This is a genomic window from Microbispora amethystogenes (assembly GCF_016863015.1).
GTDB classification, from domain to species: domain Bacteria; phylum Actinomycetota; class Actinomycetes; order Streptosporangiales; family Streptosporangiaceae; genus Microbispora; species Microbispora amethystogenes.
Genome location: NZ_BOOB01000049.1, coordinates 1 through 57,172, shown reverse-complemented (window position 1 = coordinate 57,172; position 57,172 = coordinate 1). Strand labels below are relative to the sequence as shown.

General features: G+C 72.9%; 49 protein-coding genes (1 of these 49 cut by a window edge). 25 read left to right on the top strand and 24 right to left on the bottom strand.

Annotated features, from left to right (window positions below):
* Window positions 1-32, bottom strand: partial view of a PadR family transcriptional regulator gene (locus Mam01_RS29265; protein ID WP_150934878.1) — the 5' end (the start) only. The gene continues 292 nt to the left of window position 1, outside the view; only the first 32 of its 324 coding nucleotides appear in the window; the start codon lies at window positions 30-32; its stop codon lies off the left edge, out of view.
* Window positions 33-121: 89 nt separating this feature from the next.
* Between Mam01_RS29265 and Mam01_RS29260 the strand changes: the two genes are divergently transcribed.
* Genes Mam01_RS29260 through cydC form a run of 4 tightly spaced genes read left to right on the top strand, consistent with a single transcriptional unit; the run spans window position 122 to window position 5,792 of the window.
* Window positions 122-1,306 carry a cytochrome ubiquinol oxidase subunit I gene (locus Mam01_RS29260; protein ID WP_204288431.1) on the top strand — a complete coding sequence of 395 codons (1,185 nt, stop codon included), beginning with the start codon at window positions 122-124 and terminating at the stop codon, window positions 1,304-1,306.
* Between the two features lie 9 nt (window positions 1,307-1,315).
* Window positions 1,316-2,053, top strand: coding sequence for a cytochrome d ubiquinol oxidase subunit II (locus Mam01_RS29255; RefSeq protein WP_204288430.1), 738 nt, complete (start codon window positions 1,316-1,318; stop codon window positions 2,051-2,053).
* 44 nt (window positions 2,054-2,097) lie between these two features.
* Window positions 2,098-4,068, top strand: coding sequence for a thiol reductant ABC exporter subunit CydD (cydD, locus tag Mam01_RS29250; protein WP_204288429.1), 1,971 nt, complete (start codon window positions 2,098-2,100; stop codon window positions 4,066-4,068).
* On the top strand, window positions 4,065-5,792 hold the full coding sequence (gene cydC / locus Mam01_RS29245) for a thiol reductant ABC exporter subunit CydC (protein WP_204288428.1): 1,728 nt from the start codon (window positions 4,065-4,067) through the stop codon (window positions 5,790-5,792). The genes cydD and cydC overlap by 4 nt, the downstream gene beginning before the upstream one ends.
* A gap of 155 nt (window positions 5,793-5,947) precedes the next feature.
* Here cydC and Mam01_RS29240 read toward each other — a convergent pair whose 3' ends face one another.
* From Mam01_RS29240 to lon, 4 genes are all read right to left on the bottom strand, one after another.
* The gene (locus Mam01_RS29240) at window positions 5,948-7,255 is read right to left on the bottom strand and encodes a S1C family serine protease (protein ID WP_204288427.1); all 1,308 of its coding nucleotides are present in this window, start codon (window positions 7,253-7,255) and stop codon (window positions 5,948-5,950) included.
* A 157-nt stretch (window positions 7,256-7,412) separates the two neighbouring features.
* On the bottom strand, window positions 7,413-8,948 hold the full coding sequence (locus tag Mam01_RS29235; protein WP_204288426.1) for an acyl-CoA synthetase: 1,536 nt from the start codon (window positions 8,946-8,948) through the stop codon (window positions 7,413-7,415).
* Window positions 8,949-9,008: 60 nt separating this feature from the next.
* Window positions 9,009-10,148: a Fic family protein gene (locus Mam01_RS29230; protein ID WP_204288425.1), complete on the bottom strand. Its 1,140-nt coding sequence runs from the start codon at window positions 10,146-10,148 to the stop codon at window positions 9,009-9,011.
* Between the two features lie 65 nt (window positions 10,149-10,213).
* A complete protein-coding gene (gene lon, locus Mam01_RS29225; RefSeq protein WP_204288424.1) occupies window positions 10,214-12,574 on the bottom strand; it encodes an endopeptidase La in 2,361 nt (786 codons plus the stop codon).
* 164 nt (window positions 12,575-12,738) lie between these two features.
* On the opposite strand from lon, the gene Mam01_RS29220 reads away from it, so the two are divergent.
* On the top strand, window positions 12,739-14,205 hold the full coding sequence (locus Mam01_RS29220; protein ID WP_239101714.1) for an MFS transporter: 1,467 nt from the start codon (window positions 12,739-12,741) through the stop codon (window positions 14,203-14,205).
* Between the two features lie 49 nt (window positions 14,206-14,254).
* On the opposite strand, the gene Mam01_RS29215 is transcribed toward Mam01_RS29220, so the two are convergent.
* Complete coding sequence (locus Mam01_RS29215) at window positions 14,255-14,845, bottom strand: HAD-IA family hydrolase (RefSeq protein ID WP_204288423.1); 591 nt, start codon at window positions 14,843-14,845, stop codon at window positions 14,255-14,257.
* Between the two features lie 30 nt (window positions 14,846-14,875).
* Window positions 14,876-15,709: a hypothetical protein gene (locus Mam01_RS29210; RefSeq protein ID WP_150934868.1), complete on the bottom strand. Its 834-nt coding sequence runs from the start codon at window positions 15,707-15,709 to the stop codon at window positions 14,876-14,878.
* Window positions 15,710-15,947: 238 nt separating this feature from the next.
* On the opposite strand from Mam01_RS29210, the gene arfB reads away from it, so the two are divergent.
* Both arfB and Mam01_RS29200 read left to right on the top strand, forming a co-directional pair.
* Complete coding sequence (gene arfB / locus Mam01_RS29205) at window positions 15,948-16,370, top strand: alternative ribosome rescue aminoacyl-tRNA hydrolase ArfB (protein ID WP_204288422.1); 423 nt, start codon at window positions 15,948-15,950, stop codon at window positions 16,368-16,370.
* Between the two features lie 280 nt (window positions 16,371-16,650).
* A complete protein-coding gene (locus tag Mam01_RS29200) occupies window positions 16,651-18,423 on the top strand; it encodes a hypothetical protein (protein WP_204288421.1) in 1,773 nt (590 codons plus the stop codon).
* Between the two features lie 156 nt (window positions 18,424-18,579).
* Here the strand turns inward: Mam01_RS29200 and Mam01_RS29195 are convergent, their stop codons facing one another.
* From Mam01_RS29195 to Mam01_RS29180, 4 genes are read right to left on the bottom strand one after another with little or no spacing between them, the layout of a single operon-like run.
* Complete coding sequence (locus Mam01_RS29195; RefSeq protein ID WP_204288420.1) at window positions 18,580-19,056, bottom strand: hypothetical protein; 477 nt, start codon at window positions 19,054-19,056, stop codon at window positions 18,580-18,582.
* The gene (locus Mam01_RS29190) at window positions 19,053-19,295 is read right to left on the bottom strand and encodes a hypothetical protein (RefSeq protein ID WP_150934863.1); all 243 of its coding nucleotides are present in this window, start codon (window positions 19,293-19,295) and stop codon (window positions 19,053-19,055) included. Before Mam01_RS29190 ends, Mam01_RS29195 begins: the two co-directional genes overlap by 4 nt.
* Before the next feature lie 17 nt (window positions 19,296-19,312).
* A complete protein-coding gene (locus tag Mam01_RS29185) occupies window positions 19,313-19,948 on the bottom strand; it encodes a hypothetical protein (protein ID WP_204288419.1) in 636 nt (211 codons plus the stop codon).
* A 54-nt stretch (window positions 19,949-20,002) separates the two neighbouring features.
* Window positions 20,003-20,782 (bottom strand): HAD-IIA family hydrolase, encoded by a 780-nt coding sequence (locus Mam01_RS29180; protein ID WP_117410502.1) that lies wholly within the window; start codon window positions 20,780-20,782, stop codon window positions 20,003-20,005.
* 169 nt (window positions 20,783-20,951) lie between these two features.
* On the opposite strand from Mam01_RS29180, the gene Mam01_RS29175 reads away from it, so the two are divergent.
* On the top strand, window positions 20,952-22,013 hold the full coding sequence (locus Mam01_RS29175) for an LLM class flavin-dependent oxidoreductase (protein ID WP_204288418.1): 1,062 nt from the start codon (window positions 20,952-20,954) through the stop codon (window positions 22,011-22,013).
* A gap of 94 nt (window positions 22,014-22,107) precedes the next feature.
* Here Mam01_RS29175 and Mam01_RS29170 read toward each other — a convergent pair whose 3' ends face one another.
* Window positions 22,108-22,497, bottom strand: a complete 390-nt coding sequence (locus Mam01_RS29170) for a transmembrane transport protein (protein WP_204288417.1) — start codon at window positions 22,495-22,497, stop codon at window positions 22,108-22,110.
* A 147-nt stretch (window positions 22,498-22,644) separates the two neighbouring features.
* A complete protein-coding gene (locus Mam01_RS29165; RefSeq protein WP_150934858.1) occupies window positions 22,645-23,535 on the bottom strand; it encodes a TIGR03619 family F420-dependent LLM class oxidoreductase in 891 nt (296 codons plus the stop codon).
* A 23-nt stretch (window positions 23,536-23,558) separates the two neighbouring features.
* Between Mam01_RS29165 and Mam01_RS29160 the strand changes: the two genes are divergently transcribed.
* Window positions 23,559-24,422: a phosphotransferase family protein gene (locus Mam01_RS29160; protein ID WP_204288416.1), complete on the top strand. Its 864-nt coding sequence runs from the start codon at window positions 23,559-23,561 to the stop codon at window positions 24,420-24,422.
* 18 nt (window positions 24,423-24,440) lie between these two features.
* Window positions 24,441-24,713, top strand: a complete 273-nt coding sequence (locus tag Mam01_RS29155) for a TFIIB-type zinc ribbon-containing protein (RefSeq protein ID WP_150934856.1) — start codon at window positions 24,441-24,443, stop codon at window positions 24,711-24,713.
* Window positions 24,714-24,794: 81 nt separating this feature from the next.
* Here Mam01_RS29155 and Mam01_RS29150 read toward each other — a convergent pair whose 3' ends face one another.
* A complete protein-coding gene (locus Mam01_RS29150; protein ID WP_150934855.1) occupies window positions 24,795-25,763 on the bottom strand; it encodes a hypothetical protein in 969 nt (322 codons plus the stop codon).
* A 249-nt stretch (window positions 25,764-26,012) separates the two neighbouring features.
* On the opposite strand from Mam01_RS29150, the gene efeU reads away from it, so the two are divergent.
* From efeU to Mam01_RS29115, 7 genes are all read left to right on the top strand, one after another.
* Window positions 26,013-26,873 (top strand): iron uptake transporter permease EfeU, encoded by an 861-nt coding sequence (efeU, locus tag Mam01_RS29145; protein ID WP_204288415.1) that lies wholly within the window; start codon window positions 26,013-26,015, stop codon window positions 26,871-26,873.
* Window positions 26,874-26,887: 14 nt separating this feature from the next.
* On the top strand, window positions 26,888-28,030 hold the full coding sequence (efeO, locus tag Mam01_RS29140) for an iron uptake system protein EfeO (RefSeq protein WP_150934853.1): 1,143 nt from the start codon (window positions 26,888-26,890) through the stop codon (window positions 28,028-28,030).
* Window positions 28,031-28,109: 79 nt separating this feature from the next.
* Window positions 28,110-29,360, top strand: coding sequence for an iron uptake transporter deferrochelatase/peroxidase subunit (gene efeB, locus Mam01_RS29135; RefSeq protein ID WP_239101712.1), 1,251 nt, complete (start codon window positions 28,110-28,112; stop codon window positions 29,358-29,360).
* A gap of 300 nt (window positions 29,361-29,660) precedes the next feature.
* Entirely contained in the window at window positions 29,661-30,785 is a 1,125-nt protein-coding gene (locus tag Mam01_RS29130) for a hypothetical protein (RefSeq protein WP_204288414.1), read from the top strand.
* Between the two features lie 66 nt (window positions 30,786-30,851).
* Window positions 30,852-32,015, top strand: coding sequence for a toxic anion resistance protein (locus tag Mam01_RS29125; protein WP_239101711.1), 1,164 nt, complete (start codon window positions 30,852-30,854; stop codon window positions 32,013-32,015).
* A 24-nt stretch (window positions 32,016-32,039) separates the two neighbouring features.
* Window positions 32,040-33,614 carry a VWA domain-containing protein gene (locus Mam01_RS29120; RefSeq protein WP_204288413.1) on the top strand — a complete coding sequence of 525 codons (1,575 nt, stop codon included), beginning with the start codon at window positions 32,040-32,042 and terminating at the stop codon, window positions 33,612-33,614.
* A complete protein-coding gene (locus Mam01_RS29115) occupies window positions 33,601-34,221 on the top strand; it encodes a hypothetical protein (RefSeq protein ID WP_204288412.1) in 621 nt (206 codons plus the stop codon). The genes Mam01_RS29120 and Mam01_RS29115 overlap by 14 nt, the downstream gene beginning before the upstream one ends.
* Window positions 34,222-34,239: 18 nt before the next feature.
* Here Mam01_RS29115 and Mam01_RS29110 read toward each other — a convergent pair whose 3' ends face one another.
* The 5 genes from Mam01_RS29110 to Mam01_RS29090 all read right to left on the bottom strand — a co-directional run bounded on the left by Mam01_RS29110 (window position 34,240) and on the right by Mam01_RS29090 (window position 43,103).
* Window positions 34,240-36,192 carry a CehA/McbA family metallohydrolase gene (locus tag Mam01_RS29110; protein WP_239101710.1) on the bottom strand — a complete coding sequence of 651 codons (1,953 nt, stop codon included), beginning with the start codon at window positions 36,190-36,192 and terminating at the stop codon, window positions 34,240-34,242.
* Window positions 36,193-36,388: 196 nt separating this feature from the next.
* On the bottom strand, window positions 36,389-37,396 hold the full coding sequence (meaB, locus tag Mam01_RS29105; RefSeq protein WP_239101709.1) for a methylmalonyl Co-A mutase-associated GTPase MeaB: 1,008 nt from the start codon (window positions 37,394-37,396) through the stop codon (window positions 36,389-36,391).
* Window positions 37,397-37,404: 8 nt separating this feature from the next.
* A complete protein-coding gene (gene scpA / locus Mam01_RS29100) occupies window positions 37,405-39,534 on the bottom strand; it encodes a methylmalonyl-CoA mutase (RefSeq protein WP_204288411.1) in 2,130 nt (709 codons plus the stop codon).
* On the bottom strand, window positions 39,531-41,321 hold the full coding sequence (locus Mam01_RS29095; RefSeq protein WP_204288410.1) for a methylmalonyl-CoA mutase family protein: 1,791 nt from the start codon (window positions 41,319-41,321) through the stop codon (window positions 39,531-39,533). The genes scpA and Mam01_RS29095 overlap by 4 nt, the downstream gene beginning before the upstream one ends.
* A 132-nt stretch (window positions 41,322-41,453) precedes the next feature.
* The gene (locus Mam01_RS29090; RefSeq protein ID WP_204288409.1) at window positions 41,454-43,103 is read right to left on the bottom strand and encodes an amidohydrolase family protein; all 1,650 of its coding nucleotides are present in this window, start codon (window positions 43,101-43,103) and stop codon (window positions 41,454-41,456) included.
* A gap of 73 nt (window positions 43,104-43,176) precedes the next feature.
* On the opposite strand from Mam01_RS29090, the gene Mam01_RS29085 reads away from it, so the two are divergent.
* A complete protein-coding gene (locus Mam01_RS29085; protein WP_204288408.1) occupies window positions 43,177-43,923 on the top strand; it encodes a VOC family protein in 747 nt (248 codons plus the stop codon).
* A gap of 27 nt (window positions 43,924-43,950) precedes the next feature.
* Window positions 43,951-44,781, top strand: a complete 831-nt coding sequence (locus tag Mam01_RS29080) for a MerR family transcriptional regulator (protein WP_204288407.1) — start codon at window positions 43,951-43,953, stop codon at window positions 44,779-44,781.
* Here Mam01_RS29080 and Mam01_RS29075 read toward each other — a convergent pair.
* From Mam01_RS29075 to Mam01_RS29060, 4 genes are all read right to left on the bottom strand, one after another.
* Entirely contained in the window at window positions 44,771-45,625 is an 855-nt protein-coding gene (locus Mam01_RS29075; protein WP_204288406.1) for a hypothetical protein, read from the bottom strand. The genes Mam01_RS29080 and Mam01_RS29075 overlap by 11 nt on opposite strands.
* Before the next feature lie 95 nt (window positions 45,626-45,720).
* Entirely contained in the window at window positions 45,721-46,296 is a 576-nt protein-coding gene (locus Mam01_RS29070) for a nucleotidyltransferase domain-containing protein (protein WP_204288405.1), read from the bottom strand.
* Between the two features lie 58 nt (window positions 46,297-46,354).
* On the bottom strand, window positions 46,355-47,368 hold the full coding sequence (locus Mam01_RS29065; RefSeq protein ID WP_204288404.1) for a phosphotransferase family protein: 1,014 nt from the start codon (window positions 47,366-47,368) through the stop codon (window positions 46,355-46,357).
* 88 nt (window positions 47,369-47,456) lie between these two features.
* Window positions 47,457-48,236, bottom strand: a complete 780-nt coding sequence (locus tag Mam01_RS29060) for a peptidoglycan recognition protein family protein (RefSeq protein WP_204288403.1) — start codon at window positions 48,234-48,236, stop codon at window positions 47,457-47,459.
* A gap of 160 nt (window positions 48,237-48,396) precedes the next feature.
* On the opposite strand from Mam01_RS29060, the gene Mam01_RS29055 reads away from it, so the two are divergent.
* Window positions 48,397-49,587, top strand: a complete 1,191-nt coding sequence (locus Mam01_RS29055) for a DUF5925 domain-containing protein (protein WP_239101708.1) — start codon at window positions 48,397-48,399, stop codon at window positions 49,585-49,587.
* A gap of 892 nt (window positions 49,588-50,479) precedes the next feature.
* Window positions 50,480-51,214, top strand: a complete 735-nt coding sequence (locus tag Mam01_RS29050) for a TNT domain-containing protein (protein ID WP_204288402.1) — start codon at window positions 50,480-50,482, stop codon at window positions 51,212-51,214.
* Window positions 51,215-51,222: 8 nt separating this feature from the next.
* Here the strand turns inward: Mam01_RS29050 and Mam01_RS29045 are convergent, their stop codons facing one another.
* Entirely contained in the window at window positions 51,223-51,942 is a 720-nt protein-coding gene (locus Mam01_RS29045) for an alpha/beta hydrolase (protein ID WP_204288401.1), read from the bottom strand.
* Window positions 51,943-52,006: 64 nt separating this feature from the next.
* Here Mam01_RS29045 and Mam01_RS29040 point away from each other — a divergent pair, with 64 nt between their 5' ends.
* The 4 genes from Mam01_RS29040 to Mam01_RS29025 all read left to right on the top strand — a co-directional run bounded on the left by Mam01_RS29040 (window position 52,007) and on the right by Mam01_RS29025 (window position 56,894).
* The gene (locus Mam01_RS29040) at window positions 52,007-52,585 is read left to right on the top strand and encodes a TetR/AcrR family transcriptional regulator (RefSeq protein ID WP_204288400.1); all 579 of its coding nucleotides are present in this window, start codon (window positions 52,007-52,009) and stop codon (window positions 52,583-52,585) included.
* Between the two features lie 102 nt (window positions 52,586-52,687).
* Window positions 52,688-53,776, top strand: a complete 1,089-nt coding sequence (locus Mam01_RS29035) for a C39 family peptidase (RefSeq protein ID WP_239101707.1) — start codon at window positions 52,688-52,690, stop codon at window positions 53,774-53,776.
* On the top strand, window positions 53,773-55,614 hold the full coding sequence (locus Mam01_RS29030) for a S9 family peptidase (RefSeq protein WP_239101706.1): 1,842 nt from the start codon (window positions 53,773-53,775) through the stop codon (window positions 55,612-55,614). Before Mam01_RS29035 ends, Mam01_RS29030 begins: the two co-directional genes overlap by 4 nt.
* Entirely contained in the window at window positions 55,611-56,894 is a 1,284-nt protein-coding gene (locus Mam01_RS29025; protein ID WP_204288399.1) for a M20/M25/M40 family metallo-hydrolase, read from the top strand. The genes Mam01_RS29030 and Mam01_RS29025 overlap by 4 nt, the downstream gene beginning before the upstream one ends.
* Window positions 56,895-57,172: the final 278 nt, after the last annotated feature.

Below are 57,172 nucleotides of genomic sequence, written 5' to 3'. Positions count from 1 at the left end.
TCCATGTGGCCCCGGAGCGCGTCGGCGTTCACGATCGCAGCCTATCCAGGTTCGTCACGCCCCCAGTCTATATGTAGGCTGTCTATATGTAGGCTGCCTACGCTTCCCCCCTGGGAGAATCATGGATGTCGTCGACCTCGCCCGGCTGCAGTTCGCCGTGACGGGAAATCTCCATTTCCTGTTCGTCGTGCTGACACTCGGGCTGGCCCCCCTGGTGGCGATCATGCACACCCGCCTCGCCATCACCGGAAACCCCCTGTACGAGCGGATGACCCGCTTCTGGGGACAGATCTATGTGATCAACTACGCGCTCGGCATCTTCACGGGCCTGGTGATGGAGTTCCAGTTCGGCCTGAACTGGAGCGGGCTGACGTCCTACGCGGGTGACGTGTTCGGCACGCCGCTCGCCCTGGAGACGCTGCTCGCGTTCTTCCTGGAATCCACGTTCCTGGGGTTGTGGATCTTCGGGTGGCACCGCCTGCCGCGCCGGCTCCACGTGGCCTGCATCTGGCTGGTGACGCTGACGGCGTACGCCTCCGCCCTGTTCATCATGGTCGCCAACTCGTTCCTGCAGCACCCGGCGGCCGCGGTGGAGGAGGGCGGGCGGCTGGTGCTGCGCAACTTCGGCGCGCTGTTCACCAATCCCAGCCTCGTCGCCGCCCTCCCCCACGTGCTGGGCGCGGGAGTGTGGGCCGGCGGGTCCGTCGTGATGGGCGCCAGCGCCTACCACCTGTTCCGGCGCACCGCCGAACGGGAGTTCTTCACGCGCTCGCTGCGCATCGGCGTGCTCGCCGTGGTCGTCGGGTCGTTCGTCACGGTCTGGTTCGGCTACACCCAGTTCGACAAGGTGGCCTCCATCCAGCCCGACAAGTTCAAGGGCGTGGTTCCGGCGTTGGGAATCGCCCTGATGATGGGCCTCGGCCAGCTGGTCCTGCTGGTCGTGTGGTGCCTGGCGCCGCTGCTGTTCCGCGATCTGCTGGCCCGCTGGCGCTGGACGCACCCGGTGCTGATGATCATCGCCCCGGCCCCGTTCGGCCTGGTGATCGCCGGCTGGCTCACCCGCGAGGTGGGCCGCCAGCCCTGGCTGGTGTACGGCAAGCTCTCGGTCGCCGACGCTCTCACCCCCGGGCTGACCCCGGCGGCGATCACGGCCTCCTTCGCCGCCTTCGTCGGCGTGCTCGGGCTGCTCGCCGTCGTGGACTGGACCCTGATCATCCGCGCCGTACGGCGGGGTCCCGGGGAGGTCGCCCTCGGCGCGCCCGACCAGTCCGCCGACCCCGCTCCCACCCCCGCCCACTCGTTCTGAGGACCCCGCATGGAGATTGTCTGGTTCACGACGTTCGCCGTCCTGCTGGCCGGTTACTTCGCCCTGGAGGGCTTCGATATCGGCCTCGGGGTGCTGCTGCCCGTTCTCGGGCGCTCCCCCGCCGCGCGGGACCGTCTCGTCGGCGCGATGGCCCCGTTCGTGCTCGCCAACGAGGTGTGGCTGCTCGCGCTCGCCGGAGTGCTGTTCGGTGCGTTCCCGGCACTGGAGGGCACGGTCCTGAGCGGCCTCTATCCCCTGGTCGTCGTCGTGCTGCTGGCCTGGATCGTGCGCGACGCCGGGCTGTGGTTCCGGCGCAGGGCCGGCGGCGCGCGCTGGCGGCTGGTGTGGGACGGCGCGGTGTGCGCGGGCTCCGCCGGGCTGGCCCTCGGCTGGGGCGCGGCGCTGACGGCCGTCGCACGCGGACTGCCCGACTCGCCCCTCGACCCGCTCGGCCTGGCGGGAGGCGTCGCACTGCTGGCGCTGCTCGCCTGGCACGGGCGGACGTTCGCGGCCTGGCGGCTCGACGGCGCCCGGGGCGGCGCGCTGCTGCTGTCGGCCTGCGCCGCCGCGCTCCCCGCCGTACTGGTCGTGGCGGGAGCGGCCGGGCGGATGCTCGGCGACGCCGCCCCGGATCAGACACTGACGGTGCTGGGTGTCATGGTGGTGCCGTTCGTCCCGTTCCTCGTGGGCGCGCAAGTATGGGTGTGGCGCACCTTCTCGAAGGGCGCCCTGCCGACGTTCTTCTAGGGCCGACGTTCTTCTAGGCCGATGTTCTTCTGGATGGGTGACCGTTGCACAAGGATCTCCTGCGACTGGCCCGCGCCGAGCGGAGCGTCCGCCGCCACCTCGCCTGCTGCCTGGCGGCGGCGGTGGCGGCCGGCCTGCTCGTGCTCGTGCAGGCGGAACTGCTCGCCGGGGTGCTGTCGGGCCGCTTCGCCGTCGCCGCGCTGTTCCCCCTGGCGCTGGTGGTCGCGGCGCGCGGGCTGTTCGGCTGGGCACAGGGGGTTCTCGCGGGCCGGGCGGCCACCGCGCTGAAGTCGGCCCTGCGGCGGCTGCTGCTGGGACGCGTCGACGATCTCGGGCCGTCGTACCGGTCGGGTGAGGTGGTGACGCTCGCGGGGCGGGGGCTCGACGCGCTCGATCCGTACCTGACGGGCTATCTCCCGTCGGCCGCCGTGGCCGGGGTCGTGCCGTTCGCGGTCGTGGTGCGGCTGTTCGCCGCCGATCTCGCCACTGCGGTGATCGTGGTGCTCACGCTGCCGCTGATCCCGGTCTTCGGGGCGCTCGTCGGCTGGACCACCAGGGCGGTGACCGAACGCCAGTGGCGTGCCCTGGCCCGCCTCGGCGGACACTTCCTCGACGTGGTGCGCGGCCTGCCGACGCTGCGGGCCTTCGGCCGGGCCCGCTACCAGGCGTCGGTGATCCGCGAGGTGGCCGAGGCGCACCGCGCCGCGACCATGCGCACGCTGCGGGTGGCCTTCCTGTCGTCGCTGGTGCTCGAACTCGTGGCCTCGCTGTCGCTCGCCCTGGTGGCGGTGCCCGTTGGCCTGCGGCTGCTGTCGGGCTCGCTCGACCTGCACACGGCGTTGCTCGTGCTGCTGCTGGCGCCGGAGGCGTACCTGCCGCTGCGGGCGATGGGCACCCGGTTCCACGCCGCGATGGAGGGCGTCGCCGCCGCCGACGAGGCGTTCGCCGTCATCACGCCCCCCGCGACGACCGGCGAGACCGACGAAACCGGCCGCGAAACCAGCCGCGACACCAGCCCCGGAACCGGTCGCGAAGCCGTACGGGAGGACGCGCCTGCCCGAACACCCCCGGCGCCGGTGGAACACTCCGCGCCGCAGCGAAACCGGGCGGAACGCGCCGCGTCCGCCGGGACGACGCGGGCGAGGGGTGCCGCTCCGCCCGGCGGGCCCGAGCCCCCGGAGATCCGGCTGGAGAACGTCACCGTGCGCTATCCGGGGCGGGCCGAGGCGGCGCTCGACCGGGTCACGCTGGTGGTCGAGCCGGGCGAGCGGGTGGCGATCGCGGGCCCGAGCGGCGCGGGGAAGAGCACCCTGCTGCACCTGCTGCTCGGCTTCGTGACCCCCGACGAGGGTCGGGTGCTCGTCGGAGGGGAGGACCTCGCGAGCCTCGACCTCGGCGAGTGGCGGCGGCGGCTCGCGTTCGTGCCGCAGCGCCCGCACCTGTTCGCGACGTCGGTGGCCCGCAACATCGCGCTCGGCTCGGCCGCCACGGCCGGGGAGATCCGGGCCGCGGCCGAGGCGGCCCAGGTGGCGGAGTTCGCCGAGGCCCTGCCCCAGGGGTACGACACCCCGCTCGGCGAGCGGGGGGCGAACCTGTCGGCGGGCCAGCGCCAGCGGGTCGCGCTGGCCCGGGCCTTCTGCCGCGCCGGGACCGAGGTGCTGCTGCTGGACGAGCCCACGGCCCGGCTCGACGGCAGGAGCGAGGCGGCCGTCGTGGCGGCCACGCGAGGGCTGGCGCGGGACCGAACGGCGATCATCGTCGCGCACCGCCCCGCGATGATCGAGCTTGCCGACCGGGTCGTCCGCCTCGACGGCGGCGCCCTCGTCACCCCCGCCGGCGAGCCCGCGTACGACGGACGGGAGAACGGCCCGCGCGAGGCACGGGAGGACGGCCCGCGCGGCGAGGCCGCCCTCGCCCGTCCGCGTGCGGGACGCGACCGGGCCGGGCACAGGACCGGCGGCCCAGGGGACGTGCGGGGACCGGTGGATCGAGGCGAGGGCGAGGAGGCGGGATGAGCCGCACGAAGACACCCGGCCCCTCACCGCTCTCCGTGGTCGCAGTCGCCGGGACGCGGCGGCGGCTTGTGCTCGCCGCGCTGGCCGGGTCGGCCGCCGACCTCGCGGGGGTGGCGCTCATCGCGTCGGCCGCCTGGCTGATCACCAGGGCGGCCGAGCAGCCGCCGCTGGCGGCGCTGTCGGTCGCCATCGTGGCGGTGCGGGCGTTCGCCACCACCCGGGGGATCTTCCGCTACGGCGAGCGGCTGGCCGGGCACGACGTCGCGCTGCGGGCCCAGGCGGGCACCCGCGAACGTCTCTACCGGGCGCTGATCCCCGCCGGGCCGCTGCCGCAGCGCGGCGCCGACCTGCTCAGCCGCATGGTGGACGACACCGACGCCGTGCAGGACCTGCTCGTGCGGTGCCTGCTCCCGGCCGTCGCGGCCCTGGTCACCGGGCTCACCGCCGTCGTGATCGCGGGCTTCCTGCTGCCGGTCGCCGTGCCGGTGCTCGCCGCCGGCCTGCTCGCCGCCGGATTGGCCCTGCCGGCCGGCACGGCCGCCGCCGCCCGGCGCTGGTCGGCGCGGATCGCCCCGGCCCGCGCCGACCTCGCCGCCCGGGTGGCCGACCTGGTTCACGGCGCGGCCGACCTCGCGGCGTACGGCGCGCGGGACGAGGCCCTGTCGGCCGCGATGGACGCCGACAGCCGGCTCGCCCGCCTGGAGCGGGGCCAGGCCCGGATCAACGCCGCGGCGCTCGGCATCGGCGTGCTGGCCCAGGGGCTGACGGTCGCGGCGGTGGTCTGGGTGGCCCAGGGCGCCGGGCTGGACCGGGTCGCGACGGCCGTGCTCGCCCTGACCTCGCTGGTGGCCTTCGAGCCCGCGCTCGCGCTGGGCGCGGCGGGTGAGCGGTTCGCGGCGGTGCTCGCGGCGCTGCGCCGGCTGCGGGAGACGGCCGCCACGCCCCCGGCGGTCCGCGAGCCGGACGAGCCGGCGCCGCCCCCGGAGCCGCCGCTGACGGTCGAGGTGGAGGACCTGGTGGTGCGGCACGGCGGGCGCGAGCCCGCGCTGAACGGCGTGAGCCTGACGTTGACGCCGGGCCGCCGGGTCGCGGTGGTCGGGCCGAGCGGCGCCGGGAAGAGCACGCTGCTGTCCGCGCTGATGCGCACGGTGGAGATCCAGTCGGGGACGATCCGCCTCAACGGGACGGACGTGCGCCGCCTGTCGTCCGACGACGTGCGGGCCCGCGTCACCGGCCTCACCCAGGACCCGTACGTGTTCCAGGCCTCGTTCCTGGACAACCTGCGCCTCGCCGGGCCGCGCGCCTCGACCGGCGAGATCGAGGCGGCCGTACGGCGGGCCCGCCTGGACGCGTGGGCGGGACGCACCGGGTGGGATACGGTGCTCGGCGAAGACGGCCGCACGGTCTCCGGCGGCCAGTTGCAGCGGCTCGCGCTGGCCCGGGCCCTGCTGTACGACCCGCCCGTGCTCCTGCTGGACGAACCGGCCGAGGCGCTGGACGAGGAGACGGCCGACCTGCTGACGGCCGACCTGCTGGACGCCACCCGGGGCCGCACCACGCTGCTGGTCACCCACCGGCTGCGCGGCCTGGAGCAGGTCGACGAGATCGTGGTGCTGGAGGGCGGCCGGGTCACCCAGCGCGGCTCCCACGCCGACCTCGTCGGCGTGCCCGGCTACTACCGCGACCTGTGGGAGTCGGAGGCGCTGACCCGGCGCCACGCCTGAACGCCGTCACAGGCGCGCGGCACCAGGACCGAACGCCACCCCACCACCGGGACGCCGTGGGGACCGCCGAGGACACCGGCCTGGCGCCACGCCGGAACGCCGATCGCCGGCGGGCCATCCCCCCGGAGGCCCGCCGGCGACGATCGTGCACGCCGTCAGTTCGTCGGCGCCTGCTCGGCGAGCGCGGTGGTGATGGTGCTCTCCTTGCCGTCGCGGGTGAAGGTGACGGTCACCTTGTCGCCGGGGCGGGAGCTGCGGATGACGCCGACGAGCGCCTCCGCGCTGTCCACCATCTTGTCGTTGATCTTGGTGATCAGGTCGCCCTCCTTGAGGCCGGCCTTCTCCGCGGGGCTGCCCGCCGTGATCGAGCTGACCACCGCGCCGGGCGCGCCGCCGACCGAGTCGGCCACGCTCACGCCGAAGAACGCGTGGGTCGCCTTGCCCGTCTTGATCAGCTGCTCGGAGACCAGCTTCGCGGTGTTGATGGGGATCGCGAAGCCGACGCCGATGTTGCCGGAACTGGAGCCCGAGGTGGCGATCGCGGTGTTGACGCCGACGACCTCGCCGGCCGCGTTGACCAGCGCGCCGCCCGAGTTGCCGGGGTTGATGGCGGCGTCCGTCTGGATCATGCCGCCGATCGTGGTGCCCTGGCTCTGCTGCTGCGGTTCCTGCTGTCCCATTCCCCAGGGGAGCTGCGGCTGCTGCTGCTCCTCCGGGCTCTCGGTCAGGGTGCGGTCGAGCGCGCTCACGATGCCGGAGGTGACCGAACCCTCCAGACCGAGGGGGCTGCCGATCGCGAGCACCGCGTCGCCGACCTGGAGCTTGTCGCTGTCGCCGAGCGAGGCGGGGGTGAGCCCGGAGACGCCCTGCGCCTGGATGACCGCGAGGTCGGTGGTGGGGTCGGTGCCCTTGACGACGGCGTCCGCCGTCTTGCCGTCGCTGAACTTGACCCGCACCGTGCCGCCGCCCGCGCCGCCGGCCGTCACCACGTGGTTGTTGGTCAGGATCAGGCCGTCGGCGGACAGGATGACGCCGGAACCCTCGCCCCCGCCCGCGTTGGTCTTCACCTCGATCGACACGACCGAGGGCATGATCGCCTTGGCCACCGCCGCGATGGTGTTGCCGGAGGGGTTGGAGACCCCCCTGACCACCGGGCTCGCGATCACCGGCCGGTCGCCGTTCACACTGTTGGCGACGAGGGCCCCGGTGACCCCGCCGCCCAGCGCCACGGCCACGAGAGCGAGACCCGCGCCCGCCTTCTGGCGAGCGGTCAACGTGCCCTTCCGCACCGGAGGCGCCGGGAACTGCGCCGTGTCATAAGGACCGCCGCCGTACGAGCCGTACGACTGGTAGGCCCCGGTGTACTGCCCGTGCTGCGGCGGAGTGCTGCCGAACTGGCTCCAGCCGTGGCCGGGGAGCACATCGGTGTTCTCGTTGCCGGGAACGTGCTCAGGTGAGCTCATCGCCATCCCCCTCAATGGATCCGCCGGTTATCCCGGCTCTCCGCCGGTACAGGTAATACGATGGCGCATCGGCGATAAGGTCACGCTAAGCGATCAGCTGCAGGCTCCCCCAAGCGCCCTACGCGTACTTTATGCGAGGCCGCCCGATGCTCACGGCTCAGGCCGTACGCTGCCGGTATTCGTCCCTGAGCAGCCGCTTGTACAGCTTGCCGCTGGCGTGGCGGGGGAGTTCGTCGCGGAAGTCGACCGACTTCGGGCACTTGTAGTGCGCCAGGCGCTCCCGGCAGTAGGCGATGAGCTCCGCCTCCAGAGCGGGACCGGCCTCCGCCGGGTCGAGCGGCTGCACGACGGCCTTGACCTGCTCGCCCATCTCCGGGTCCGGCACCCCGAAGACGGCCACGTCGGCCACCTTGGGGTGCACCGCCAGCACGTTCTCCGCCTCCTGCGGGTAGATGTTCACACCGCCAGAGATGATCATGTACGAGCGCCGGTCGGTGAGGTAGAGGAACCCGTCCTCGTCCACGTATCCGATGTCTCCCAGCGTGGTCCAGCCGCGGCCTTGGGGGTCCCGCGCCGACGCGGTCTTCTCCGGGTCGCCGTGGTACTCGAACCGCGGCCCCTCGGAGAAGTAGACGATGCCGCGCTCACCCACCGGCAGTTCGCCGCCGTCCTCGTCGCAGACGTGGACGACCCCGAGCAGCGGGCGGCCGACCGTGCCCCGGTGGGCGAGCCAGTCCTCCGGCGAGGCGTACACGAAGCAGTTGCCCTCCGTGCCCGCGTAGTACTCGTGGATGATCGGGCCCCACCACTCCATCATCCGTTCCTTGACCTCGACGGGGCAGGGCGCGGCGGAGTGGACGGCGCAGCGCAGCGACGACAGGTCGTGGCGCTCGCGCGCCTCCGGCGGCAGCTTGAGCATCTTGACGAACATGGTGGGCACCCACTGGGCGTGGGTGACCCGGTGCCGCTCGACGAGCGCCAGCGCCTCCTCCGGGTCGAACCGCTCCATCACGACGACGGTCGCGCCGAGGCGCAGGAAGGTCAGGCAGTAGCGCAGCGGGGCGGCGTGGTAGAGCGGCGCGGGCGAGAGGTACACGCTGTCCGCCGCCGGCGCGAACATGTGCCCGATCAGCCGGAACAGGACCCCGGGAGCGTCCAGCGGCGCCAGGCTGAGCGGCGGTTTCACCCCCTTGGGCCGGCCGGTGGTGCCGGAGGAGTAGAGCATGTCGATGCCCTGGCACTCGTCCTCGACCGGCGTCGTGGGCTGCCCGGCCACGGCCTCCTCGTACGACGTGAAGCCCGGGGCGACGCCGTCGAGCATGAGCCGCATCTCGACGCGGGGCGTGGCCTCGGTGACGGCGCTCGCGACCTCGGCGAGCCGCGCCGAGGAGATGAAGACCCGTGCCCCGCAGTTGTCGACGATGTACGACAGTTCGTCCGCCTGGAGGTGGGAGTTGATCGCCGTGTAGTACAGCCCGGAGCGGTGCGCGGCCCACGCGATCACCAGGAAGAGCGGGTGGTTCTCCAGCATGAAGGCGACGTGGTCGCCGGAACGCAGGCCGGCGGCCCGCAGCAGGTGCGCGAGACGGTTGGACTCCTCGTCGAGCTCCCGGTAGGTGATCACACGGCCGGAGCCAGCCATGATCACCGCCGGCTTGTCCGGCGTCACCGCCGCGATCGCCCCAGGGTGCATGACCGAAAGCTACTCGCTCCGCCACCGGTGCGGTAGGCGCGAGTTCCCGATGGCGTCCGCTCAGCCCTCCAGTGTGCGGTAGGGGTCGCGCAGCGGCGTGACCCGCTCGGCGAACGCGGCCTTGATCTCCGTCATCCTCGGCCCCGGGGCGTAGAAGCGGCCCTTCGTCTCGCCGTACGGCTGGAGCCATCCGGTGGCCGTCAGCTCGCGCAGGTCGCGGGCGGCCTGGCCCTGGCTCAGCCCCTCGTCGGCCTGGTACATGCCGCGGCGCAGCCGCCGGGAGACGAACACCTGGTAGAGCGCCGAGACCGTGCGCGGGTTCAGGCCCTGCTCCCCGGTCCGCTCCTCCAGCAGCATCCACACCTCGCCGGCCTCCGCGAGCCGACGCCCCACCCGCTGGGCCTGCATGTGGTGGCAGCGCAGGACGAACCGCACCCACGGAAGAGTGTCCCCGTGCGGGCTCCACCGGCTGCGCCCGACCAGGCCGAGCACGTCGTAGTACTCGTAGGTGGTGCGGCCCTCGCCCAGCCACTCCTCGATCGAGGCGAACTCCGGCGTGGTGATCTGGTCGCGGCCGAGCACGAGCGTCTGCAGCGCCCGCGACCCGCGCCCGTTGCCGTCCCGCCACGGGTGGATCTTGACGAGGTTGAGGTGGGCCATCGCGGCGCGCACGTAGCCGGCGGCGCCGGGATCGCCCTCGTTGAGCCACTCGACCAGCTCCGCGAGCAGGCCGGGCACCTGCTCGTGGTCCGGGCCCTCGTAGACCACCTCGCCCGAGGCCGAGTTCCGCACGTAGATGCCGCCGGGCCGGACCGTGCCCGGGGCCTTGTTCATGTGGTGGCCGATCATCATGAAGTTCAGCGCGTGCAGCAGGCCGGCGTCGTAGCGGAAGGCCCACGCCCGCGAGAGGGTGCCGATGTAGGTGAGCGCCTGCTGGTATCCGGAGATTTCACGGGCGACGGCCGCCGGGGTCTCCAGGGGGTCCTCCCCCGACATGATCGACTCGATGTCCTCGACGCTGGCGTGGTAGCCCTCGATGGAGTTCGACCCCTGGATCGCCCGCGCCTGCAGCTGCCGCCGCAGCAGGCCGTCCCAGCGGTGCGCCTCGGCCAGCCGGTATTTCAGGTCGCGCCGCATCTCCTCGATCTCGGCGAGCACCTTCTCGTCCTCGGCCTCCAGCGCCGGTGTGCCGTACAACATGGGGCCATGAGAGCACGAACGAATCATCCGGTCAAGCGACCGGATGATTCGTCCATTTATGTCGGTTAGGCGACGGCCTGCCGCGTGACCGTCGCGGGGGTCAGCGCCAGGTCGAGGACCTCACGGACGTCGCTCACCGCGTGGACGGTGAGGTCGGCCAGCACCTCGGCCGGCACATCGTCCAGGTCGGGCTCGTTGCGCGCGGGGATGAGCACGGTGGTGACCCCGGCCCGGTGGGCGGCCAGCAGCTTCTGCTTGACCCCGCCGATCGGCAGCACCCGGCCGGTCAGGGACACCTCACCGGTCATCGCCACGTCGCCGCGGACCGGACGGCCCGACAGCAGGGAGGCCAGGGCCGTGGTCATCGTGACGCCCGCCGACGGGCCGTCCTTCGGGACCGCGCCCGCGGGCACGTGGATGTGCACCGACCGGTCCCGGAGCGACCCGACCGGCAGCTCCAGCTCCGCGCCGCGCGACCGCAGGAAGGACAGCGCGATCTGCGCCGACTCCTTCATCACGTCGCCGAGCTGCCCGGTGAGCGTGACGCCGGTCGCCCCGGTCTCCGGGTCGGCCAGCGACGCCTCGACGTAGAGGACGTCGCCGCCCGCGCCGGTCACCGCGAGGCCCGTGGCCACGCCCGGCACCGCCGTACGCTGGCGGGCCTCCGGCAGGGACGACTCGGGCACGTGCCGCGGCCGGCCCAGGTAGGCGACCAGGTCGCCGGGGGCGACCGTCACCGGCAGCTCCGTCTCGCCGAGGGCGACCTTCGCCGTCACCCGGCGCAGGACGCGGGCGATCGACCGCTCCAGCGAGCGGACGCCGGCCTCGCGGGTGTACTCGCCCGCCAGGCGGCGCAGCGCCGCCTCCTCGACCGTCACGTCGGCGGAGGTGAGGCCCGCCTTCTCCAGCTGACGCGGCAGCAGGTGGTCGCGGGCGATGGCGACCTTCTCGTCCTCGGTGTAGCCGTCCAGCGTGACGAGCTCCATCCGGTCGAGCAGCGGCCCGGGCACCTGCTCCAGGACATTGGCCGTCGCGAGGAACAGCACGTCGCTGAGGTCGAGCTCGACCTCCAGGTAGTGGTCGCGGAAGGTGTGGTTCTGCGCCGGGTCGAGCACCTCCAGCAGCGCCGCCGTGGGATCGCCCCGGTAGTCCGCGCCGACCTTGTCGATCTCGTCGAGCAGCACGACGGGGTTCATCGAGCCCGCCTCGCGGATCGCCCGGACGATGCGGCCCGGCAGCGCCCCGACGTACGTGCGCCGGTGGCCGCGGATCTCCGCCTCGTCGCGGACGCCGCCCAGCGCGACCCGGACGAACTTCCGCCCCATGGCGCGGGCGACCGACTCGCCGAGCGAGGTCTTGCCGACTCCGGGAGGGCCGGCCAGCGCGAGCACGGCGCCGCTGCGGCGCCCGCCGACCACGCCGAGCCCCTGGTCGGCCCGGCGCTTGCGGACCGCGAGGTACTCCACGATGCGGTCCTTCACGTCGTCGAGGCCGGTGTGGTCGGCGTCGAGCACCGCGCGGGCGCCCGCGATGTCGTAGGAGTCGGTCGTGTGGACGTTCCACGGGACGTCCAGCACCGTGTCGAGCCAGGTGCGGATCCAGCCGGTCTCGGGCGACTGGTCGGAGGTCCGCTCCAGCTTGGCGACCTCCTTGAGCGCCGCCTCCCTGACCTTCTCGGGCAGGCCGGCGGCCTCGATGCGGGCCCGGTAGTCCTCCTCCTCGTCGGAGGGGTCGCCGCTCAGCTCGCCCAGCTCCTTTCGTACGGCGGCGAGCTGCTGGCGCAGCAGGAACTCGCGCTGCTGCTTCTCCATGCCCTCCTGGACGTCCTTGCGGATGGTCTCCGCGACGTCCATCTCGGCGAGGTGGTCGCGGGCCCAGCCGACGAGCTTGTCGAGACGTTCCGCGGGGTCGGCGATCTCCAGCAGCAGCAGCTTCTGCTGGATGGTCAGCCAGGGGGCGTACCCCGAGCTGTCGGCGAGGACGGCGGGGTCGGTGATCTGGTTGACGGCGTCGACGACCTGCCACGCGCCCCGCTTCTGCAGGATCGTGGTGGTCAGGGCCTTGTACTCCTTGGCCAGCTCTCCGGCTCTCGGCCCCGCGGCGACCGGCTCCAGCACTGTCGCCTCGACCCACAGCGCGGCGCCGGGGCCGGTGGTGCCGGTGCCGACGCGCATGCGGTGCACGCCGCGCACGACGGCCGCGGGCTCGCCGCCCGGCAGCCGCCCGACCTGTTCCACGACGGCGCTCACCCCCACCGGGCCGTAGCGGCCGTCCACGCGGGGCACCAGCAGGACCGTGCTCTCTCCACCGGCCCGGGCGGCGTCGATGGCCGCGCGGACCTCCGAGTCCGACAGGTCGAAGGGAACGACCATGCCGGGCAGGACTACCTCGTCGTCGAGCGGGAGGACGGGAAGGACCTGGGACATCAGCACTCCAATGGGTTGAGTTATGCCGACTCAACTAACAGGAGCCCGCCCCTGTTCCCAGTTCTGCGTCAGTTCGCTGTGAGCGATCGTAATCGTGTAATCGCTGTTCGACTCCCCCGATGCCGGGGCGTGCCCACGCCTCCGGATGGCGCATGATGGCCTCCATGACATCCGGGCATATCCGACTCCGCTCGGCGACGGGCCGCTGGGTGCTGCTCACCACGGTCCTCGGGTCGTCCCTCGCGACCCTCGACGGCACCGTGGTCAACGTGGCCCTCCCCGCCCTCGGCCGCGACCTCGACGCCGGAATGTCCGGCCTCCAGTGGACGGTGAACGGCTACACGCTCACGATGGCCGCGCTGATCCTGCTCGGCGGGTCGCTGGGCGACCGGCTCGGCCGCCGCAAGATCTTCGTCGTCGGGGTGGTGTGGTTCGCCCTGGCCTCCGCCCTCTGCGGCATCGCACCGAACGCCCCCGTGCTCGTCCTCGCCCGCGCCCTCCAGGGCATCGGGGCGGCGCTGCTGATCCCCGGCAGCCTCGCGATCATCCAGGCGAGCTACGTGCCGGACGACCGGCCCCGGGCCGTCGGCGCCTGGTCGGGGCTGGGCGGCGTGGCCGCCGCCGTCGGCCCGCTGCTCGGCGGGTGGCTGGTCGAGGCGGCCGGCTGGCGATGGGTGTTCCTGCTCAACCTGCCGCTCGCCGCCGTCGTGGTCGGCGTCGCCGCCCGGCACGTGCCCGAGACCAGGGACACCGGGCCGCACGGCCGCTTCGACGTGCTCGGGACCGTCCTCGCCGCTCCCGCGCTGGCCGGGCTGACGTACGGCCTGATCCTGGCGGGTGACGGGCTGGTGCCGCTGGCCGCCGGAATCATCCTGTCCGTCTGCTTCGTGGTGGTGGAGATCCGGCGCTCCCCCCGGTCGCTCGTCCCCGTGGGGGTGTTCGCCTCGCGGGAGTTCACCGCAGTCAACGTCGTCACGCTGGTCATGTACGCGGCGATGGGGCTGGTGTTCTTCCTGCTGGTCGTCCAGCTCCAGGTGTCGGCCGGGCTGTCTCCCATCGCCGCCGGGTCGGCGATGCTCCCGGTCACGATCCTCATGCTGCTGCTGTCGTCCCGGGCCGGCGAGCTGGCGAGGAAGATCGGCCCGCGCCTCCCCATGACGGGAGGCATCCTTCTGTGCGCGGCCGGGCTGCTGCTCATGAGCCGCATCGGCCCGGGCACGTCCTACCTGGCCGACGTGCTGCCCGCGGCGTGCGTGTTCGGGCTCGGGCTGTCCGCCGCCGTCGCCCCGCTCACCGCGACCGTGCTCGCCACGGCGGAGGAGCGGTACGCGGGTGTCGCGAGCGGGGTCAACAACGCCCTGGCCAGGACGGGCGGCCTGCTGGCCGTCGCCGCCGTGCCGCCGCTCGTGGGGCTGACGGGCGACGCCTACGAGTCGCCCGCCGCGTTCACCCGGGGGTACCACACCTCGATGCTGGTCTGCGCGGTCATGATGGCCGTCGCGGCGGTCATCGCCTTCGTCACGATCAGGACGAACGTCCTCGCCGCGCAGGAGGCCGGGCCGCCCTCCTCCGAACGCCCGGATGAGGCGTCGCCACTCGGCACCCGCCCTCCGGCGAGTTCGGGCACCTGACGCGGGGGTTCACGCGCCCCCCGCGCCCCGGGCACGGGGGGCCGCGCGCTCAGCCGAGAAGCGTCTTCAGGTCCTCGCGCAGGGCGGCGGCGTCGCGGAAGTGGACGGCGGCGAGCCCCGCCCGCTCGGCCGCCGCGACGTTCTCCAGCCGGTCGTCCACGAAGACGAGGTCGCCGGGAGCGACCCCGAGCCAGGCCACGGTCTCGTGGAAGATCTCCGCCTCCGGCTTCACCAGGCCCATCCGGCCGCTGTAGAAGCGCGGTCCGATCGGCCGCATGAACGGCAGGGTGTCGATGCCCTCGGCGACGCAGACCGGCATGTTGGACAGCAGCGCCATCGGCACCCCGACCTTGGCCAGCTCGTCGACGATCGCCACCGTCTCCTCGTTGGGCCGCGACCAGCTCGCCACGTCGAGGGCGACGACCTCGTCCAGGCCCGCGCCGTCCATCGGCCTGCCGTACACGTGGGACCAGTAGGCGGCCGGGTCGAGCGAGCCGCGGTCGAAGTCGAGCCGCACCTCCCAGTAGCGGTCCTCGAACCCGGGCTCGGCCCCCGTGACGTACGAGGCCAGGCGGGCGACGTCCTCGGGGGCCTGGGGCAGCGAGACGACGTTGCCGTAGTCGAAAAGCACAGTCTTCATGGTCGTACGATCATAACGCGTGTGCGCGACTCAGGCGACGAAGGGCTTCAGATACTCGTTGGCGCCCCCGCAGCGCAAATAGTTGCGCACGGTGTGGAAGTCGAGCCAGTCGATGTCGCAGGAGACGTCCCGCTCGACGCCGTCGAAGCACGACGCCAGCGCGGCCGGGATGGCGGCGATGTCGTCCTTGTCGGCGATGTTGATCCAGCGGCGCACGCCCGGCGGGCGCGCTCCCCGGCCCCGGACCGGCACGGGGGCGAGCCGGTCGAACACGACGCGGCGCATGCCGAGCGGGCTGCCCAGCGTGACCAGCAGGTCGACGGACAGGTCGGGATGGGCCCACAGCGCCTCGTACGTCACGACACTGCCGAGGGAGTGCGCGACGACGGCCCGGGGGCGGCGCCGGCGGATGACGTCGGCCACGGTGTCGCGGGCCCGTACGCGCGGGGCGCCGCCGCCGAGGTAGGTGGCCACCTCCGGGCAGAAGTCCTGCGCGAAGCGCACCGCCGCGGGGCCCAGCCTCGCGAGCAGCCACTCGGCGAGCAGGTGCGCGATGCCGGTCAGCGACTCCCCCGCCGCGTCCCGGAACGGACCACCGAGTTGGGCGGCCCAGTCGGCGAAGACCAGCTTCGACGGAGTCGCCATCTGCCGGACCGGCCGGGGCGGGCCGCTGTGGAGATGATGGGCGTAGTAGGCGATCTCGGTGAAGTAGTCACCCGCGCCGCCCGCCCGTCCGCCCAGCCCCTGGTGCAGGTAGGCGTTCCACTTGGCCCGCACGGCCGCGGCGGCCCCGTCCGCCGATCCGCCGGCGTCCTCGTAGTAGTGGTACTTGCCGATGCCGTGCACGCCGACGATCGAGGTCATGCTCCCGCCCCACCATGTCGCCCGTATTCGGAACCCACCGGTTTCCGGAGGTCATGCGGTTTCCGGAGGTCATAGGGTTTTCGGAGGTCACTGTGCACGACGTGCTGGACCGTGACAACCACAAGCCGCGTTTACGGTGATAAATGACGCGCGCCGGTGGTATCTACACGGATAAGTTGTTCGTCCTGTCCGTTGGTCCCGCTGTTCGTCCCGTCCGTCCGACCGAAGAGGAATCGTCATGCCAGGCCCGCTGCCCGTCCGCGGCTCGATCGTCGTGCCCGAGGCCGAGCTGACCTGGCGTTTCTCCCGTTCGTCGGGCCCGGGCGGCCAGGGCGTCAACACCACCGACAGCCGGGTCGAGCTGGGCTTCGACGTCGCGCGCACGACCGCCTTCGGTCCGGCGCTCCGGGCCCGGGCGCTCGAACGCCTCGCCGCCCGGCTGGTGGACGGCGTGATCACGGTGACGGCGTCGGAGCACCGGTCGCAGTTGCGCAACCGCGAGGCGGCGCGGGAACGGCTGGCCGCCCTGCTCCGCGACGCGATCGCGCCGCCGCCCAAGCGGCGCCGTTCCACCAAGCCCTCCAGAGGCGCGGTCGAGCGCCGCCTTGCGGCCAAGAAGCACCGCTCCGACCTCAAGCGCCTGCGCCGTACGGAGGACTGAGCCCCTCGGCGGGCACGCCCGCCGCGCTCCCAGAATCCGGCGAAAGGGCCATATCCAAGGGCGTCGTCAACGAAGCGACAATCGGCGGGACAAGAGCTCCCCGACTGTCGTTTGCCGCTCCTTCAGCCGAGGAATTCGGCGGACGATCCGTGATGGATCCGGAGGAGGAATTCTCGCCGCGACCGGTACATCTGGCGGATTTCCGGCGAGAATCGACGCAGAAGGAATCAACTTGCCCAGAGCCAGCGATTTTGTCAGATTTCTCGTTACAAGCACCGCATTGATCATGCTCTCCCCGCTGCTCCACGGCACCGCCACGGCCGCGGCGAAGGGAGACTCCGGGGGCACGGCCCTCCTTTCCGCGCCCCCGCCAGGCGGGAAGGGCAAGGACAGGAACACGAACAGGAACAGGAAGCGGCAGTCGCAGCACGAGCGGCAGAACGGCACGCAGACGCAGCACGCGCTGCGCGATCTCACCCAGGTCCTGGCGCCGCTGCAGAAGGCGGTCACGGGCACGGGGGCGCTGCCGTACAACTGGCAGGCCGTGGACGGGAAGGCCGTCACCGCGGGCGACCTGAACGCCGTACGGAGCGTGGGCGACGCGCCGGCCGGCGAGGAGATCGCGGGTCCCGGTGAGCGCGCTCCCGGCGACGGGCGGGGCGACGGGCGGGGCGACGCGCCGGGCGATCCCCGGACGGATCCCGCCGACCCGGCCGACCCTCCCGTGGTGGGGGCGCAACCGGTCCCGACGCCGGTCCCGATGCGCACCACCAGCCCGGCCGACTTCACCCTGCACTGGGACGACCGGAACGGCCCGTACACCTACGACGATCTCAACGAGCGGCTCCGCACCGATCTGCGGTTCTCGCCGCCGGGCTACCGCTACAGCACGGTGTCGGAGGTGCTGGCCGGCTCCCTGCCGGGCGGCCCCTTCGCCAACCGGAGGTGCCCCGCGCCGGTGCAGGACAGCGGAGCGCTGGTCACCCCGCAGGGCGACCGGGTCCGCGACGTCGTCGACTGGTTCTGCCTGGCCCCCGACGACGCCACCGGCCCGTGGACGCCGCAGGGGATCAGCGGCACCTGGGACTCGACCGCCCAGGGCACGGCCTACGACGACACCGCGCGGGCGTTCGTCTTCTCGTGGCACGGGCCGGCCAACGACGAGTCGCGCGTGACGTTCCTGAACGAGGTGCCCATCGGGCCGTTCAACCACTACCAGCACGTCCTTCTGGTGAATCCGTTCCAGGCCGAGAGCGGGGCCGTCTCCTTCGGGCCCATGCGGATCCACGCGGGCGGAGTCGTCTGGTATCACCAGTACCTGCTCGTCGCCGACGACAACCGGCAGCATCCGGAGAACAACGGCATTCTCGTCTTCGACCTGCGGGATCTGTTCGATCTGTCCCTGAGCGCGGTCAGCGACATCGGCACGACGGGAGGGCCGATCGGCCTGCGGGGCGGCACCTACTACACGAACGGATACCGGTACATCCTGCCCCTGCGGGGCATCTGGCGGCCGGGGATCACCGGGGTGCGCTGCCGGTCCAACAGCAGTCCGCCGTGCTTCGGGTATCTCGGCCTCGACCGGAGCACGACGCCGCCGAGCGTCCTCACCGGCGAGTGGTGCGACCCCCGCGAGCCCACCCCGACCTGCCGGCCGGCCGCCGGGCAGGCGGCGCCGACGGGCCGGGTCGCGCGGTACGCCATGGCGCCCGACGCCGGCGTCTGCGACCGCGGCTGCCTCGCGTACGGCGCGGACGGCAGTGCGCGCGCGACCGAGGCGTTCACCCAGCCGACGCCGTGGACCCAGGGCAGCGTCTCGTGGAACGGCCTGTACCAGTTCACGGTGAGCAACAACAGGACCGCCACGCTGGGCCGGCGGTACGAGGCCGTGCCGGGCGGACAGCCGACGCCGCACTTCGCGGGCAGGGGCGTGCAGGACCTGTACTGGCACCGGTCCGCCGACCCGGCCCAGCCGCCGATTCTCTGGTCGCTCACCGAGGGGGAAGGGGTGAAGAACCGGATCCTGTACGGCGTCGACCCCTGGGTCCGGTGAGCCGCCGGACGTGTGATCCGCGGACCCTGTGAGCCGCCGGACCCTGTGAGCCGCCGCGGCGAGCCGTGACGCCGGCAGTTCTCCCGGAGGCCCCCGACTCCGGGAGAACGGCCGGCCGAACCGGGCGGCGGTCGTCGGCGGGGACGCCCGCCTCCCCTACCGGTGTCCTTCGGACGTCTCGAGGTGGGCGGCGATGGCCTCCTCCCAGGAGCGCAGGAACGCGGGGTAGCCGTCGGCGAACCCGGCCAGTTCGGCCTCGGCCGCGGCGGTCAGCGGAGTGAGGTCGTAGGTGACCGTCACGTCGCTGTGCCCGCCCTCGCCCGGCGCGAGCGTGACGCCGACCGTCCCGGCGTGGACTCCCTCGCGCACGCGGGCGTAGGAGACCGACGAGCCGGGCTCGCGGGGGTCATGGGCGCGGTGGAGGACGATCCAGGTGGTGGTCGCGCCGTCCGCACCGGTCTGGAAGACCGTTCCCGGCGCCGTGTCGTCCGCGACCTCCTCGGGGAACCGCGGCTCCCAGCCCTCGACCCACTCGCGCTCCCCGTACGGCGTGAAGAGCCGGAACGCCTCGGCAGGCGGGAGCGCGACCCGCAGGCCGCCGGTGAGACGGCGGCGTCGCGGCGCGGCGCTCACCTCTCCTCCAGCAGGTGGGCGTCGGCGGCCGTGAGCGTCAGGCCGTAGACCTCCCTGAGCTGCCCGATCTTCGTGAGGGTCTCCGGCCCGAACGGCGCCTTGCCCTCGAAGGCGTGCAGGACGATGCCCTCGACGAGGTCGCCGAGGGAGATGTCCAGGTATTCGGCCAGGCCCTTGAGCACCTTCAGCGTGTTGCGCTCGACGCGGAGGCCGGTCTGGGTGCGCTCTACTGTTACCATGGTAACAAGTTACCACCCTAGACCCGCCGGTCCTCCATCTCCCAGATGTGGTCGGCCACGTGCCAGACGATCCGGCGGGCGGCGTAGCGGGCCGGCCAGCCGCCCTCGGTGAGCGGCGCGCCGTCCGACGGCCGCGACAGGACGCGGACGATGTCCTCGCGCAGGGCGGCCAGACCGGCCGTGTCCTTGAACGGCTTGTGCCGTACGCCGATCTTCCTGGCGTAGGCCCGCTCGGCCTCGACGACGTGGGCGACCATCTTGTCCCGGTCCCTGCCGCCGCCCCTCGGGCCCTTGCGCAGCTCCTCGGGGGACGCCGCGGCCACCTCGGCGAAGACGTCCCACGCCGCCCGGGCGAGGGCGACCGTACGGGCGGCCTCCGGCGCGCCCACCGGCTCCCGGTCGAGGCCGGGGATCGCGCCGATCGCGCCGAAGTCCGTGTTGCGGTCGCCCTTGACCCGCTCGACGATCTCGGGGTCCCCCGGCGCGAACTCCAGCCCGGCCCGCCCGGCGATCACGCGATAACGCGGCGTGTAGTCCAGGAGGGCCCCGATCGCGGCCTCCTCGGACTTGCCGATGCGGCACCAGCCCGGCCAGTCGGCCGAGCAGGCGAAGACCCTCTTGGGCCCGATCTCCAGATAGACGCGGTGGTTCATGGGGCCAGCATGGCAGCGGTACCTGCCAGCCCCTGTCAGGTTCCGCCCGCCGGCTCAGACGAGGTCGATGAGGTCGGCCACGGAGTTGACCACCTGGGTCGGCCGGAAGGGGTACCGGTCGATCTGGTCCTTCTGGGTGACGCCGGTGAGCACCAGGATCGTGTTCAGGCCCGCCTCGATGCCGCAGACCACGTCGGTGTCCATGCGGTCGCCGATCATCGCGGTGCTCTCGCTGTGCGCGTCGATCTGGTTGAGCGCGCTGCGCATCATCATCGGGTTCGGCTTGCCGACGAAATACGGCTCGACGCCGGTCGCCTTGGTGATCATCGCGGCGACCGCGCCGCAGGCCGGCAGCGAACCCTCGGTCGACGGGCCGATGGGGTCGGGGTTGGTCGCGATGAACCGGGCGCCGTTGTCGATCAGCCGGATCGCCCGGGTTATCGACGTGAAGCTGTAGGTGCGGGTCTCCCCCAGCACCACGTAGTCGGGGTCGAGGTCGGTCAGCACGTAGCCGACCTCGTGCAGGGCCGTGGTCAGCCCCGCCTCGCCGATCACGTACGCCGAGCCCTCGGGCCGCTGGTCGGCGAGGAACTTGGCGGTGGCCAGCGCGGAGGTCCAGATCGACTCGGCCGGCACGTCCAGCCCGGCCGCGCGCAGCCGTACGGACAGGTCGCGGGCGGTGTAGATCGAGTTGTTGGTGAGGACGAGGAACCTCTTCCCCGACTCCTTCAGCCGCCTGATGAACTCGTCCGCGCCCGGCACCGGCTGGCCCTCGTGGACCAGTACGCCATCCATATCAGACAACCACGACTCAATGGGCTTTCGCTCGCTCATGTGTCCAAGCATGGCAGGTGGCGGGGCACCGAAGCACATTTCACCGGGCACCGGGAATTATCCGGATGCGACCTCAGGTTGGGGCGAACATGAGCGAGCGAAACAGACAGGACGGCACGCACGGCCCGACCGGGCCACGCGATCCCGGACCGCGAGGCGAGGGAGTGGCATGAGCGGCGTGGATGCGATCCGCGGCGTGCCGCGCGGAGCGGCCGGAGTGCCGCTGTCGATCCTGGAGCTCGCGACCGTCGGCGAGGGCCAGACGGCCGCCGAGTCGCTGCGGGACGCCACCGAGCTGGCCCGGCGGGCCGAAGAGTGGGGGTATCACCGCATCTGGGTCGCCGAGCACCACGGCATGCCCGGGGTGGCGAGTTCCTCCCCGGCCGTGCTCATCGCGCATCTCGCGGCGGCCACCCGGACGATCCGGATCGGGTCGGGCGGCGTGATGCTGCCCAACCACGCCCCGCTGGTGATCGCCGAGCAGTTCGGCACGCTGCACGCGCTGCACCCCGGCCGGATCGACCTCGGCCTCGGCCGCGCCCCGGGCACCGACATGGCGACGGCGAACGCGCTGCGCCGCTCCGCCGAGGTGGACCCCGACGACTTCCCCCGGCAGGTGGCCGAGCTGACCGGGTTCCTCGACGGCTCCTTCCCGTCCGGTCACCCGTACGAGAGGATCCGGGCCGTGCCGGGCGGGCCCGACTCGGCGGCCACGGGCCGGCCGCCGATCTGGCTGCTCGGGTCCAGCGGGTTCAGCGCCAGGCTGGCCGGGCTGCTGGGGCTGCCGTTCGCCTTCGCCCACCACTTCAGCGCCGCCAACACCGAGCCCGCGCTCGACCTCTACCGCTCCTCCTTCCGCCCCTCCGAGGTGCTCGACCGCCCGTACGCGCTGATCGGGGTGGCGGCGGTCGCCGCCGACACCGAGGAGGAGGCGCTGCGGCAGGTCATGCCGGGCGCGCTGTCGTGGCTGCGGATGCGCCACGGCCGGCCCGGCCGGATGCCGACTCCCGAGGAGGCGCTGGCCTATCCGTACACCCCGATCGAGCGGGACTTCGTCCGCGACCGGCTGTCGACCGTCGTGCACGGCGACGCCGAGACCGTGCGGGCCGGGCTGGAGGAGCTGCGCAAGCGCACCGGGGCCGACGAGCTGATGATCACCACGATGGTCCACGGCGCCCCGGCACGGCTGCGCTCCCACGAGCTCGTCGCCCGCGCGTACGGCATGATCTAGCGCCGCATCAAGCAAGTCCGCGCTGTTCACCACCTCGGGAGGGCCGGCGAGCCGACTGGGGTGATCTTGTTGTGCACGGCGGTCTCCTCGGTGATCAGGATGAATCCGGACGGTGCGTTCCGGGGATTCGGGCGGTGTCCTGTCGCAGAGCGTCCCGCAGCCGCGACAACTCGCGACGCCGGGCCCGCGCTCGGACCAGGACGAGTCCTGCCGCGCCGACGAGCGCGACACCGGCCAGGGCAGTGGCCAGTGCCTCGGCCGTGGTACCGCGTGCCGCGGCCAGTGCCGTCCCGGCCACGCCGGTCACCACGGTGACCACGAGCGCGAGCCAGGCTCCCAGCACCCGGTCCCGGGCGAACAACGGCCGGCGCCTGCTCAGCGTCCAGCCGGCGAAGGCGGCCCAGGCCAGCCCAATCGCGATCAGCCCCGCGAAGGCGGCCTGGGTGCGCGCGGGAAGCGGATACGGCTCCGTGGCCCACAGCATGCTCCCGGAAGGCTTCTCGCTCCCCGAGCTGGCAGCGCACCACCAGCAGCCCGTCGCCGCTCACCGCACCCACCTGTCTCGCGCCACACGTCACAGAGACAGTCGGCATTCAAGGCGGAAAGGTTCACCCGCCCCGAGCGGCGCCCGCTACGGGGCGAGGGCGTCGAGGGCCTCCTCGGCACGGCGCAGGGACTCTCCGGGGTCGGCCTCGGGGTTGCCGATCTCGGGGTCGAAGTTGAGGTCGTGGAACACCTCGGTCACCCCCCTGGCCGCGAGCTCCTCGACGTCCCGCCGGATCTTGTCGTACGGCCCGGTCAGCGGGCCCTCGTCCGCCGGTCGGACGCGGGTGACGCCGCGTACGACGAACCGCAGCGCGTCCGGGTCGCGCCCGGCCTCCCGGGCCGCCTCCTTCACGATGGCGATCTGCTGGTCGATGGTGCCGAGGTCGGCGCGGCTGGAGCTGATCCAGCCGTCGGCGATCCGCCCGGCGCGCTCCAGCGCGACCCGCGCGGTGCCGCCCAGCAGGACGGGCGGCGGCGTGGCGGGCCGGGGGTCCTGGTGGGAGCGCGGCACCTCGTAGAACTCGCCCCTGTGCTCGACGACGTCCTCGGTCCACAGCCGCCGCAGCAGGCCGACGTACTCCTCCGCGCGCCTGCCCCGCCGCTCCATCGGCACGCCGGACGCGGTGAACTCCTCCGGCAGCCAGCCCAGCCCGAGGCCCACGTCGAGCCTGCCGCCGGACACCTGCTGCAGGGTGGAGAGCTGCTTGGCCAGCAGCACCGGGCTGACGAACGGCAGGTTGAGCACGGCCACGCCGAGCCGTACCCGCTCGGTGATCCCCGCCAGGTACGCGAGCGCGACGACCGGGTCCTGCACGCTCCGGTAGACGGGCCCCATCGCGTGGCCCTCGGGATAGAGCAGCCGCTGGAACGCCCACACCCCGTGGTAGCCGAGCTCGTCGGCGCGGCGGGCGATCCGCCTCATGTTCTCCGGCGTCGCCCACGAGCCCGACACCGGCACGGCAAATCCAATCCTCATACCCGCACACTAGGGTGTCCGCCGTGGACGATCATCGCTTACAGGCCGGCGACCTGGCCCGTCTGGCGGGACATGACGGGCCGGTGACGGTGCTGAAGCGGACCAAGGTGCTCGTGGTCCGGGCCGGCGACGTGGTCGTCAAGGCGCACCCGCCCGGCACCGACGAGGAGTCCCTGCGCGCCCGGCTCGACGCGGCCCGCGCGCTCGACGGCGTGATGCTGGCCCCACTCGGCCTCGAACGGCTGGACGGCCGCCTGGTCACGATCTGGCCCGCCGGTGAGCCGCTGACCATGGACGACGTGGAGGCGGGGGCGACGCCGTGGGAGGAGGGCGGCCGGCTGCTCGCGCGGCTGCACGCCCGGCCGGTCCCCGCGGGCCTGCCGCCCGCCGGGGGGCCGTCGCGGCTGCCGCGGGCCATGGCCGACCTGGCGCCGGCGGGCGTTCCCGCCCCCGTCGCGGCGCCGATCCTGGAGGCGTACGCGACGCTGCCGCCGGCTCGGGAGGGCGGCGCGCTGACGCACGGCGACTGGCACCTCGGCCAGATCGTCCGGCACGGCGGCGGCTGGCTGCTGATCGACCCCGACGATCTCGGTCCGGGCGACCCGGCCTGGGACCTGGCCCGTCCCGCCGCCTGGTTCGCCGCCGGGCTGCTCGCCCCGGACGACTGGGAGCGGCTGCTCACCGCCTACCTCGCGGCGGGCGGAACCGCGGTCTCCGCGGACGACCCGTGGCGGGAACTCGACGCGCCCGCCCGGGCGTTGACCGTTCAGCTGGCCGCGACGGCGGTGGCCGCGGGGGCGAGAGCCGGGGAACCACCCGACGACGCCGCCGAGGCACTGGTGTCCGCCTGCGGGAGGATCGTCGCGGCCACCCGTGCCGGGACCTGACAGAGGGAGAGTTCGTACATGCAGTGCCCCAAGTGCCGTGGCCGGATGCGGACGTTCGACCGCAACGGGGTCCACATCGAGCAGTGTGACAACTGCCGCGGCATCTTCCTCGACTACGGCGAGCTGGAGACGCTGACGAACATGGAGGCCCAGTGGGCCCAGCAGACCTACGCTCCCCCGCCGCCGGCGCACGGCGGCCCCGCCTGGGGCGGCGGCCACCACGGAGGCCACCATGGGGGCCACTACGGCCACCGGCGCAACAGCTGGGTCGGCATGCTGTTCTCGAGCTGAGCGCCACCCGTCGCGAAGGAGGCCGCGGCCCGGTCACGGGTCGCGGCCTCCTTCATGTCCTCGTTCATGTCCTCCGTGCGGTCAGACGGGGAACGCGTCGGGGTCGACGTCGCTCGTGCTGGCGTTCCCGCCGAACACGGTGTTGAGGGTGAGGGTCCAGTTGTCCCAGCTCACCCGGCCCGCCGAGTAGACGGTGCGGAAGCGCAGCGGATCGTCGAACTTGGAGAAGCCGCAGTCTCTGGTGAACGCGCGGGCGCCCCTGTCGTAGTCGGCCCCGGTGGTGAAGTAGACGCGGTAGGTCCCGTCCTTGACGTTCGCGAGCTTCGCGTTCGCCCCCTTGCGCACGTAGACGCTGACCGCCTTCCGCCCGCCGCGCACGAGGGTGACGACGCCGTCGTGCGATCCGCCGTTCTTCACGGTCAGGGCGCCCCGGCCGCCGCGGATCGCCGACAGCAGCACCGTGCCGTTGCCGAGGCGGCGGGTGTGCCGGGCGGGCGGCTTGAGCGGGACCACCGGGTAGTCGCCGGCCTTCGCCAGGTCGTCGGCGGACGCCCGGAAGCTTTTGAAGTCTCCCGACGCGCCCAGTTTCGCCAGCACGGCCGTGCCGTTGCACAACGCGTGCGACGAGACGTCCTCGTCCAGCGCGCCGAGCCTGCCGTTGAGGGCGCGCAGCGCCGCCACGTAGTCGGCGTGCTCGGGGGCGACGTCCCCGGGGGGCCGCAGAGCCCCGAGCCGCGCCACGGCGGACTCCAGTGCGCTCTCCGCCCGCCCGATGCGCTGGTGGAGCGACTTGAAGGTCCGCGCCTTGACGATGGCGGCGAGGGCCGTGCCCGCGGGGCGGCGGGCGGCGGCGAGCGCGCTCCGGTACGCCTCCGGGGTCATCGCCGCCGGTTCCGTGGAGGAGGCGGCGGCCGACGTCCCCGCCGTGTCACCGGAGGCGTTCCCGCCCGTTCCGCCGGGCTGCGCCGTACAGGCGGCGAGCGCGCAGGTCGCGGCCAGCGCCGCGACGACGCCGGGAACGGGGCGTGTGAAGGTCCGAGGGAAGATCACCCGAGACACTGTCGGCCTGTCGGCAGGCCCTGTCAACGCGATTCAGGACATAGGTCGCCAACCGAGACCTACGCCGCCCGCCCGGCAGCGGGAGGGAGGCGGACCACGGTGTGGCAGCGCCGCGCTCACCTGCCCCAACGGTCCCGCGAGGTGACAAAGACCCTACCCGGTTACTCGGCATCGTGGTCTTGTCGGTAAGGTGAACCTGACCTAAGTTAGGTAAGGCTTACCGACTATCCGGAGGGCGACGTGTTCGCGAGTTACCTCATCGGCCTTCGCGAGGGCCTGGAGGCGACCCTGGTCGTCTCCATCCTGGTGGCCTTCCTCGTGAAGAGCGGCAGGGGTGACCGCCTGCCGCTGGTCTGGGCCGGTGTCGGAGCCGCCGTCGCGCTCTCCGTGGCGTTCGGGGCGTTGCTCACGTTCACCGCGGCCAACCTCGGCTCCCGGCAGCACGAGATGTTCGACGCCTTCGCCTCCCTGGCCGCGACCGTCTTCGTCACCTTCATGATCTTCTGGATGCGTACGGCGGCCCGCCGGATGTCGGGCGACCTGCGCGAGAAGCTCAGCGACGCCTTGCAGCTCGGGTCCGTGGCCGTGGTCGTGGTGGCCTTCCTGTCGGTCGCCCGCGAGGGGCTGGAGACCGCCCTGCTGTGGTTCGCCGCCGTCCAGGGCGCGACCACCAGCGCGAGCCCGCTCACCGGCATCACGCTCGGCCTGCTCACCTCCGTCGCGCTGGGCTACGGGCTGTACCGCAGCGCGGTGCGGATCAACCTCACCAAGTTCTTCACCTGGACCGGCCTGCTGCTGATCCTGGTCGCCGCCGGGATCTTCAAGTACGGCGTGCACGACCTGCAGGAGTCGGGCCTGCTGCCCGGCCTGAGCACGTACGCCTTCGACATCAGCGGCGTGCTCGACCCCGGCGCCTGGTACTCGACGCTGCTGAGCGGCATGTTCAACATCACGGCCCAGCCCAGCGTGCTGGAGACCGCCGCCTGGGTCGCCTACGCCGTGCCCGTGCTCGTGCTGTTCCTGCGGCGGCCCTCGGCCAAGGCGCCCACCGGCACCGCCCCCCAGTCTCAGCAGCCCCAGTCTCCCCAGCCCGCTTCGTGACCGGAGTCCACCCGATGCGCACCCCCACCGTCCTCGCCGTCGTGACCATGGCCCTGGCAGGCCTCACCGCGTGCTCGTCCTCCGGCTCCGGCTCCGGTGCCGACACCGAGGCGACCGCGGCGGGCTCCGGCGCGATCGCCGTGGCCGCCACCGACACCGAGTGCAAGGTGGCGAAGTCCGACCTCGCGGCCGGCACCTCGACCTTCGCCATCACCAACAGCGGCACGAAGGTCACCGAGTTCTACGTGTACGCGCCGGGCGACCGGGTGATGGGCGAGGTGGAGAACATCGTGCCCGGCCTGACCCGCGAGGTCGTGATGGAGCTTCCCGCCGGCATGTACGAGACCGCCTGCAAGCCCGGGATGACCGGCAAGGGCATCCGCGGCCCGCTCAAGGTCAGCGGCGAGCACAAGCCGCTGAGCGGCGACGCCGGGCTCGCCGAGGCCGTGGCCAGCTACAAGCGCTACATCAAGAGCCAGTCCGACACGCTGCTCGACAAGACCAGGGAGTTCACCGAGGCGGTCAAGGCCGGCGACGTGGCCGCCGCCAAGAAGCTCTACCCGGTCGCCCGCACCTACTGGGAGCGGATCGAGCCCGTCGCCGAGGTCTTCGGCGACCTCGACCCGGCCATCGACGCGCGGGAGAACGACGTCCCGGACGGCGAGGAGTGGACCGGCTTCCACCGCATCGAGAAGGACCTGTGGGTCAAGAAGGACGTCGGCGGCGACGGCCCGATCGCCGACAAGCTGATGACCGACGTGAACACGATCGTGACGAAGTCCGCGACGGTCGACCTCTCCCCCGTGCAGCTCGCCAACGGCGCCAAGGGGCTGCTGGACGAGGTCGCCACCGGCAAGATCACCGGCGAGGAGGACCGCTACTCGCACACCGACCTGTGGGACTTCGACGCGAACCTGCAGGGCTCGAAGGCGGCCGTACAGGCGCTGCGCCCGGTCCTGGAGGAGCGCGACGCCGATCTGGTCAAGACGCTCGACGCGAAGTTCGCCGACGCGGAGGCGGCCCTCGGCCGGCACCGCGACGGCGACGGGTGGAAGCTGCACACCGAGCTGTCCAAGGACGACCTGCGGGCGCTGTCCGACGCGATCAACGCGCTGGCCGAGCCGATCAGCAGGGTCGCGGCGGTGGTGGTCAAGTGAGCCCGCGAGGCGGCGCGGAAGGCAGTCCGGAAGGCACCGCGACGAGGGGACGCACCATGTTCGAGGTGGAGGAGGCATCGTGAGCGAGGGCTTGAGCCGCAGGCGGCTGTTCGGCCTCGGCGCGGCGGGGGTGGCCGCCGTCGGAGCGGGCGCGCTCGCCACCCGGTCCCTCGCGGAGCAGCCGGTCGCGCTCGCCTCCGCCACCTCCGACGCCGTTCTCTTCTACGGCGCCCACCAGGCCGGCATCACCACCCCCGCCCAGGACCGGCTCCACTTCGTGGCCTTCGACGTGATCACGAAGGACCGGGGCGAACTGGTGGAGCTGCTCCAGGAGTGGACGGCGGCCGCGGCCCGGATGACCCAGGGCAGGGACGCCGGAACCTTCGGCGCGGTGGGCGGCGCGCCGGAGGCGCCGCCGGACGACACCGGCGAGGCCCTCGGCCTGCCCGCGTCCGGCCTGACCCTGACCGTCGGCTTCGGCCCCTCGCTGTTCGACGACCGGTTCGGCCTCGCCGACCGCAGGCCGCCCGCGCTGGCCGACCTGCCCGCCTTCCCGGGTGAGGACCTCCAGCCCCAGATCTCCGGCGGGGACATCTGCGTGCAGGCGTGCGCGCACGACCCGCAGGTGGCGGTGCACGCGATCCGCAACCTCGCGCGCATCGGCTTCGGCAAGGTCTCCGTGCGCTACTCGCAGCTCGGCTTCGGCCGCACCTCGTCCACCTCCCGGGCGCAGGCGACGCCGCGCAACCTGATGGGCTTCAAGGACGGCACCAACAACCTCAAGCTGGAGGACACCTCCATGCTGCGCGACCACCTGTGGGCCGCGCCCGGCGACGGCCCGGCCTGGATGGACGGCGGCTCCTACCTCGTCACCCGCAAGATCAGGATGCACATCGAGACCTGGGACCGCGCCCCGCTGGCCGAGCAGGAGGCCATCTTCGGCCGGGACAAGGGGAAGGGCGCGCCGCTCACCGGCAAGGAGGAGTTCGACGCGCCGGACTTCGCCGCCAAGGGCCCGGACGGGCAGCCGGCCATCGCCGGCAACGCGCACGTACGGCTCGCGCACCCCGACGCGCACGGCGGCGCGCGGCTGCTGCGGCGCGGCTACAACTTCGTGGACGGCTCCGACGGCCTCGGGCGGCTCGACGCGGGCCTGTTCTTCATCGCCTACCAGCGCGACCCCCACAAGCAGTTCGTGCCGATCCAGCGCATGCTGGCGCAGAAGGACGCGCTGAACGAGTACATCAAGCACGTCTCCAGCGGCCTGTTCGCCTGCCCGCCCGGGGTGATCGACGGCGGCGACTACTGGGGCCGCACGCTGTTCGCCTGAGCGCGGGTCGCGCCCGGCCCTCAGGGCCGGGCAGTCCGACAGGGCCAGGCAGTCCGACAGGGCCGGGCAGTCCGACGCGGGACACCGGCGCCCGATCCAGCTTGTCCATCAAATAGCGCTTTGCCCCTTTTTCGGTACGACGACATTCAGGCCGAAGAGGCCCCGATCGTCGCGTCGATGAATTCGTCGTGAACATGCACCGAATTTCGCGCGATACCCCTTTCCTTTCGCTCGTGAATTTCCCTTGTCTCCCATAATTCGGGTACGGGGATCAGGGCCACGGGGCGAAGGAAGCCGGGAATGAAGCGGTGGATCGGGATCGGGCTGGCGTTGCTGCTGGGTGCGGCCGTCGTCCTCGCCCTCGTGCTCGGCAACGACCGGGGCGACGGTGGCGGGAAGGGTGATGGGCAGGGGGCGCTCACGACGGTCCGCGGCGTCATCGGCTCGGAGAAGAAACCCTTCTTCGACGACCCCGCGGTCAGGGCGGCGTTCGCCCGGCACGGGCTGCGGGTCGAGGTCGACACCGCCGGATCCCGCGAGATCGCCTCCACGGTCGACCTGCGTCCGTACGACTTCGCCTTTCCCTCCAGCGTCCCGGCGGCGGAGAAGATCCGGCAGGCGCGCAAGATCACCCGGACCTACTCGCCGTTCTACTCGCCGATGGCGGTCGCGACGTTCCAGCCGATCGTGGACGTGCTGGCGAAGGCGGGGGTGGTCCGCGACTCGGGCGCGGGCTACCAGGTCCTCGACCTGCGGCGGTTCCTCGACCTCGTCGCCCGGGGCACCCGCTGGGACGCGCTGCCCGGCAACACCGCCTACCGGGCGCGCAAACGGGTCCTGCTGACCACCACCGACGTCCGCACGTCGAACTCCGCCGCCATGTATCTCGCGGCGACCAGCTACGTGGCCAACGGCGACGACGTCGTGAGCTCGCGGGAACAGGTCACCGCCGCGGCGGCGAAGATCGCGCCGCTCTTCCTCGACCAGGGCTACTCCGAGTCCAGCACCGAGGCGCCCTTCGAGGACTATCTCGCGCTGGGGATCGGCAAGACCCCGATGGTGGTGATCTACGAGGCGCAGTACGCCGCGCGGCTGTTCGCGGGCGGCGGGGCCGTCCGGCCCGGCATGCGGCTGCTCTACCCCGCGCCGACCGTGCTGAGCAAGCACACACTCGTCCCGCTCACGGCCCGGGCGGCCGAGGTCGGGCGGCTGCTGCAGGAGGACCCGGAGTTCGCCCGGCTCGCCGCGAGGTACGGCTTCCGCACCGCCGATCCCCAGGTGTTCGCGGACCTGGTGGCCAAGGCGAAGGCGCCGATCCCCGCGAGCCTGGTCGACGTGGTCGAGCCGCCCGCCTACGACCGCCTGGAGGAGCTCGTCGCGACCATCGAGCGGCGCTACCTGGCCGGCGCGAAGCCGTCGTCCTGACCCCCCGGTTTTTAGGCAGAGCTCCACGCGGAGCTCCACGAAGAGTCCCAGGAAGAGAGGACATCCGTGTCCGAGGATCTGGTGCTGACCCCGCCCGCCCCGGTGGCGGCGGTGCCGGTCGAGAAGGCGGCCACCATGCTGCCGCTCCCCGGCGAGCGCGCCGGCGAGCTCGCCCGGAAGGCGGCCGGCTTCGCCGACGAGCTCGGCACGCTCGACCACCGGTCGCCGGAGTTCACCAGGAAGGTGAACGACATCACCTCGATGGGCGACGCGGAGATCCGCGCCTCGTCCCAGGTCGCCAACCGGATGCTCAGGCGCCCGGTGGCGGCACTGGCCTCGGCCAGGGGCGAGGGCGCCGACGGTCAGGCGCGGGTCGCCGGGCAGCTCGTGGCGCTGCGCCGGACGATCGTCGACCTCGACCCCAAGCAGGCGACCGCCGGCACCCGGCGGCTGCTCGGCCTCATCCCGTTCGGCGACCGGCTGCGCGACTACTTCGCCAGGTACCGCAGCGCGCAGAAGCACATCGACGACATCATCCGGGCGCTGAAGTCCGGGCAGGACGAGCTGCGCAAGGACAACGCCGCGATCGAGGGTGAGAAGGCGAACCTCTGGGAGTCGATGACGAAGCTCCAGGAGTACGCCGTGCTGGCGGCGGCGCTCGACTCGGCCCTCCAGGAGCGGATCGACCGGATCGAGCTCACCGACCCGGACAAGGCGAACGCCCTGCGGTCGGACGCGCTGTTCGGGGTGCGCCAGAAGCACCAGGACCTGCTGACCCAGCTCGCCGTGTCGGCCCAGGGCTACCTCGCGCTCGACCTGGTGCGCAAGAACAACCTGGAGCTGATCAAGGGGGTGGAGCGGGCGACCACCACGACGATCGCGGCGCTGCGCACGGCCGTCACGGTCGCCCAGGCCCTGGCCAACCAGAAGCTCGTGCTCGACCAGATCACCGCGCTGAACACCACCACCTCCGACCTGATCCTCGCCACCAGCGAGATGCTGCGCACCCAGGCCGGGGACATCCAGACCCAGGCCGCCGCCACGACCGTGAGCATGGAGGCGCTGAGCAAGGCGTTCGACAACATCTACTCGACGATGGACATGATCGACGGTTTCCGGGCCAAGGCCGTGGAGAGCATGGCCGTCACCGTCGGCAACCTGACCGTCGAGCTCGACCACGCCCGCGCCTACCTGGAGCGGTCCCGCCGTGCCGACGAGGCCGCGTCATGAGGAGCGTGTCATGAGGAGCGTGTCATGAGGAGGAGCGCGGTCACGGCCGCCGCCCTGGCCCTGCTGCTGGCCGCCACCGGCGCCTGCTCGGGCGGCGGCGGGGCGGAGTCCCCGCCGGACGACCCCGCCGTGCTGCGCGTCCTGGCGGGCAGTGAGATCAAGGACCTGGAGCCGCTGCTCGCCAAGGCGGCCGGGGCGGTGGGCGTGAAGGTGTCGCTCTCCTACACAGGCACCCTGGACGGCGCCGAGCAGGTGGCGAGCGGCGCCGCGGACGGCCGCTACGACGCCGTCTGGTTCTCCTCCAACCGCTACCTGTCCCTGATCGACGGGGCGACCGCGCGCCTGTCCACCCAGACCAAGATCATGGTGTCCCCGGTCGTCCTCGGCCTCACCCGCGCCAAGGCCCGCGAGCTGCACTGGGACACCGGCGAGGTCACCTGGACCGACATCGCCGAGGCCGCCGCCAAGCGCCGCTTCACCTTCGGCATGACCAACCCCGCGTCGTCCAACTCCGGGTTCTCCGCCCTGGTCGGGGTGGCGGCGGCGCTGTCGGACGCGGGCGAGGCGCTCGACCAGGCCCAGATCACGGCCGTCACCCCCAAGCTGACCGGGTTCTTCGCCGCCCAGACCCTCACCGCCGGCTCCTCCGGCTGGCTCGCCGACGCCTTCCGCCGGCGCACCGACGTGGACGGACTGATCAACTACGAGTCGGTGCTGCTCGGCCTGCGCTCCGCCGGCGGCGAGCCGCTCACGCTGGTCTACCCGGCGGACGGCGTCGTCACCGCGGACTACCCGCTCACCCTGCTCGCCTCCTCCCCCAAGAAGGCGCAGTACGGCAAGCTGGCGGCCTGGCTGCGCACCCCGGAGGCGCAGCGCGAGATCATGACGGCCACGGCCCGCCGGCCCATCGTGCCCGAGGTGCCGCCCGACGCCAGGTTCGGCACGGCCCCGCTGCTGGAACTGCCCTTCCCCAACCGGCGCAGCGCCGCCGACGCGCTGATCAGCGCGTACCTGAACAAGGTGCGCCGCCCGTCGCGCACGCTGTTCGTGCTGGACACCTCCGGGTCGATGGAGGGCGACCGCATCGCCGCGCTGAGGGCGGCGCTGGCCACGCTGACCGGCGCGGACACCTCCGCCTCGGGGCGGTTCTCCCGGTTCCGCGACCGCGAGACGGTCACGCTGCTGCCGTTCAACACCGCGACCGGCCCGGGGAGCACGTTCACCGTGCCGGAGGGCGACCCCGGCCCGGTCCTGGCCCGGATCCGGGCGTACGGCGACGCGCTGGCGGCGGGGGGCGGCACCGCCATCTACGACGGCCTGCGCGCGGCCTACCAGACGGTCGGGAGCGAGCGGGACGGCGGAAGCTTCACCTCCGTGGTCCTGATGACCGACGGCGAGAACACCGACGGCTCCTCCTACGCGGACTTCGCCGCCTTCCACCGGACCCTGAACACCCATGTGCCGACGTTCGTCGTGCTGTTCGGCGACAGCGACGTCTCCGAGATGCGCCAGGTCTCCGAGCTGACCGGCGGCGCGGTGTTCGACGCCCGGCGGGCGTCCCTCGCCTCGGCGTTCAAGGAGATCCGTGGCTACCAGTGACCGCGTCCTCGCCTACCTCGGCTCGCTGAAGAACATCACCGGCTCCGCTCTCGCGCTCGGCGGTCTCGCGCTGCACTTCCTCGGCCTCGCCGGGTCGCTGTGGCCGGTGGTCGTCGCCGGGCTGTACGGCGTGGGCGCCCTGCTCGCCCCGCCCGACCGGGTCCGGCTGACGATCTCCCACGCCGAGGTGGAGGCGCGCGCCCTGCGGGCCGACCTGGACGCCCTCGTGGCGAAGGTGACGACCGCCCGGTTCCCCGAGGACGTGGTGGCGAAGGTCGGCGACCTCGCCGGGATCCTGCGTGAGGTGCTGGCCAGGGCGGAGGCGCTCACCTCCGCCCCCGACCACCTGCACGTCGTCTCGCAGGCCGTCCGCGACTACCTGCCCACCAGTCTGGAGGCGTACGCCAACCTGCCCAGGTCGTACGCGCTGACCCGGCGGGGGGCGCGTGAGCGCAGCGCGCACGAGGAGCTGATGGCCCAGCTCGGCCTGCTGGAGTCGGGGCTGTCGGCCGTCGCGGAGGCCGTCTACCAGGGGGACGAGCAGGCCCTCAGGGACCAGGGACGGTTCCTGCGCGACCGCTTCGGCGGCTCGTCGCTCGATCTGTGAAGCCGGAGGGCCGGCGGGTCACAGGCGTGACTCGTACACCGCCCTGGCCTTCTCGACGAGGTCGAGGTGGTCGCGGAGCTGGGCCCGGGTGCGCAGCCGGGCCCGGTCCCTGATCAGCTCGTCGAGCAGGTCGAGCCAGCGCAGGCACCACCGGACGTCCTCCGGGCGGGCCACGTGCCGTCCCCGCACGTCGAGGTGGACCGGGCTGGTGTGGGCGTACACCCGGCCGCCGGAGGACCGCGGACGGGCGCCGCCGCGGGCGACCGCGACCACGTAGTCCGGCGCGTCCACCGTCAGGGACGCGGTGATCTCGGGGCCCGGTCCCTCGGCCAGCACGCCGTCCGCGGTGCGGATCTCCAGATGCTCCACCTCCGGCCCGGCGGCCCGCGCCCGGATCGTCACCGTCTCGCCGCCGTCCAGGCCGAGCGTCTCCCCCGGGCCCCGACCGTCCACCGTGAGCTCCAGCCAGGGGCCGGTGGTGACGAACGTGCGGCCCCGCCGTACGGCCTCGGCGAACGACTCGGCGCTGAGCGGGCCGTCCACGCGGGCGTAGACGCGCTCCCAGCCCGGCGGGCTGGAGACCGTGTCCTGGCGGGTGAACGACAGCATGGTGTCGGTCCCGGCGAGCGCGGCGAGACGGTTGCCCGCGCCGAGCAGCCTCCGGTAGACCTCGGCGGTGCCCGGCGTGGCCGACAGGTCGCTGAAGTGGAGCACCTCCATCCCGTCGACCAGGCCGAGCGCGGCGTCCACCACCAGGGCGCGGCCGGTGCAGTTCCTGACGCCGTCCGCGGCGACGTCCTCGGGCGAGGAGATCGGCCCGTGGAAGGGGTGGGCGTACCCCAGCACGGCGCGCGGCTCCCGCAGGTCACCGCAGACCGTCCCGTTGGGCGGCCAGTCGGCGTCCGCGCCGAAGCCGGTGTGGTAGACGGCGGGCGGCGCGGCCACCCCGAACACGTGGACGTGGCCGAACAGGTCGTTGCGATACTCCACCCCCATCCGGGCGACGTGCCCGGCGTCCGACCACGGCAGGTCACGACCGGCCCAGTGCCGCAACGCCTCCAGGTCGTAGACCCGGTCGCCCGCGACGTTCCCGGCGACGAGGTTCAGCACGTGCAGGTCCTCGCCGTGCTGCGCCGCCGCCGCCTCGGCCGGGACCGCGACCAGGTCTCCCGCCCAGTTCAGGTGGACGTGCAGGTCCGCGCCGTACCAGCCCCGGGCGGCGGCGTCGTACAGCCGTTGCGGCGTGAGCCCGACCAGCGCCTCCTCCCCTTCTCTCGGGACCACCGTGGTCCCGGCCACGCCGTACTCCATGCCGCGGGTCACCCTGATCGCGACCGGCTCGGCGGGTACGGCGACGACCACGTCGTCGCCGTGGAAGAACGGCACGTCGTCGTTGTCCCGCCGCTCGGGCGCCCCGTCCGGATACCACCCCTGGCCGTCGCGGGAGGTCACGCTCCAGCGGCAGGGAAAGCCCGCGCGCAGGCGCAGCCGCGCGGACCGCGCCGGCCGGGTGAGCCCGGACAGGTCCACCGCCTCGCCGTCCACCGTCAGCGTGGTCGCGGTCGTGACGTCGAGAAGCCGGGCGCCGCCCGCGGCGATCGCGTACGGCACGCCGTCGGCCGTCACCTCCGCCGGGCCGGGGAGCGCGGAGTCGGCCAGCAGGACGACGGGCACGGCCCGCGGCGACAGCAGCGGCCGGGCCGGGCCGTGCTCCAGCCGGTGGCCGTCCGGGGTCAGCCGCAGCACCACCAGGCCCCGGGGCACCCCGCCGTCCAGCGCGTCCCGGAAGGCCGCGTCGAGGTCGGGCCCGTACGCCATTCGCTTGGCCACCGTGGGAAACCGAAGGAACGGCATCATCCGGACGTATCCCAGCGCCGGCTCACCCCAGGTGATCCCGTGCGCGGACAGCAGCGCGCCGTACTCCCGCAGCGCCCGCTCCACCTGCGGCGGCGTCATCGGATCGCGGGTCATCGCACCTCCCCGTAGTCGAAAGCGCCCACATCGTGACACGGTTTCGGCCGGAGAAAATGCGCACCCGCGCGTTCCCGGGCTTACAGGTAGCGATCTGTCTCACCCAGGAGGAAAGGTGATGTCCCGAGTGGCCCGCCGTCCTCCACCGGCGCCCGCGCTCGCCCCTCCGGTGGCGTCCGCGGCGGGTCCTCACGCGTCAGGCGGGCGGGGTCTCCGCGGCGGCGCCCGGATCAGGGGTGCCCGGGGTGCCGGGAGCGGCGGGCAGGAAGGCCGCCAGGATGCGGTCGGCGGCGAGGGCGGGGGTGAGGGTGCCGTCGAGGACCCGCCGCTCGATCTCCGGCGCGAGCGGCGCGACCGTCTCGCGCAGCATCGCCAGCAGGCGGTCGGTGACCAGCGCCCACGTCCACTCGACCTGCTGGCGGCTGCGCCGGGCGGCGAGGTCGGCGTCCTCCTGGTGACGCACCACGTGCGCCCACAGCTCCTCCAGGCCCGCGCCGGTGAGCCCGCTGCAGGTCAGCACCGGCGTGGCCGAGCGCAGCAGCCGGAGCGCCCCGGACAGCTCCCGCGCGGCCCTGCGCGCGGCCATCTCGTGTTCGCCGTCGGCCTTGTTGACCGCGATCACGTCGGCGAGCTCCAGCACGCCCTTCTTGATCCCCTGGAGCTGGTCTCCCGTACGGGCGAGGGTGAGCAGCAGGAACGTGTCGACCATGTCGGCGACCGCGGTCTCCGACTGGCCGACGCCGACGGTCTCGACGAGCACGACGTCGTAGCCGGCCGCCTCCACCACGACCACGGCCTCCCTGGTGGCCTTCGCCACGCCGCCGAGGGTCCCGGCGGTCGGGGACGGCCGGATGAAGGCGTTCGGGTCGGCCGACAGCTTGGCCATCCGGGTCTTGTCCCCCAGGATGCTGCCGCCCGAGCGCCGCGACGAGGGATCGACGGCCAGCACGGCCACCCGGTGCCCCTGCCCGGTGAGATAGGTGCCGAGCGCCTCGATGAAGGTCGACTTGCCGACCCCCGGCACGCCCGACACGCCGACCCTGCGGGCCTTTCCGGCGTACGGGGTGAGCTCGACCAGCAGCCGCTGCGCCAGCTCCCGGTGATCGGCCCTGGAGGACTCCACCAGCGTGATCGCCCGGGCGGTCCACCGGCGGTCGCCCGACAGCACGCCCTTGACGTAGTCCTCGATCGCCGATGCGGTCACCGGTGCGGTCACCCGTGGCCCAGCCGTGCGGACAGCTCGCCCAGCAGCTCCAGCGCGGCGTCGGCGATCACCGTGCCGGGCAGGAAGATCGCGGAGGCGCCCGCGGCCCGGAGCTCCTCCACGTCGTCCGGCGGAATCACCCCGCCGACCACGATCATGATGTCCCCCGCGCCGAGGCCGGCGAGCGCCTCGCGCAGCGCGGGCACCAGCGTCAGGTGCCCGGCCGCGAGCGAGGAGACGCCGACCACGTGCACGTCGGCCTCGACGGCCTGCCGGGCGACCTCCTCGGGCGTCTGGAACAGCGGGCCGACGTCGACGTCGAAGCCGAGGTCGGCGAAGGCGCTCGCGATCACCTTCTGGCCCCGGTCGTGGCCGTCCTGGCCCATCTTCGCGACGAGGATCCGGGGCCTGCGGCCCTCCGCCTTCTCGAACTGCGCGCTCGCCTCGCGGACCCGGTCCGCGGCGCCGCCCACCTCCGCGCGGTACACCCCCGATATCGTACGGATCTGGGCGGCGTGCCGTCCGAAGACCTTCTCCAGCGCGTCGGAGATCTCCCCGACGGTGGCCTTGGCCCGGGCCGCGTTCACCGCCAGCTCCAGCAGGTTCTCCCCGCTCGCCGCGCCCTTCGTCAGCGCCTCCAGCGCCCCGGCGACCGCGTCGGCCGACCGCTCCTCGCGGAGCCTGCGCAGCTTCTCGATCTGCTGCCCGCGCACCGCCGTGTTGTCGACCTTCAGCACCTCGATCGGCTCGTCGGCCTCGAGGCGGTACTTGTTGACGCCGATCACCGGCTGGCCGCCGGAGTCGATGCGGGCCTGCGTGCGGGCCGCCGCCTCCTCGATGCGCATCTTGGGCAGCCCCTGGTCGATGGCCTTCGCCATGCCGCCCGCCTGCTCGACCTCCTGGATGTGCGTCCAGGCCGCCTTCGCCAGCTCGCGGGTCAGCCACTCGACGTAGTGAGAGCCGCCCCACGGGTCGATCACCCGGCCGGTGCCCGACTCCTGCTGGAGCAGGAGCTGGGTGTTGCGCGCGATCCGGGCCGAGAAGTCCGTCGGCAGCGCGAGCGCCTCGTCCAGCGCGTTCGTGTGCAGCGACTGGGTGTGCCCCTGGGTGGCCGCCATCGCCTCCACACAGGTCCGCACGACGTTGTTGAACACGTCCTGCGCGGTCAGCGACCAGCCCGAGGTCTGGCTGTGCGTGCGCAGCGACAGCGACTTGGGGTTCTCCGGCCCGAAGCCCTTCACCAGGCGGGCCCACAGCAGCCGGGCGGCGCGGAGCTTGGCCACCTCCATGAAGAAGTTCATGCCGATGCACCAGAAGAACGACAGCCGCGGCGCGAACTCGTCGATGCCGAGCCCGGCCCCGACGCCCGCCCGCAGATACTCCAGGCCGTCGGCCAGCGTGTACGCGAGCTCCAGGTCGCAGGTCGCCCCGGCCTCCTGGATGTGGTAGCCGGAGATCGAGATGGAGTTGAACTTCGACATGTTCCGCGAGGTGTACTCGAAGATGTCGGAGATGATCCGCATCGACGGGCCCGGCGGGTAGATGTAGGTGTTGCGGACCATGAACTCCTTGAGGATGTCGTTCTGGATGGTCCCTGCCAGCTTGTCGGGCGAGACCCCCTGCTCCTCGGCGGCGACGATGTAGAGCGCCAGGATCGGCAGCACCGCCCCGTTCATGGTCATCGACACGCTCATCCGGTCGAGCGGGATCCCCTCGAAGAGCTGCCGCATGTCGTAGATCGAGTCGATCGCCACGCCCGCCATGCCGACGTCGCCGGCGACGCGGGGGTGGTCGGAGTCGTAGCCCCGGTGGGTCGCGAGGTCGAAGGCGACCGACAGGCCCTTCTGCCCGGCGGCGAGGTTGCGCCGGTAGAACGCGTTGGACGCCTCCGCCGTGGAGAACCCGGCGTACTGCCGGATGGTCCACGGCTGGGTGACGTACATCGTGGGGTACGGTCCGCGCAGGAACGGCGCGACGCCGGGATAGGTCCGCGGGGCACCGTCCTCCCCGAGGTCGGCGGCCGTGTAGAACGGCTTCACCGCGATGCCCTCGGGGGTCTCCCACGCCGGCCCGCCGCCGGGGACCTCCGGCGCGGCCGCGGCCGATCCCAGATCGATCTCCGAGAAATCCGGAATCATCGGCTCACTCCCAGGTCGTCGAACGTCGCGCGGAGCACCCCGAGCGCGTCGCATCCGGCGTACACGTTGGCGTCCACCCCTTCATACTCGCCCTTCCCCGCCAGCCACACCTTCCGCGCCCCCGCCTCCCGGAGGGCCGCGGCGACCGCCGCCGCGTGCTCGCCGTACAGGCGGTCGCTGGAGCACAGGCACGCCACGGGGGCGCCGGACTCGCGGAAGGCCGCGGCGATGGCGGCCGGGTCGGCGCCCGGCCCACTGTTGACGGTCGCGATGCCGCCCGCGGCGAACAGGTTCGCGGCGAACGTCGCCCTCGCGGTGTGCGCGGCGACCGGCCCGATCGTGGCGAGGAACACCGTGGGCCGGCTCGGCTGCGCGTCGGCGAGGTCGCGCAGCGCCTCGAACTCCTCGGCGTGGCGCACCAGCGGCAGCCCGTCGCCGGGCGTCCGGGCGAGGCCGGGGCCCGGCCTGCGGGTGACCGGCCGCTCCCCCAGGTCGGGAAACTCGCTGACCCCGGTGATCGGGTCCCGCCGGTGGGCGATGTTCACCGCCCGCGCGGCCCGCGTCTCCGCCAGGCGCTCCGGGACCAGCCGCTCCAGCGCCGTGGCCATCCCGCCGGACCGCTCGATCTCCTGGAACCACTCCCAGGCCCGGCGGGCGAGGTCGTCGGTGAGCCGCTCCACGTACCACGAGCCCCCGGCGGGGTCGGCGACCCGGGCGACGCCGGCCTCCTCGACCAGCAGCGCCTGCGTGTTGCGCGCGATGCGCCGGGCGAACGCGTCGGGCAGCCCGAGGCAGGCGTCGAACGGCTGCACGGTCACCGCGTCGGCCCCGCCCGTCCCTGCGGCGAAACAGGCCAGGGTCGTGCGCAGCATGTTCACCCAGGGGTCCCGGACGGTCATCATCGCCGAGGACGTGACGGCGTGCTGAAGCTGACGCCCCGGCCCTCCGGCGACCTCGGCCACCCGCGCCCACATCCGCCGCGCCGCCCGCAGCTTGGCGATCGTGAGGAACTGGTCGGCGGTCGCGGCGTACCGGAACTCGATCTGGCCCAGCGCCTGCTCCACCGGCAGCCCCGCGCCGGTCAGCGCGCGCAGGTAGGCCACCCCGGTCGCGATCGAGCAGCCGAGCTCGTCGGCGTCCGCGCCGCCCGCGTCGTGGTACGGCAGCGCGTCCACGGTGATCGCCCGCAGGCCGGGGTGATCCGCCGCGCAGCGGCGGGCGAGCGTCACCGCGTCGTCCAGGACGGGCGGCGTGCCGGTGCGGGCCGCCAGCCCGATCGGGTCGGCGCCGAGGTTCCCGCCGGGCAGCGCCACGCCCCCGGCCAGGCACAGGAACGCCTCCGCCGCCTCCGCCGTACGGGGCCCGGCGTCGAGGACGACCGGGGCGAGGTCGAGCAGGACGCCGTCCAGCACGGCCGGCAGCGCGGCGGGGCCGATCGCGGTCAGGTCGAGCCAAAGAGACGTGACGCCGTTCTCCAGGTCGGCGTGGATCGCCTCGCGGGTGACCGCCGGGTCGGGGTCGGCGTGCCGCTGCCGCACGTCCCACACGCCGGGGCCGCGCACCACGCGCGGCGCGTCGGGCAGGTCTTCCGCGTCGTACAACGGGGCGATCCGGACACCGTCGTAGGAGACGGTCGACAGTGCCTCCTCGGCCGCGTCGTCCGTCCCCTCCCAGCCGGTTTTGCGCAGCACCCCGAGCGCGAGCGCGCGCCACCGTTCCCGCGTTGCCTGCGGAAACCCTGCGGTGGGATCGGCGAGGTCGTCGAGTTCAACAGGCGGCACCGTCATGAACCGGATGCTATGGGCATTCTCACGTCGGCGGGGCGTCGGCCCCCCGAGTCTGGGGTCCCCGGGTCCCGAATCTGGGGACGGCGTTGGCCTTGCCCTCTCCGGTGTCCCGCCTGCGGACGTCCCCGGTGATCAGCCTTCCGGCGGGTCGAGCGACAGGTCCAGGTCGTCGAGACCGAACCACCGGCCGGACGACGGCTGGTCGGCCAGAGGGTCGTCCCAGCGCAGCCGGACCCGTCCGGGGGCGGCCTCGACGATCCGGGCCCGCCGCCAGGCGGGTTCGTCACCGGCGCGGGCCCACCAGGGCTCGGCCAGGCAGGCGAGCCCCCGGGCGTGCAGGACGGCGACGGCCTCGTCGTGGCCGCCGGCGCTGCCGAGCGGCGCGCCGAAGACCGTCACGGCCTGCCAGCCTCCGGACGTCGGCACGACCCTGCCGAGGATCTCGCCGTCCTCGCGCCGCACCTCCTCGGGGCCGGGCAGCCCGGGCCACGTCTCGGCGATCGCCCGGACGATCCGCTCCGCCGACTCCCGTTGCCATCGCACGCCCTCGCGCTCGGCCTCGCCGCCGGTGTAGGCGCCGTGATCGACGCGCCGGCCGAGCACCCAGACGTCGCGGATCCTCTCGGTCGCGGTGATGTCGGCCGCCGGGTCGCCGTCGACCAGCACGAGGTCGGCCCGGCGGCCCACGGCGATCTCGCCGCGGTCGGCCAGGCCGAAGACCCCGGCCGGCGCCGAGGTCGCGGCGGTCAGCGCCTCGGCCGGGGTGAGGCCCGCCTCGACCAGGTGCCACAGCTCCCGGTGCAGGCTCGCGCCGAACACCAGCCCCGGGTTGGGCACGTCCGTGCCGGCCAGCACGCGCAGGCCCGACTCCAGCAGCGCCACGGTGTTGTAGCGCTGCGCGGCGCCGTCCGGCGGCTCGGGCGGCATCCACCGGGTCGCCTGCCGCTCGACCACGCGGCGCCATCGGGCGCCCAGCCGCCCGGCCAGACGCGGCCGGCCGAGCAGCGGCATGACGCCGTCCCTCCCCGGGAACCCGTCGAGGACGCCCAAGGTCGTGATGACGGCCACCCCGCACCGGGCCACGTCGCGGACCTGCCCGTCCGTCATGCGGTCGAACGGCACGTGCGCGAGGACGTCGACGCCGCACCGGGCCACCGTCACCGCCCCCGCCGAAGTGGAGGCGTGGGCCACGACCGGCAGCCCCTTGCCGTGTGCGGCGGACACCAGCGCCTCGATCGTCCGTACGTCGAGGGCGGGGAGGTCGAGCATCGCGCCCGAGCCGTCGTCGTAGATCACCTTGAGGTGCGTCGCGCCCTCGGCGACCCGGTCCGCGACGAAGGACGCCGCGTCCCGCGGTCCCGTGACGTACGGGAAGTGCGCGTACGCCACCGTCGGATGCCCGCCGGGCGCGGTCGCGCCGACGCCCGACGTCCGCAGGTCCGCGCGCACCGGCCCTCGCCCGGCCTCCGACGCGGCGACCGCGGCCCGCTCCGGGACGATCGTCTCCGGTTTGCTGAACATGTCGAGAACCGTGGTCACGCCGAACCCGGCCGCCAGCTGGGTGCATCCGGGCAGCAGGTGGACGTGCGCGTCGACGAGGCCCGGCAGGAGGGTGGCGCCGGAACCGTCGACGAGGGCGTCACCCGGGCGCGCCACGGAGGCGTCCCCGGCGCCGGCGACGCGGCCGTCGCTGACGCGGACGTGCGTGACGCCGGGGAGCGGTCCGCCGCCGCCGAACACGCGGACGCCGGTGATGGTGAAGGGCTGATGGCTGTTGCTCACGGCGCCGACGCTAGAAGTTGACGCGACGAGAAGGTCCAGCCCGCGCCCCGGAGCGGGTGCGTAGGATCCCGGCATGGCGCTGCGACCTGTCATGGTGAACATCAAGGCACGTGATCACTCGGCGGTCGGCCGCTTCTGGGCGGAGGCGCTCGGCTGGAACGCCACCGGCGGAGGATCCGGCGTGACCACCTATGTCGGGCCCGCCGGCGACTTCGTCTGGCCGGACCCGGTCTACGTCTGCGTCGACGTCGTCACCGTCCCGGAGCCCAAGACGACGGCGAAGAACCGGGTGCACCTCGATCTCGCCACCACCTCTGCGGCCCACCAGGCGGAGCTGGTCGCGCGCCTTCGGGATCTCGGTGCGACGCCCGCGGACGTCGGCCAGGGCGACGTGCCGTGGACGGTGCTGGCCGATCCGGAGGGCAACGAGTTCTGCGTGCTGGAGCCGCGGGAGAAGTACCGCGACACCGGGCCGATCGCCGCGGTCGTGGTCGACTGCGCGGACCCCCGGGCCATGGCCCGGTTCTGGGACGCGGCGATGGACTGGACCCTCCACGAGGTGACCGACGACCAGGCGACGCTGCGCTCCGCCAAGGGCACCGGGCCCTACCTGGAGTTCCTCCGCACGCCCGGTGTGACGACCGTGCCGGACCGCGTCCATCTCGACCTGCTGCCGTACCCCGGTGACGACAAGGCGGCGGAGGTGGCCCGGCTGCGGGCCCTCGGCGCCACCGACCTCGACCTCGGCCAGGGCGACGTCCCGTGGACGTGCCTCGCCGACCCGGATGGCCACGAGTTCTGCGTCCTCGCCCTCTCCTGATGCCGCGCCACCCTTTATTGTGCGGGCGTGGAGCACTCGATCAGCGAGGTCGCCCGCGTGTCCGGCCTCACCCCGCGCACGCTGAGGCACTACGACGACATCGGGCTGCTGCGCCCCGCCCGGACCGCCGGAAACGGCTACCGCTGGTACGGACGCCGTGAGCTGCTGCGCCTGCAGCGGATCCTGCTGCTGCGGGAACTGGGCGTCCCGCTCGCGCGGATCGGCGAGATCCTCGACGGCGAGCGGGACGAGGTCGCCGCACTCCGGCGGCACCGGGAGGAGCTCGCCGCCCGCCGCGACCACATGGAGGAGGTCATCGCCACGGTCGACCGGACCATCGCCGACCTCACCGGGCAGGCGCATCTCAGCGAGGAGGAGTTCTTCAGCGGCCTGACGGCCCGGCGCGAGGCGTTACGGCGCGATCTGGAGGCGCGGTACGGACCCGGCGTCGGGGAGCACTTCGCCGCGGCCGCCGAGGAGACCGGCCGGTGGACCCGCCAGGAGCACGAGCAGGCCGCGGCACAGGGGCGGCGGCTCCTGCGGAGGCTCTCCCGGGCCCGGGCCGGCGGCCTGGCCCCCGGCAGCGCCGCCGTCCTGAACCTCATGGCCGACCACTACCGCGCCGTACGGCTACTGTGGCCGGCCGACGCGGCCGCCTACCACGCCCTCGCGGACGTCGTGACCACCGACCCCGGGCAGCGCGCCATGATCGAGGACGTCGACCCGCTCCTCCCACCCTGGCTCGCCGACGCGATCCGCGCCTACGCCACGCACAGACTCGGCCACCTCCCCCCGGCGGCCCCCGCCGTACGACCACGAGCGGGCGCGTCGGCGCACAGCGAAGGCGCTACTCGGTGAACAGCTCGTGGGCCGAGGTGACGGTGACGGCCCGGCGCACCCAGGTCCGCAACTGGTCAAGGTCCTGGCACCGGCGGATCCGCTCACGTACGTCGTCGTGCACCTCGAGGCCCCTGGCCTCCAGCACGTTGATGATCGCGTCGCTCTCACCTTTGGCGAGCCAGTGGGAGAAGTATTTCTCGCCGAGGTGCTCGAAGTCCTGAATGGTGGTCACCATCTCCTCCAGACGCTTGACAGTCACTTCGGGTAGCGAACTGAATACGTAGTCCAAATATGCCGTCGCCCGGTCCTCGTCAAGCGTCACGAGCCCGGCCAGCAGGGCCTCCAGGGCGGCCCCGTCGTCCGCTTCCTCGGCGTGGGCCACGACCGACATGACCGCGAGTTCCGGGCTGGTGCGTGCGACGGTGGGGTCGGTGACCAGAGGGATGTCGCCGGGTTCGATCACCAGCGGGGTGATGACGCCGCCCGGGCCCAGCCCGATGACCTGCCGGCACCAGCGAGCCATGGCCTGGTCGGGGCAGATGACCAGCAACGCGGTGTCGCATTGGTAGCGGGAGCGCACGGTTGCGACGCAGACCGGCCAGCTGAACCGTTTGGCCGAGTCGTAGCCGCGCTGCACTTCGACGATGACGACGATGGTCGCTTCGCCGGTCTCGTCGCGGACCACGACGACCGAGTCGGCCCGGCGTTCGACCGGCACCGGCTGGCTGCTGTCCACCGCTTCCACCCGGGCGGCCGTGAAGGACGGGATCGGAGCCCCGGTCGCGATGTGGAGGAGCTCCAGCGCGGTCTCCGGCCGGTTGTGGATGAGAGCGATGGGCATCTCGTGGTCGAGTCCAGGCATGACCCCGATGTTACAAGGAGTCGCTTCGCGATTACTTCGAGTCGCGATGTTCTATGGCGCGTCGGCTGATCGAGGAAGTATGGAACGCTTCCGGCTCAAGGGTGGGGGATCCGGCTGCCGGGCCTGGCCTCCGGATGCGCGTGCCTTCTTTCGTACAACGCGGCCTGCAGCCGGGCGACGTCTTCGAGGTCCTTGGGACGGCGGGGCATTCCGGGAACCCAGGCCGGCATCATCCGCTTGATCTCGATCTGCGCGGCGGGGCTGATGATCGGGCACCGTAACCGGCCCAGCCGGCCGGGCGGCGCGTCGAGCATCCCGTCCGGCCACGGCTCCCCCTTCCATGGGCCGCCTCCGACCACCACCCGGCCGTCTTCGTCTCTCCCGAGAAGAGCGAAGCTCAGCTCCACGTCCCCACGGCCGAAGTCCAGTTGTTGCCCGGGCGGCGGGCCGGGCAGCGGCTCGTACCCGCGGCCCACCAGCTCCGCAGCCAGCTTGGGCGCGTCCTCCACCCAGGCGAACCAGTCGATGTCCCCGTGGTCGCGGGTGATCTCACCGAGGTAGAAGTCCATCGCCCAGCCGCCGCGCAGCCAGACCTGAACGCCGATCTCCTCCGCCAGGCCGACCACCTCGTCGATCGCGTGCAGGTGCCGGGCCGCGCGTTCCTCATCCACGTATGGGACGCTACGCCACGATCTTTCCGCGTGGGCGACACCCTCTCCGGCGTATGGGTCAGCGACCGGATTCGAGATACCCGGCCAGACAGGTGAGGGCCGCGGCGGCGTCACCGCCGGGGCCGTGCGGCCGGCGCAGATCACCGGCGAAGGCGGCGATGTCGGCGAGCCGCCACCACAGGGGATAGAGAGCGAGGCCGGCCGCTGTGACGGCCCTGCCGGTGACGCCGGTGTAGCGGGCGAGCACGTCGTCTCCGTCGCCCGCCTCGTCTTCACCGAGCATGCGGGCGAGGGCGGGGGTGAGCATCCACAGGTCCCGCTCCGGAGGAGCGACCAGCACGGTGTCCCAGTCGATGATCCGCGGCCCGGCCGGGGTACGCAGGACGTTGCCGGGGTGTGGTTCGCCGTGTGTGACCACCCACGCCGTTCCGCTCTCGCGCGCCTGCTCGACCCGTGAATCGAACTCGGCGAGCGACCTCCGCACCTGCCCGGCATGGGCGGCCAGCAGCCCGCGGGCCTGCTCGGCGTACGGTCCGCCGGTCCACTCGCGGCCGAGGTCCCGCAGCGCCTCCTCCAGCCCGTCCCGGCCGGGCAGCGCCAGGTCGGCCCGTGGCGCGACGTCCGTCACGATCGGAGTCGCCTCGTGCAGAGCGGCCAGCAGGACGGCCAGCTCGGCGCGGTCCTCGGGCCGGTGCGCCCCGAAGTGCCCGGTGGCGCCCTCCGTCATCGGGAACACCGACAGGGCGTAGCGCGAGGTCAACCGCCGGACCGCGGCGCCTGTCCCGGCCGGGACAGGAGCGAGGACGAACTCCAGCCCCGCGTCCCGGTGCAGCGCGAGCGCGACGCCGAAGGCCCGCCCGAGCCGGTCGAAGGCGTCATCGCGTCCGGCGTCGTCGGCGCCGAGGTCGTCCACCGTGACGAACCACGCCGAGCCCCGCCGATCAACCACCGACCAGTGATAGCCGCCCGCGCCCACCGGGAGGTACGCGACCGATCGGGGCCGTATGCCCCAGCCCTCGGCCAGCGCGACCGCGAGCTCGGCCTCCGCCAGATCGGCCGGTCTGTCCTTCATACGCCGACAGTGTGGCCCACTTCGCGGCCCTGACGCCGATCATTTTCCGTACGGCGCGATCGGCGGCCGGGCACGCGCCGGGGCCGGGTCAGGACTTGGCGGCGAAGGCGGCGTCCCAGGTCTGCCTGCCGACGATCCCGTCCACGTCGAGGTGCTTGTCCTTCTGGAACCGGCGGCAGACCTCCTGGGAGTCCGGCCCGTACGCGCCGTCCACCGTGATGTCGTAGCCGAGCGTCTTCATCCGCGACTGCCAGGCGCGCACGTCGTCGCCGTGCATCACAGGCGGATACTTCAGCAGCCGCCCGGGCCACTTCTGGGTGGGCTGCGGTCCGGGCGGGGGATCGGGCAGGCTGGTGCCGCCGGGGCGGGGAGCGCCCTTCTTGACCCAGGCGTACAGGGCGTCGCCGGGGCAGTCGGTGGAGTAGCCGTCGTGGTGGCCCTTGATCTCCTTGCCCGCGCCGCCCTTCGTGCGGAGGTACTCCACCGCGTCGAGGATGGCGTGCAGGATCCCGTCGGTGGGCTGGACCAGCCCGGCGTTGCCGACCAGGCCGAGCACGGCGTAGTGGCCGGAGTTCAGGCCGGGGCCGTTGGCGGCGGGCAGGTGGCCCGGCCCGCGGCCGACGAACACCTTCCGGTGCGGGCACGCGACCATCGAATAGCCGATGTCGAGCCAGCCGTTGCCGTCCATGTGGAAGTTCTGGATCGACTTGACCATGGCGACGCATTTGGCGTGGTCGCCGACGATGCCAGGGTCCACCCGGCCGCCGGTGTAGTGGACCTTCACGCCCCGGGTGGAGGCCAGCGAGGAGTACGAGCCCCTGGGCGGGCGCGCGCCCCAGGCGGCGCGGGACACGAGATCGATGGCCACAGTTCTCTCCGTAGAAACCGTACGACTGGACACCGAGGGTAGCGGCAACTCCTCAGCAACTACTGCCTTTTGCCGATAAGAAACCCCTTAAACGGCAAGCAAACTGAATAGAGTGATAAATCCGTCGACAATCCATGTCGAACGTCGAGATCATGACCGTATGTCCGTTGTCAGGGAGGTCGACTTCACTCCGCCGTCCATGCCCACGCCCCCGCCCCCGCCGCCGTCCGGACCTTCCGGACCCTCCGGACCGTTCGGGCCGTCGTCCGGACCGTCGGCACTGCCGATGCGGATCTGGCTCGACGACGCCGACACCCCGGCCGACGTGATCGACGCCCTCGCGCTGTCGCCTTTCGCCACCGGGGAGCAGCCCTGGTCGCGTACCACCAACCTCAGCCGGGTCCGCGCCGACGCCCCGCTCACGGCCGAGGGCGGCCGCCTGCTGCGCGTGGCGCAGCACACCGACGGGTACGAGACCCGGTTGTTCGCCGGTGAGGGGTGGACGCTGCGGGTGGTCCGCAACCTCAACCGGTCGGCAATGCTCACCGCCACGGCCGTCAGCGAGGAACTGGCCGGCACGGTTCTGGAGCAGGCGACCAAGGGCGCGGAGGAGGAGCCGCCCGGCGGCGACCACGTGCGGATGGGCTTCTGGTGGAGCTCGGGGCACGGCCCCCGCCGTTCCGCCAAGCCCATCACGACCTCGTCCTGGCAGGAGATCAGGCGCAACTACCCGGCGGCCGCCGCCGGTCGCCTCGACGCGCTCATGGCGGTCAGCCCGCACGACGTGGCCGGCCGGCTGATCCTCCTGCACGGCCCGCCGGGCACTGGCAAGACGACGCTGCTGCGCACGCTCGCCCGCGAGTGGGCGGCCTGGTGCCAGGTCGACTGCGTGCTCGACCCTGAGTTGCTCTTCAACGACCCCGGCTACCTGATGGACGTCGCGGTCGGCTGGGACGGCCCGGACGACGACGACGAGGAGCCGCGCTGGCGGCTGCTCGTCCTGGAGGACTGCGACGAGCTGATCCGCGCCGAGGCCAAGCAGTCGACGGGCCAGGGCCTGTCGCGCCTGCTCAACCTGACCGACGGACTGCTCGGCCAGGGCCGGGACGTGCTCGTGGCCATCACGACGAACGAGGACCTCAGCCGGCTCCACCCGGCCGTCGTACGGCCCGGCCGGTGCCTCGCCCAGATCGAGGTCGGCCGGTTCGACCGGCCCCAGGCGGCGGAGTGGCTGGGCGGCACGACGGCGACTCCCCCGGACGGCGCCACGCTCGCCGAGCTGTTCGCCCTGCGGGACGGCCGTCCGACGCCCCTCTCCGAGCCGCCCGCCACCACCGGCCAGTACCTCTGAAACGACAGGTCCCCGGCCCGCCGGGCCGGGGACCGGCGTCCGTGATCGAGTGCGAGGGCCGCTCGATCACGGACGCGGCTCAGGGGTGCCGAGGTCGTTCAGTTGTACGGGTTGTCGTAGGTGCCGGTGCTGCCGTACGCGGCGTGGGCGGGGCTGAGCGGCGCGAGCGCGGCGGCCGGCGCCGCGATGGCCATGGCGATCAACGCCACCAGGCGACGTCTCCTTGAGCGCGCGGTCAATTCACCCCTCATCCTGTTTCAGGAGCACCGGGCGCTCGGATGCTTTTTCCGGATTTATGGACCCGTCCAGCGCTGTTTTCCTGAACCCCGATTCGGCCGGGCGTTGATCCGGCCCACGGAACGCCCTTTGATTGCCACTCCCCGGTCGGCAGGGCGAAAGACCGGTGCGTGATCGATCGCATTCACGATGTGGCCGGTGGAAATTCCACTCCACTGGTTCATGAAGGCGAGACGGGCGGGGCCGCCCCGGCACCCGTGAAGATCGACCGGCGCGGCCGGACAGACGGCCATGCCATCGGGACACCGCCGCGTACCCGGCACAGCACCTCCCGGCGCACGCCGCAGGGGGACGGGGGCGACGAGGGGAGAATTCCGCCGGAATCCCAGCTTCGCCCCCTTGTTGCGCGAATCAGGACATAAAAGCACCGTCTCACCATTCTCCCCATCTGCCGATATCTATAGATGTCCACCTTGGGATATCGGCCCACCCGGGGTTTTGAACGTCGCGGCGAATTCCTTGCGCTGCGCCTGAATGAAGATCGGGTAGGCACGAACTCAAACGCGTCAGAGCGATCGCGGGATTTCCCTTATAAGGCTCGATCTGATGCGACATGTCCAGATCGCATGCTCTGTGCGCATTCTCGGGAGAATTCGTGCGCCTTCACTCTCGCAAAACGTCCCTGGCCGCCTGTGCCCTCACCGTGGCGGCCCTGGCCGGAGCCCCGGCCCAGGCCTCGGCCGCGTCCGGTCAGACCGCGGCCGGATCCGCCAAGGGCGTCCCGGCCGCCGCGCTTCCGGCCCGGAGCGCGACGTGGGGCGTGCCCTGCGGGCCGCCGTTCGTGCAGGACGACAAACTCCTCGGCCCGGTGTTCCTGCCGCACACCTTCCCGCTGGACAAGATCCTGGCCGGCTACCGGCGGTACGGCGGCCTCATCCCGGCCGACTTCCTGCGCCGCTACCTCAACCCGGTGACCAACTTCTACCGCTTCCCCCCGGACTCCGGCTTCGCGCACGCGGGCGGGTTCAGCAACGCGCGCGTGCTCGTCACGCAGGTCAAACTGCCGATCGGCTACCGGGTGGACCGCTTCGGCGGGGAGACCGGCGCGTTCCTCGCGCCCTACGGCACGCCGTTCCCCGCCCGGGCACTCCCGCCGAGCAACCTCAACAACGTGCCGGGCGACCCCCACCTGTGCAACTACCACGTCTACCGGGTGATCCGGCCGTTCTACGTCGACGGCGGCCCGGCGGCCCCGGCCTTCCAGCAGCCCGGCCAGGGCGAGCAGTTCCACACGATCGCCCGGTACATCCCCGGCGCGCCGGCCAACCCCGACGGCGAGGTCTCCATCGGCTGGCTGGTCGGAAACGGCTACCTCCTCCCTCTCAACTGACGGCCCCGTCATCCGGCGGCGACGAGGCGCAGGACCAGGCCGGCCACCTCATCCGGGCGGGACAGGAACGGGTGGTGGCCCGCGTCGATCTCCACCACCCGGTCCGCCCGCGCCGCCTGGGCGCGCTGCAGGGACGGCGGCGTCCCGTTGTCGAGGGCGCAGACGAGGTAGGTCGACGGGATCTCCTTCCAGGCGGCGGCGCCCACCGGCCGCACGGTGACGGCGGCGGTCTGCCGCACCAGGCGGGCGTGCGCCCCCGCGACGGCCTCCTCGTCGCAGTCCTGCAGGAACGTCTCCGTCGCCGTCTCCGGGCGTACGCCGAACGTCCCGTCGGAGCCGAAGTCGAGGTAGGGCGCGGGCCCGCCGTCCCCGAAGGACGACAGGCTCTCGCCCGGCTCGGGCAGGAAGCTCGTCACGAACAGCAGGTGCCGCACCGAGGGCAGCCCCGCGACGGCCTCGGCCACGACGACGCCCCCATAGCTGTGCGCCACCACCACGACCGGACCGGCGACGGACGCGAGATGCGCGCGAACCGCCGCCACGTCGTCGGGTAGCGACGGCCCGTCCGTGCCCGGGAGCCGCCCGCCGTCCTCATGGCCTCCCTCTCCGCAGCTCGGCAGGGGCGGCGCGCTGCTGGGGACGCCCTCGGACTCCAGGATCGCGGCGGTGCGGTGCCACCACCACGCTCCGTCCCGTACACAGGCTCCGTGGACGAACACGACACGCACGACGGCCTCCTCCGGCGACGGTAGGCTTATAAGCGTAATGCGTGTTACGTGAAAGGCGGCCGCGATGCCCCGGCATCCCCAGCCGGAGATCAGGGCCAGGCTGCTCGACGCCTGCGCCGACCACCTCCTCGCCCACGGCCTGCCCGCGAACCTGACCGCCCTCGCCACGAGCGCCGGCACCTCGCCGCGCATGCTGATCTATCACTTCGGCACCCGGGAGCGGTTGCTGCGCGAGGCGCTCCAGCAGGCGAGGACCCGTCAGCTCGCGTTCTTCCGGGAGGCCCTCGCGCTCCGGGACGAGCCGTACACGCGGACGCTGGAGCGCGCGTGGCGCACACTGACCGGCCCGGAAGGCGCGCCGTTCCTCCGGCTGTTCGGCATGGTGCACGGCACGCCCGAGGGGGCCGCCCTGTGGCCGGACTTCCGCGAGGCCGCCACCACGGACTGGCTCGGCGTGCTGGAGGAGGGCCTGCGGCCCGAGCACGGCGAGGCGGCCCCCGCCCTGGTGACGGCGACTCTGGCGGTCGTACGCGGGCTGCTCCTGGACCGCGACGCCACGGGAGACGACGGCCGTACGGACGCCGCCTTCGCCGCGTTCCTGCGCCTGCTCGGCCCGGACGGAGCACGGCGCGCGATGCCGTAGCGTCCGGTGTGTCGGATACGTAAACCATCCGATGCGCCAGGTCAGGGCGGAAACGACAATCGGCGAGGTGGTCACCCTGCTGTATGCCGAGCGGAGCCCCAGTTGAGCCTCGTCGTCCTGCACCGATGGTCCGTGGGCGGGCAGGAGAGCGGGACGGCGAAGTACCTGGACCCGTTCGCGCCCGGCGGTGAGCGGGAATGGCCCTACACCCGCTGGACCTCCGAGGAGCGGGAGATCGGCTTCCCGGCCACCGAACTCGTGCCGTCGTGGACGGCCGCCACGCCGCCCGGCGCGTGGCTGGAGATCGAGATGCGGGCCCGGACCGTGAGCGGCGCCCTGACCAAGTGGTACGTCATGGGCCGGTGGGCCGAGAGCGACGCCGACGTCCACCGCACGTCCCTGCCGGGCCAGGGGGACGCCGACGGCGACGTGGCGGTGGACACACTCGTCGCGATTCGGCCCGTCACGTCGTACCGGGTGCGGGCCACCCTGTACGGCAGCGGCGGCCACGTGCGGTCCCTCGCCGTAATGGCCTCCTCCGTACGGCCGGGCGGACCGGGCGGCTCGGCGCCGGGGGCGCGGGGGATCGAACTGGACGTGCCGCGCCGGTCGCAGAAGGCGCACCTCGGGCACTACCCGCAGTGGGACGGCGGCGGCGAGTCGTGGTGCAGCCCCGCGTCGTTCACCATGGTGCTCGGCTACTGGAAACGCGGGCCCGCTCCGGCGGACCTCGCCTGGGTGGCCCCCGGCGACCCGTGCCCGGCGGTCGACCACGCCGCCAGGGACATGTACGACCACAGCTACCAGGGCACGGGCAACTGGCCGTTCGGCGTCGCCTACGCGGGCCGTTACGGGCTGGACGGCTTCGTCACCCGGCTGCGCTCGCTGGCCGAACTGGAGCGTTTCATCGCCGCCGGAATCCCGGTGATCACCTCGCAGGCGTTCCGCGAGCACGAGCTGCCCGGCGCCGGATACTCCACCAGCGGCCACATCATGGTCGTCACCGGGTTCACGGCGGAGGGCGACGTGATCGCGAACGACCCGGCCGCGCCGGACGACGACGGCGTACGGCGGATCTACCCGCGCGCCGCCTTCGAGAGGGTCTGGCTGCGCGGCACGAGCAGCGGGGGGATCGTGCACATCGTCCACCCCCCGGGTACGACTCTTCCGGACTCGGGGGGGAACTGGTGACGATTCGGGCCGTGGACGTCGCGCGGGTGGACGACCGCCCGCTCTGGGTGGAGATCTCGGGCGACGAGGTCTGGTGGGACGAGCCCCGGCCGCACGAGGGCGGCCGGCGCTGCGTGGTGCGGCGCACGGCCGGCGGCGCGATCGAGGACGTGCTGCCGCAGGGCTGGAACGCCAGGAACCGGGTGATGGAGTACGGCGGGCGGTCCTGGCGCGCTCACAAGGGCCGGCTGGTGTTCACCAACTGGGCGGACGGCCGGATCTACCTGTGCTCCCCCGGCGAGGAGCCGGTCCCGCTCACCCCCGAGGGCCCCGCCCGCTACGCCGACCTGGTCGTGCGCGACGACGAGATCTGGTGCGTGCGGGAGCGGGGCGGCCCCCGGAGCGCGGACCGCGACATCGTCGTGGTGCCGCTCGACGGCTCCCCCCTTCGCAGCGTGGTCGCGTCCCACCGCTTCCTGATGAACCCCCGGGTGTCGCCGGACGGCCGCACGCTCGCCTACATCGGCTGGAACCACCCCGACATGCCCTGGGACGCCACGGAACTGTGCATGGCTCCCGTCGCCGGCGGCCCGCACCGCGTGCTGCTCTCCGGCGCGTCCACCTGCCAGGCCGAGTGGCGCGACGACGAGAGCCTCTACGCCGTCACCGATCCGACCGGCTGGTGGAACATCCACCTCGTCGGGCTGGACGGCACGACGCGCGACCTCACCCCCGTCCCCCTGGAGTTCGGCGACGCCACCTGGAAGATCGGCGGCACGTTCTTCGCCGTCACCGGCGGGCGGATCGCCGCCGTGTACGGCACCGCCGACGAACGGCGGCTCGGCGTGCTCGACCGGCCCCTGCCGAACGGCTCGGGCGGCGCCGCCATCCGCGACGTCGGCGGCGGATACACCTTCTGGGCGCCCACGCTGTCGGCGCGGGGCTCCCGCGTCGTCGGCGTCGCGGCCTCGCCGCACCGGCCGTACGAGGTGGTGCGGGTCGACCTGGAGACCGGGCGGCACGAGGTGCTCTCCCCCGGCAAGCCCGTGCCCGGCGACGCCGAACTGCCCACGCCCGAGGCCGTGACCGTCGACGGCGTGCACGCCCACCTGTACGCCCCGCCCGGCGGCGGGCCCGCGCCGTACGTGGTGTTCGTCCACGGCGGGCCGACCGGGTCGGCGGCGCCGGTCCTCGACCTGGAGATCGCCTACTTCACCAGCAGGGGCATCGGCGTCGCCGAGGTCAACTACGGCGGTTCGACCGGGTACGGCCGGGCCTACCGGGAGCGCCTGCGGCACAACTGGGGGGTCGTCGACGTACGCGACTGCGAGACCGTGGCGCGGTGGCTGCTGCGCACCGGCCGGGCGGAGAAGGTGGCGATCAGGGGCGGCAGCGCGGGCGGCTGGACCTCGATGGCCGCGCTCGTCCACAGCGACGTCTTCTGCGGTGCGGTGTCCCACTACGGCATCTCCGACCCCGAGCGCTGGGCGGCGCAGACGCACGACCTGGAGTCGCACTACCTCGACGGGTTGATCGGCCCGCTGCCCGAGACCCGCGACCGGTATCTCGACCGGTCGCCGGAACAGCACGCCGCGCGGGCGTCGGGTCCGGCGCTGCTCCTGCACGGGCTGGAGGACAAGGTGGTCGATCCCGCCGAGTCCGAGCGCTTCGCCGCCGCGCTCGCCCGGCACGGCCACCGGTGGGCGTACCTCACGTTCGAGGGGGAACAGCACGGGTGGCGGCGGGAGGACACCATCGTCCGGGCGCTGGAGGCGGAGCTCGCGTTCTACGGGATCGTCTTCGGCTTTCCCACGCCCGAGGTCCCGCCGCTGACGCTGCACAACGGGGAGAAGGAATGACCGAGGTCGCGACGATCTGCTCGGAGCTGCTGAGGATCGACACCACCAACGACGGATCGGGTGACGGCCCGGGCGAACGGCGGGCCGCCGAATACGTGGCGTCCCTGCTCGCCGAGGCCGGCATCGAGCCGGTCGTCTTCGAGTCGGCGCCGCGCCGCACCAGCGTGGTCGCCCGCATCCCCGGCGACAGCCCCGACGCGCTGCTCCTGCACGGGCACCTCGACGTCGTGCCCGCCGACCCCGCCGAATGGCGTACGCACCCGTTCTCCGGGGAGATCGACGACGGCTGCGTACACGGCCGGGGCGCGGTCGACATGAAGGGCACGCTCGCGATGACCCTCGCCTGGGCCCGCGAGAACGCGCGCCGGGGCGTGCGGCCCCGGCGCGACCTGGTGCTGGCATTCCTCGCCGACGAGGAGGCCACCGGGGAATACGGCGCGGGGCACGCGATCGAGCGGCACCGCGACCTGTTCGAGGGCTGCACCGAGGCGATCAGCGAGTCCGGCGGTTTCTCCTGGTACGAGGGCGACGTCCGCGTCTATCCGGTGGCTGTCGGGGAGCGCGGCACCGCGTGGATGCGGCTGACCGCCCGCGGCGTGCCGGGGCACGGGTCCAAGCCCGCCGTGGACAACCCCGTCGCCGAGCTGGCCGCCGCCGTCGCCCGCGTCGCCGCCCACAGCTGGCCCGTACGGCTCACGCCCGAGGTGGCCCGGCTGATCGAGGAGCTGTCGCGGGCGCTCGGCCGGCCGATCGACGTCGACCGGCTGGACGAGGAGATCGAGCGGATGCCCCGCGCGGCCGCCCTGTTCAAGGGGGTGCTGCGCAACTCGGCCAACCCGACGATGCTGAACGCGGGCTACAAGGTCAACGTCATCCCCGGCACGGCCGAGGCCCACGTTGACGGCCGCTTCCTGCCGGGACAGCGCGAGGAGTTCCTGGAGACGATCGACCGGCTGCTCGGCCCGAAGGTCTCCCGCGAGTTCGTCAGCTTCGAGGAGGCCGTCTCCTCCCCCGCCGACGGCCTGTTCGACGAGCTCACCGCGGCCCTGCTCGCCGAGGACCCCACCGGCAGGCCCGTGCCGTACGTGATGACCGGTGGCACGGACGCCAAGTGGTTCGCAAGGATCGGCATCCGGGGGTACGGCTTCGCGCCGCTGCTGCTGCCGCCGGGCCTCGACTACTTCGGCATGTTCCACGGGCTGGACGAGCGGGTCCCCGTCGAGGGCCTGGAGTTCGGCGTCCGCGTCCTCGACCGCCTCCTCGTGGGCGAGCAGCCCTGACGGACGCTCGTGCCAGAACCTTGGCAGCGTGGACCGGTCAGGTGTGTGAAGCTCTCACGGCGCCCGGGGGCTTATACGTCTGAATCGGCCAGCGATGCGGCCGACGGCTCGGGCTCTGCCCACGAACCTCTCTCCGTCATGTCCTCGCTCGCCGGGTGCTGTAGGGGTTGCGGTAGGTGAAGGCCCAGCGGTCATCGCCGGTCTTGCGGCGGGTGTAGCGGGCAGGGTGGCGGTAGCGGTCGCGGTTGTGGAACTGGCACGCCGGCCCGAGCAGCTTC

What these genes read in the sequence shown, in the direction of transcription:
- Mam01_RS29260 (WP_204288431.1), top strand. Translation starts at nt 122, where the DNA reads ATGGATGTCGTCGACCTCGCCCGGCTGCAGTTCGCCGTGACGGGAAAT.
- Mam01_RS29255 (WP_204288430.1), top strand. Translation starts at nt 1,316, where the DNA reads ATGGAGATTGTCTGGTTCACGACGTTCGCCGTCCTGCTGGCCGGTTAC.
- cydC (WP_204288428.1), top strand. Translation starts at nt 4,065, where the DNA reads ATGAGCCGCACGAAGACACCCGGCCCCTCACCGCTCTCCGTGGTCGCA.
- Mam01_RS29240 (WP_204288427.1), bottom strand. Translation starts at nt 7,255, where the DNA reads ATGAGCTCACCTGAGCACGTTCCCGGCAACGAGAACACCGATGTGCTC.
- Mam01_RS29235 (WP_204288426.1), bottom strand. Translation starts at nt 8,948, where the DNA reads ATGCACCCTGGGGCGATCGCGGCGGTGACGCCGGACAAGCCGGCGGTG.
- Mam01_RS29230 (WP_204288425.1), bottom strand. Translation starts at nt 10,148, where the DNA reads ATGTTGTACGGCACACCGGCGCTGGAGGCCGAGGACGAGAAGGTGCTC.
- lon (WP_204288424.1), bottom strand. Translation starts at nt 12,574, where the DNA reads ATGTCCCAGGTCCTTCCCGTCCTCCCGCTCGACGACGAGGTAGTCCTG.
- Mam01_RS29220 (WP_239101714.1), top strand. Translation starts at nt 12,739, where the DNA reads ATGACATCCGGGCATATCCGACTCCGCTCGGCGACGGGCCGCTGGGTG.
- Mam01_RS29215 (WP_204288423.1), bottom strand. Translation starts at nt 14,845, where the DNA reads ATGAAGACTGTGCTTTTCGACTACGGCAACGTCGTCTCGCTGCCCCAG.
- Mam01_RS29210 (WP_150934868.1), bottom strand. Translation starts at nt 15,709, where the DNA reads ATGACCTCGATCGTCGGCGTGCACGGCATCGGCAAGTACCACTACTAC.
- arfB (WP_204288422.1), top strand. Translation starts at nt 15,948, where the DNA reads ATGCCAGGCCCGCTGCCCGTCCGCGGCTCGATCGTCGTGCCCGAGGCC.
- Mam01_RS29190 (WP_150934863.1), bottom strand. Translation starts at nt 19,295, where the DNA reads ATGGTAACAGTAGAGCGCACCCAGACCGGCCTCCGCGTCGAGCGCAAC.
- Mam01_RS29185 (WP_204288419.1), bottom strand. Translation starts at nt 19,948, where the DNA reads ATGAACCACCGCGTCTATCTGGAGATCGGGCCCAAGAGGGTCTTCGCC.
- Mam01_RS29180 (WP_117410502.1), bottom strand. Translation starts at nt 20,782, where the DNA reads ATGAGCGAGCGAAAGCCCATTGAGTCGTGGTTGTCTGATATGGATGGC.
- Mam01_RS29175 (WP_204288418.1), top strand. Translation starts at nt 20,952, where the DNA reads ATGAGCGGCGTGGATGCGATCCGCGGCGTGCCGCGCGGAGCGGCCGGA.
- Mam01_RS29170 (WP_204288417.1), bottom strand. Translation starts at nt 22,497, where the DNA reads ATGCTGTGGGCCACGGAGCCGTATCCGCTTCCCGCGCGCACCCAGGCC.
- Mam01_RS29165 (WP_150934858.1), bottom strand. Translation starts at nt 23,535, where the DNA reads ATGAGGATTGGATTTGCCGTGCCGGTGTCGGGCTCGTGGGCGACGCCG.
- Mam01_RS29155 (WP_150934856.1), top strand. Translation starts at nt 24,441, where the DNA reads ATGCAGTGCCCCAAGTGCCGTGGCCGGATGCGGACGTTCGACCGCAAC.
- efeO (WP_150934853.1), top strand. Translation starts at nt 26,888, where the DNA reads ATGCGCACCCCCACCGTCCTCGCCGTCGTGACCATGGCCCTGGCAGGC.
- Mam01_RS29130 (WP_204288414.1), top strand. Translation starts at nt 29,661, where the DNA reads ATGAAGCGGTGGATCGGGATCGGGCTGGCGTTGCTGCTGGGTGCGGCC.
- Mam01_RS29120 (WP_204288413.1), top strand. Translation starts at nt 32,040, where the DNA reads ATGAGGAGGAGCGCGGTCACGGCCGCCGCCCTGGCCCTGCTGCTGGCC.
- Mam01_RS29110 (WP_239101710.1), bottom strand. Translation starts at nt 36,192, where the DNA reads ATGACCCGCGATCCGATGACGCCGCCGCAGGTGGAGCGGGCGCTGCGG.
- scpA (WP_204288411.1), bottom strand. Translation starts at nt 39,534, where the DNA reads ATGATTCCGGATTTCTCGGAGATCGATCTGGGATCGGCCGCGGCCGCG.
- Mam01_RS29095 (WP_204288410.1), bottom strand. Translation starts at nt 41,321, where the DNA reads ATGACGGTGCCGCCTGTTGAACTCGACGACCTCGCCGATCCCACCGCA.
- Mam01_RS29085 (WP_204288408.1), top strand. Translation starts at nt 43,177, where the DNA reads ATGGCGCTGCGACCTGTCATGGTGAACATCAAGGCACGTGATCACTCG.
- Mam01_RS29075 (WP_204288406.1), bottom strand. Translation starts at nt 45,625, where the DNA reads ATGCCTGGACTCGACCACGAGATGCCCATCGCTCTCATCCACAACCGG.
- Mam01_RS29065 (WP_204288404.1), bottom strand. Translation starts at nt 47,368, where the DNA reads ATGAAGGACAGACCGGCCGATCTGGCGGAGGCCGAGCTCGCGGTCGCG.
- Mam01_RS29055 (WP_239101708.1), top strand. Translation starts at nt 48,397, where the DNA reads ATGTCCGTTGTCAGGGAGGTCGACTTCACTCCGCCGTCCATGCCCACG.
- Mam01_RS29040 (WP_204288400.1), top strand. Translation starts at nt 52,007, where the DNA reads ATGCCCCGGCATCCCCAGCCGGAGATCAGGGCCAGGCTGCTCGACGCC.
- Mam01_RS29025 (WP_204288399.1), top strand. Translation starts at nt 55,611, where the DNA reads ATGACCGAGGTCGCGACGATCTGCTCGGAGCTGCTGAGGATCGACACC.